This window comes from Marivirga arenosa, assembly GCF_030503895.2.
GTDB lineage: Bacteria > Bacteroidota > Bacteroidia > Cytophagales > Cyclobacteriaceae > Marivirga > Marivirga arenosa.
The window spans coordinates 1713432-1771102 of the sequence record NZ_CP129970.2 but is presented as its reverse complement, the minus strand read 5'-3'; the positions used below and the strand labels follow the sequence as shown (position 1 = coordinate 1771102).

Annotated in this window: 53 protein-coding genes (1 of these 53 only partly in view); 32 read left to right on the top strand and 21 right to left on the bottom strand. The window is 34.2% G+C overall.

Features of this window, described 5'->3' with window-relative positions:
- Positions 1–126: 126 nt before the first annotated feature.
- The 5 genes from QYS48_RS07780 to QYS48_RS07760 all read left to right on the top strand — a co-directional run bounded on the left by QYS48_RS07780 (position 127) and on the right by QYS48_RS07760 (position 3896).
- Positions 127–1479, top strand: coding sequence for an ATP-binding protein (locus QYS48_RS07780; protein ID WP_308358261.1), 1353 nt, complete (start codon positions 127–129; stop codon positions 1477–1479).
- A complete protein-coding gene (locus QYS48_RS07775; RefSeq protein WP_308358260.1) occupies positions 1463–2119 on the top strand; it encodes an RloB family protein in 657 nt (218 codons plus the stop codon). Before QYS48_RS07780 ends, QYS48_RS07775 begins: the two co-directional genes overlap by 17 nt.
- Positions 2120–2229: 110 nt before the next feature.
- The gene (locus QYS48_RS07770) at positions 2230–2355 is read left to right on the top strand and encodes a hypothetical protein (RefSeq protein ID WP_302122097.1); all 126 of its coding nucleotides are present in this window, start codon (positions 2230–2232) and stop codon (positions 2353–2355) included.
- A gap of 359 nt (positions 2356–2714) precedes the next feature.
- A complete protein-coding gene (locus tag QYS48_RS07765) occupies positions 2715–3227 on the top strand; it encodes a sigma-70 family RNA polymerase sigma factor (RefSeq protein WP_308358259.1) in 513 nt (170 codons plus the stop codon).
- A gap of 9 nt (positions 3228–3236) precedes the next feature.
- The gene (locus QYS48_RS07760) at positions 3237–3896 is read left to right on the top strand and encodes a hypothetical protein (protein ID WP_308358258.1); all 660 of its coding nucleotides are present in this window, start codon (positions 3237–3239) and stop codon (positions 3894–3896) included.
- 240 nt (positions 3897–4136) lie between these two features.
- Here QYS48_RS07760 and QYS48_RS07755 read toward each other — a convergent pair whose 3' ends face one another.
- The 4 genes from QYS48_RS07755 to QYS48_RS07740 form a co-directional block, all read right to left on the bottom strand.
- Complete coding sequence (locus QYS48_RS07755) at positions 4137–6662, bottom strand: FtsX-like permease family protein (RefSeq protein ID WP_308358257.1); 2526 nt, start codon at positions 6660–6662, stop codon at positions 4137–4139.
- Positions 6663–6673: 11 nt separating this feature from the next.
- Positions 6674–7372 (bottom strand): ABC transporter ATP-binding protein, encoded by a 699-nt coding sequence (locus QYS48_RS07750; protein WP_308358256.1) that lies wholly within the window; start codon positions 7370–7372, stop codon positions 6674–6676.
- Positions 7373–7461: 89 nt separating this feature from the next.
- Entirely contained in the window at positions 7462–8229 is a 768-nt protein-coding gene (locus QYS48_RS07745; protein ID WP_308358255.1) for a CPBP family glutamic-type intramembrane protease, read from the bottom strand.
- Positions 8216–8737, bottom strand: a complete 522-nt coding sequence (locus QYS48_RS07740) for a zinc ribbon domain-containing protein (protein ID WP_308358254.1) — start codon at positions 8735–8737, stop codon at positions 8216–8218. The genes QYS48_RS07745 and QYS48_RS07740 overlap by 14 nt, the downstream gene beginning before the upstream one ends.
- A gap of 202 nt (positions 8738–8939) precedes the next feature.
- On the opposite strand from QYS48_RS07740, the gene QYS48_RS07735 reads away from it, so the two are divergent.
- The 3 genes from QYS48_RS07735 (at position 8940) to QYS48_RS07725 (ending at position 12489) form a co-directional block, all read left to right on the top strand.
- Entirely contained in the window at positions 8940–10856 is a 1917-nt protein-coding gene (locus tag QYS48_RS07735) for a CocE/NonD family hydrolase (protein WP_308358253.1), read from the top strand.
- Between the two features lie 116 nt (positions 10857–10972).
- On the top strand, positions 10973–11563 hold the full coding sequence (locus QYS48_RS07730) for an outer membrane beta-barrel protein (RefSeq protein ID WP_308358252.1): 591 nt from the start codon (positions 10973–10975) through the stop codon (positions 11561–11563).
- 47 nt (positions 11564–11610) lie between these two features.
- Entirely contained in the window at positions 11611–12489 is an 879-nt protein-coding gene (locus tag QYS48_RS07725; protein WP_308358251.1) for a cation diffusion facilitator family transporter, read from the top strand.
- Positions 12490–12812: 323 nt separating this feature from the next.
- Here QYS48_RS07725 and QYS48_RS07720 read toward each other — a convergent pair whose 3' ends face one another.
- On the bottom strand, positions 12813–15044 hold the full coding sequence (locus QYS48_RS07720; RefSeq protein WP_308358250.1) for a M1 family metallopeptidase: 2232 nt from the start codon (positions 15042–15044) through the stop codon (positions 12813–12815).
- Between the two features lie 233 nt (positions 15045–15277).
- Here QYS48_RS07720 and QYS48_RS07715 point away from each other — a divergent pair, with 233 nt between their 5' ends.
- From QYS48_RS07715 to QYS48_RS07695, 5 genes are all read left to right on the top strand, one after another.
- Entirely contained in the window at positions 15278–17629 is a 2352-nt protein-coding gene (locus QYS48_RS07715) for a TonB-dependent receptor (RefSeq protein WP_308358249.1), read from the top strand.
- 18 nt (positions 17630–17647) lie between these two features.
- Positions 17648–18214, top strand: coding sequence for a hypothetical protein (locus tag QYS48_RS07710; protein WP_308358248.1), 567 nt, complete (start codon positions 17648–17650; stop codon positions 18212–18214).
- Positions 18215–18399: 185 nt separating this feature from the next.
- Complete coding sequence (locus QYS48_RS07705; RefSeq protein WP_308358247.1) at positions 18400–18693, top strand: hypothetical protein; 294 nt, start codon at positions 18400–18402, stop codon at positions 18691–18693.
- Between the two features lie 142 nt (positions 18694–18835).
- Positions 18836–18982 (top strand): hypothetical protein, encoded by a 147-nt coding sequence (locus tag QYS48_RS07700; RefSeq protein ID WP_308358245.1) that lies wholly within the window; start codon positions 18836–18838, stop codon positions 18980–18982.
- 39 nt (positions 18983–19021) lie between these two features.
- Positions 19022–19948 carry a TerC family protein gene (locus QYS48_RS07695; RefSeq protein ID WP_308358244.1) on the top strand — a complete coding sequence of 309 codons (927 nt, stop codon included), beginning with the start codon at positions 19022–19024 and terminating at the stop codon, positions 19946–19948.
- Positions 19949–20138: 190 nt separating this feature from the next.
- Here the strand turns inward: QYS48_RS07695 and QYS48_RS07690 are convergent, their stop codons facing one another.
- Both QYS48_RS07690 and QYS48_RS07685 read right to left on the bottom strand, forming a co-directional pair.
- Positions 20139–21821, bottom strand: a complete 1683-nt coding sequence (locus QYS48_RS07690) for a hypothetical protein (protein ID WP_308358243.1) — start codon at positions 21819–21821, stop codon at positions 20139–20141.
- A 248-nt stretch (positions 21822–22069) separates the two neighbouring features.
- Positions 22070–22432: a helix-turn-helix domain-containing protein gene (locus tag QYS48_RS07685; protein WP_308358242.1), complete on the bottom strand. Its 363-nt coding sequence runs from the start codon at positions 22430–22432 to the stop codon at positions 22070–22072.
- A gap of 104 nt (positions 22433–22536) precedes the next feature.
- Between QYS48_RS07685 and QYS48_RS07680 the strand changes: the two genes are divergently transcribed.
- Both QYS48_RS07680 and QYS48_RS07675 read left to right on the top strand, forming a co-directional pair.
- A complete protein-coding gene (locus QYS48_RS07680; RefSeq protein ID WP_308358241.1) occupies positions 22537–23130 on the top strand; it encodes an NAD(P)H-dependent oxidoreductase in 594 nt (197 codons plus the stop codon).
- A 4-nt stretch (positions 23131–23134) separates the two neighbouring features.
- Positions 23135–23782: a peroxiredoxin-like family protein gene (locus QYS48_RS07675; RefSeq protein ID WP_308358240.1), complete on the top strand. Its 648-nt coding sequence runs from the start codon at positions 23135–23137 to the stop codon at positions 23780–23782.
- Between the two features lie 261 nt (positions 23783–24043).
- Here the strand turns inward: QYS48_RS07675 and QYS48_RS07670 are convergent, their stop codons facing one another.
- The 10 genes from QYS48_RS07670 to rimP form a co-directional block, all read right to left on the bottom strand.
- Positions 24044–24592 carry a hypothetical protein gene (locus tag QYS48_RS07670; protein ID WP_308358239.1) on the bottom strand — a complete coding sequence of 183 codons (549 nt, stop codon included), beginning with the start codon at positions 24590–24592 and terminating at the stop codon, positions 24044–24046.
- A 4-nt stretch (positions 24593–24596) separates the two neighbouring features.
- Positions 24597–24950, bottom strand: coding sequence for a DUF4325 domain-containing protein (locus QYS48_RS07665; RefSeq protein WP_308358238.1), 354 nt, complete (start codon positions 24948–24950; stop codon positions 24597–24599).
- Positions 24947–26350: a hypothetical protein gene (locus QYS48_RS07660; RefSeq protein WP_308358237.1), complete on the bottom strand. Its 1404-nt coding sequence runs from the start codon at positions 26348–26350 to the stop codon at positions 24947–24949. The genes QYS48_RS07665 and QYS48_RS07660 overlap by 4 nt, the downstream gene beginning before the upstream one ends.
- A gap of 223 nt (positions 26351–26573) precedes the next feature.
- Positions 26574–27818, bottom strand: a complete 1245-nt coding sequence (locus QYS48_RS07655; protein WP_308358236.1) for a hypothetical protein — start codon at positions 27816–27818, stop codon at positions 26574–26576.
- 26 nt (positions 27819–27844) lie between these two features.
- Positions 27845–28027, bottom strand: a complete 183-nt coding sequence (locus QYS48_RS07650) for a hypothetical protein (protein WP_308358166.1) — start codon at positions 28025–28027, stop codon at positions 27845–27847.
- A gap of 534 nt (positions 28028–28561) precedes the next feature.
- The gene (locus tag QYS48_RS07645; RefSeq protein WP_308358235.1) at positions 28562–31789 is read right to left on the bottom strand and encodes a hypothetical protein; all 3228 of its coding nucleotides are present in this window, start codon (positions 31787–31789) and stop codon (positions 28562–28564) included.
- Between the two features lie 202 nt (positions 31790–31991).
- On the bottom strand, positions 31992–32459 hold the full coding sequence (locus QYS48_RS07640; RefSeq protein ID WP_302102638.1) for an SgcJ/EcaC family oxidoreductase: 468 nt from the start codon (positions 32457–32459) through the stop codon (positions 31992–31994).
- A 91-nt stretch (positions 32460–32550) separates the two neighbouring features.
- Positions 32551–35526: a translation initiation factor IF-2 gene (gene infB, locus QYS48_RS07635; RefSeq protein ID WP_308358234.1), complete on the bottom strand. Its 2976-nt coding sequence runs from the start codon at positions 35524–35526 to the stop codon at positions 32551–32553.
- Positions 35527–35579: 53 nt separating this feature from the next.
- Positions 35580–36821 (bottom strand): transcription termination factor NusA, encoded by a 1242-nt coding sequence (nusA, locus tag QYS48_RS07630; protein ID WP_308358233.1) that lies wholly within the window; start codon positions 36819–36821, stop codon positions 35580–35582.
- Position 36822: 1 nt separating this feature from the next.
- Positions 36823–37296, bottom strand: a complete 474-nt coding sequence (gene rimP / locus QYS48_RS07625) for a ribosome maturation factor RimP (protein WP_308358232.1) — start codon at positions 37294–37296, stop codon at positions 36823–36825.
- Between the two features lie 192 nt (positions 37297–37488).
- Between rimP and cysS the strand changes: the two genes are divergently transcribed.
- Complete coding sequence (cysS, locus tag QYS48_RS07620; protein ID WP_308358231.1) at positions 37489–38976, top strand: cysteine--tRNA ligase; 1488 nt, start codon at positions 37489–37491, stop codon at positions 38974–38976.
- Between the two features lie 62 nt (positions 38977–39038).
- Here the strand turns inward: cysS and QYS48_RS07615 are convergent, their stop codons facing one another.
- Both QYS48_RS07615 and QYS48_RS07610 read right to left on the bottom strand, forming a co-directional pair.
- Entirely contained in the window at positions 39039–39671 is a 633-nt protein-coding gene (locus tag QYS48_RS07615) for a peroxiredoxin (protein ID WP_308358230.1), read from the bottom strand.
- A 101-nt stretch (positions 39672–39772) separates the two neighbouring features.
- Complete coding sequence (locus QYS48_RS07610) at positions 39773–40711, bottom strand: phosphatase domain-containing protein (protein ID WP_308358229.1); 939 nt, start codon at positions 40709–40711, stop codon at positions 39773–39775.
- Positions 40712–40816: 105 nt separating this feature from the next.
- Between QYS48_RS07610 and QYS48_RS07605 the strand changes: the two genes are divergently transcribed.
- Positions 40817–41695, top strand: coding sequence for a diacylglycerol kinase family lipid kinase (locus QYS48_RS07605; protein ID WP_308358228.1), 879 nt, complete (start codon positions 40817–40819; stop codon positions 41693–41695).
- A 109-nt stretch (positions 41696–41804) separates the two neighbouring features.
- On the opposite strand, the gene QYS48_RS07600 is transcribed toward QYS48_RS07605, so the two are convergent.
- Positions 41805–42356 (bottom strand): hypothetical protein, encoded by a 552-nt coding sequence (locus tag QYS48_RS07600; RefSeq protein WP_308358227.1) that lies wholly within the window; start codon positions 42354–42356, stop codon positions 41805–41807.
- A gap of 51 nt (positions 42357–42407) precedes the next feature.
- On the opposite strand from QYS48_RS07600, the gene QYS48_RS07595 reads away from it, so the two are divergent.
- The 15 genes from QYS48_RS07595 to QYS48_RS07525 all read left to right on the top strand — a co-directional run bounded on the left by QYS48_RS07595 (position 42408) and on the right by QYS48_RS07525 (position 56769).
- Positions 42408–42587 (top strand): CPXCG motif-containing cysteine-rich protein, encoded by a 180-nt coding sequence (locus QYS48_RS07595; RefSeq protein WP_302102645.1) that lies wholly within the window; start codon positions 42408–42410, stop codon positions 42585–42587.
- A gap of 70 nt (positions 42588–42657) precedes the next feature.
- Complete coding sequence (locus tag QYS48_RS07590) at positions 42658–43422, top strand: SDR family NAD(P)-dependent oxidoreductase (protein WP_302102646.1); 765 nt, start codon at positions 42658–42660, stop codon at positions 43420–43422.
- Positions 43412–43996 carry a DNA-3-methyladenine glycosylase I gene (locus QYS48_RS07585; protein WP_302102647.1) on the top strand — a complete coding sequence of 195 codons (585 nt, stop codon included), beginning with the start codon at positions 43412–43414 and terminating at the stop codon, positions 43994–43996. The genes QYS48_RS07590 and QYS48_RS07585 overlap by 11 nt, the downstream gene beginning before the upstream one ends.
- 84 nt (positions 43997–44080) lie before the next feature.
- Complete coding sequence (locus QYS48_RS07580) at positions 44081–45442, top strand: carboxypeptidase-like regulatory domain-containing protein (protein ID WP_308358226.1); 1362 nt, start codon at positions 44081–44083, stop codon at positions 45440–45442.
- Complete coding sequence (locus QYS48_RS07575; RefSeq protein ID WP_308358225.1) at positions 45420–45926, top strand: hypothetical protein; 507 nt, start codon at positions 45420–45422, stop codon at positions 45924–45926. The genes QYS48_RS07580 and QYS48_RS07575 overlap by 23 nt, the downstream gene beginning before the upstream one ends.
- 42 nt (positions 45927–45968) lie before the next feature.
- Positions 45969–46508: a hypothetical protein gene (locus tag QYS48_RS07570; protein WP_302102652.1), complete on the top strand. Its 540-nt coding sequence runs from the start codon at positions 45969–45971 to the stop codon at positions 46506–46508.
- A gap of 143 nt (positions 46509–46651) precedes the next feature.
- Positions 46652–46843, top strand: a complete 192-nt coding sequence (gene rpsU / locus QYS48_RS07565; protein ID WP_302102653.1) for a 30S ribosomal protein S21 — start codon at positions 46652–46654, stop codon at positions 46841–46843.
- A gap of 133 nt (positions 46844–46976) precedes the next feature.
- Entirely contained in the window at positions 46977–47858 is an 882-nt protein-coding gene (locus QYS48_RS07560) for a tyrosine-type recombinase/integrase (RefSeq protein WP_308358223.1), read from the top strand.
- A gap of 24 nt (positions 47859–47882) precedes the next feature.
- Positions 47883–48182 carry a ribosome-associated translation inhibitor RaiA gene (gene raiA, locus QYS48_RS07555; protein WP_308358221.1) on the top strand — a complete coding sequence of 100 codons (300 nt, stop codon included), beginning with the start codon at positions 47883–47885 and terminating at the stop codon, positions 48180–48182.
- A gap of 77 nt (positions 48183–48259) precedes the next feature.
- A complete protein-coding gene (locus QYS48_RS07550) occupies positions 48260–49429 on the top strand; it encodes a tetratricopeptide repeat protein (RefSeq protein ID WP_308358220.1) in 1170 nt (389 codons plus the stop codon).
- A 10-nt stretch (positions 49430–49439) separates the two neighbouring features.
- On the top strand, positions 49440–50762 hold the full coding sequence (locus tag QYS48_RS07545) for a hypothetical protein (RefSeq protein WP_308358219.1): 1323 nt from the start codon (positions 49440–49442) through the stop codon (positions 50760–50762).
- Positions 50763–50907: 145 nt separating this feature from the next.
- Entirely contained in the window at positions 50908–54759 is a 3852-nt protein-coding gene (locus QYS48_RS07540; RefSeq protein WP_308358218.1) for a PAS domain-containing protein, read from the top strand.
- A gap of 183 nt (positions 54760–54942) precedes the next feature.
- Entirely contained in the window at positions 54943–55377 is a 435-nt protein-coding gene (locus tag QYS48_RS07535) for a response regulator (protein WP_302102662.1), read from the top strand.
- Position 55378: 1 nt separating this feature from the next.
- The gene (locus QYS48_RS07530) at positions 55379–56398 is read left to right on the top strand and encodes a response regulator (RefSeq protein ID WP_302102663.1); all 1020 of its coding nucleotides are present in this window, start codon (positions 55379–55381) and stop codon (positions 56396–56398) included.
- Positions 56395–56769, top strand: a complete 375-nt coding sequence (locus QYS48_RS07525; protein WP_308358217.1) for a response regulator — start codon at positions 56395–56397, stop codon at positions 56767–56769. The genes QYS48_RS07530 and QYS48_RS07525 overlap by 4 nt, the downstream gene beginning before the upstream one ends.
- 6 nt (positions 56770–56775) lie before the next feature.
- Here the strand turns inward: QYS48_RS07525 and QYS48_RS07520 are convergent, their stop codons facing one another.
- Positions 56776–57671, bottom strand: partial view of a glycogen debranching protein gene (locus QYS48_RS07520; protein ID WP_308358216.1) — the 3' end only. The gene runs 1366 nt beyond the window's last position; only the last 896 of its 2262 coding nucleotides appear in the window; its start codon lies beyond the right edge, outside the window — the gene reads right to left on this strand; its stop codon occupies positions 56776–56778.

The window sequence follows — 57671 nt, the reverse complement described above, 5'->3', positions numbered from 1 at the left end:
CTAGCCAATTGTTGTGCGTTATATCTCGTAACGTGAAATTATCACCTTAAATTAAAAATTAAACAATTTATTATTGATTTTATTAATGCAAAACCTTATCTTTGCGTGAAATAATCACGTATAAAGATGCTGATAAGATTTGTAATAGAAAATATGTTCTCTTTTGGCGAAAGAAAAGAGTTTACAACTATACCTAACAAGAGACTAAAAACCTTACAAAAGCATAAGTACGATATAAATGGCTTTGAAATTCTAAAGCTATCCTCTATTTATGGAGCAAATGGAGCTGGAAAATCAAATTTGATTAAGTCTTTATTTCATTTTCAAAAATTGATTACAAGAGAGGAAATTCCATTTAAATTAAAAGATACTCAGTATAAATTTGGCAATCAAAAAGAGCAAATTCTTGCTATAGAGTTTATACAAGATAATACACCTTTGTATTACGCAATCGTACTTTCTGAAGACAAAATATCAACTGAAGAATTATATGTTTCTGGCCTAGGAAGAAAAGAAGACAAGTTAGTTTTTGAAAGAAAAACAGTAGACGAAGAAACTTCCATCAAATTTTTAGATGACTTTGAAAATGACGAAAAAAGTCAAGTTCTTAAAAGTGTATTATTAGAGGAGTTTGTTAAACCCAATGAGCCCGTATTAAAGTTATTATCAAATAGGGATAACAAGTTTTTGAAAGATGTAAAAAAAGCCTACGCATGGTTTTCTGAAACTTTAGAAATTATAACTCCAGACGCTAAACCAAGAGCCTTAGCACATAAAATTGATACTGATATTGAATTTAAAAAATACGCAGAAGATTTAATGTGTTCGTTCAATATTGGAATTACGTCATTGGGAACGGAAAAAAAGAACATTCGAGAATTTTTTGGTGAAGACAATGAGAACGAACTTGACAAGCTCATGAAGGCTGTTGAAGATTCTCCTAAAAAGATGATTGGATTAACGAGTAGACGTGGTGATGAAATACTTTTAGTAAAAGAGAATGACACAATTTGGGTAAAAACCTTAAAAGTTGAGCATTCATCAAGTAATAATTCTGCTTTTTTTGATTTGGATGAAGAATCTGATGGAACAGTAAGATTATTGGACTTTGTTCCAGCATTCAAAAATGTTATTTCATCGGAGAAGGTTTACATCGTTGACGAAATAGAGAGAAGTATACATCCACTTTTGATAAAAGAACTTGTTAAAAAATTCTCCTTAGATAACAAAACACGAGGACAATTGATATTCACTACACACGAATCTAACTTGTTGGACCAAGAAATATTTAGACAAGATGAAATTTGGTTCGCAGAAAAAGATATGAATGGTTCTACCGACTTGTATTCATTGAGTGATTTTAAAGAACATAAAACAATTGATATTAGGAAAGGATATTTAAATGGCAGATATGGTTCTATTCCTTTTTTAGGCAATTTGGAAGACTTAAAATGGCACGATTATGATTTTAACAAATAGGCTTTTTGAAAGGCAATCTCCAAGCAGAGAAGCAAAGAGCCTATACATTTTTTGTGAAGGTGCAAAGAGGGAATATCAATATTTTGAATATTTCAGAGAAATTGATTCCCGTATTAAAGTTGAAGTAAATAAATTAAATCCAGATGACAATAATTCCCCTAAAGGTCTTTACGACCTAGCCGAAAACTCTTTTATTGGAGAAAAGCCAAAGTTTACTTTACAAGAAAATGATGAAGTTTGGATTGTTTTAGATACCGATCCTGATAAATCAAACAGTCGGAAGGAACAAATAAAACAAGTTAAAGCAGATTGTAAGTTAAAAGACAAATGGTTTGTTGTAGAAAGCAATCCCTGCTTTGAAGTTTGGTTGTTTTTCCATCAAAATGAAAAATTTGAGGAATTTGAATCTGATAATATTTGTAAAAGTTGGAAGCAAAAAGTAAATGAAAGCTACGAGGGTGGATTTGACTCAAGAAGACATCCAATTTTTATTGAGGATGCAATTAAAAATGCTGAAAGAAATTTTAAGACGAACGATAATGGAAACCCTTTAAAAGGTTCATCTGAAGTTTACATGTTAGCAAAAAGTATGTTCGCTGTAATAAAGAACAAAATAAGAGTCGTAAAAAACAAGTTGTAAATAAAGTACAAACGCACAACATCCGCTATCAAATCATTTATGAAAGGTCATCAAATTACTAAGATTCCCAATCAAAACGCCCGATAGCTAGACGTATGCGTTAAAGTTGAATGAAAATCGAGAACAGCAGAATGTTATCAGACTTTTTTGAAAATAAGGACAGCTCTGCATCCGTCTTTGAACAGTGGGTCTATTCAAATCCTGATTTGGAAACCGAAATTGGAGAACATATTTAATCAGAGTTTATTTCATTAGACTTTAAAGATAATTCTATAAGGATTCAAGTCAAAGAATTAGTTGATCCAATAATAGATTATGCTCAATTACACCATAACGAAATTACGAGAATTTTAGATAAGCTGATATCCCAGACAAGCAAACCACTGGACGAGATCAGAAAACTTTTCCAATGGGCCGAGAAAGGTTATACGTTTTTAGCTTCAGCTGAAAATGGCTATTTTTCGCTGCCATTCATTTCAGCCTGTGCGCTCTGCAATAAAAATAATTGTACATTGAAAGTATGATTTTTTGAAATTTCTGCGAATAATAAGCTAAAGATCAAAATTCATTCAATGAAAAAATGCCTTCACATAGCATGTCACCAATAGCGGATAATAAAAAAGACGAATTCTTAGCGACAATTGATGATCATAAAAAGATCATTTATAAAGTTGTTAATTCATATTGCAGGAATAAAGAAGACAGAAAGGATTTGGAGCAAGAGATCATTATTCAGTTATGGAACTCTTTCGACAAATACAATACTGCATACAAATACTCTACCTGGATGTATCGAATTGCGCTCAATGTTGCCATATCCTTTTATAGAAAGGAGAAAAAATGGCTAGCGATAAGTGATTTTTATAGTGAGGATTCAATCTACAGTATAGCAGAAGAAAATGAAAGCGAAACAGAATTAGACCATAATATTAAATCACTGCAAGAATTCATTGCTAAGCTAAATGAATTAAATAAAGCCTTGATGTTATTGTATTTAGAAGAAAAGCCATACGATGAGATAGCGGACATATTGGGAATAACAAAGACCAACGTGGCAACAAAAATTAGCAGACTTAAACTCAAATTAAAAAAAGAATTTCAAAAATAATATACTCTTATGGAAGCTCATGAATTAAGTAAAATAATGGAAGCTTATGATAATAAGTTGGACAAAACACTCCGCTTAAATAAGTCATCTATGGATCATTTACAGCTTGAAAAGCCTCAAAATAAAACAAAGAAAATTCTCGTATCTAGAATCTCTGAAGTCGTGGTATTTAGTTCTTTAGCTATCTTCCTAGGATGGTATGTAGCGAATAATTTGGGGCAAACTCATTTGGTAATAAGTGGCATCATCCTTCATGTATTTACTCTGATAGCATTGATAGGCAGTATTGGTCAGCTAGTATTATTACAGCAAATCGATTTTTCAAAACCAGTTATTGAGATCAGAAAAAAAATCGAGTTAGTAAATTCACATGGATTATTGTTTCTAAAATTGATTTTTCTTTCGGCCCCAGTTTGGTGGTCATATGCAATTGTGGGACTTGATGTATTTCTGGGTTTTGATATATATATTCATTTAGAGCAGGATTTTGTGATTCGCTATTTAGTGATCAACTTTCTTTTGATCATTCCACTTCTCTGGTTCTTAAATAAATTGTCTTATAAAAATCTCCATATAAAATGGGTACGAAATACCATCAAAATATTTACAGACCCAAAAACAAAGAAAGCCTTGGAGTTTTTAAATGATGTAGAAGAATTTGAAAATTAAGTTTTGAAACACAAATGACTATTAACCTTAAGTCCATTTACTACTAATTTTACAAATGGATTTAAGATCAAACTTGAATCGCTTTTTGTTTTTAATGAATAGCTGGTCCGATTCTTCTCATTATTTCCTAATCATTCATTGAATGAGTTATGCATTTGAGGATTATCAGAGCCAAATCTATTATCTGTCTGCCATCATTCAAATTCCTGTAGGGTGCAATCTATAATTGAATTTATCAATCTACACCTCCTTCCTCAATATCTCCAAAGGTGGTTTATTCACTACTGATCGGCTATTGGTTAAACCAATGAATACGGTTAATCCTGTAATCGCTAAATAAGTAATTAATACCGCTAATAGATTTGGAACAAATACCGTTTCAAAGCTGAAGTACGCTAATCCCCAGGCAGAAAGTAAAGCAATTATGATTCCGGTTAAGCTGGAAATGCTCCCTAAAAAAAAGTATTCCATAAGATTTATGCGGATGATTTGTTTACGACTGGCACCTATTGTCCTTAACAATACTGCTTCTTGCATACGCTGAAACTTGCTGATATTTACAGCTCCTATCAATACAATAATCCCGGTTATGATAGAAAAGAAAGCCATAAATTGAATCACAAAGGAGATTTTACCTAAGACCTCGTCCACTGTTTTTAAGATCAAGTCCAAATCGATAATAGAGATATTCGGAAATTTGCTTACGACTTTTTGCTGGTATTGAGCAGACTTCTCTACCTTTTCATAACGCGTTAGCAATACATGGAATTTAGGAGCCTGTTCTAATACGCCTTCAGGAAAAACCACCAAGAAGTTTGTTTGTACACGCTGCCAATCAATTTCTCTTATGCTTCCTACATAGCACTGAATTAATGCACCTTGTACGTTGAAAGTTAGTGGGTCTCCTAACCCAATTTTCATATCTTCCGCTAAGCCTTGATCCAGTGAAATGAAAATTGAGTCATCTGGATTCTCCACTTTTCCTTTCCACTCTCCTTCCAAAATGGTTTCAGAATCAATTAAGCTATCTCTATATGTTACCCTATATTCTCTTCCCAATACCCAGTTACGTACCTCTGAAGTGGTATCTTCCTTAATATCATCTGCCAATTTAGCTTTCAAACTGTGAAGCTTCATGGTTACTATGGGTACTTCTTGAATCACAGGAAGGCTATCCTTTTCAGTAATTTCAATGACCTGATCAACCTGGTCTGATTGAATATCGAAAAGCACCATATTCGGCTGATTTTCACTGCTGCTTAGCTTCACTTTATCCAGTAGCAATTCCTGACTTAACATTAAGGTGGTAATTAATGCAGTACCCAACCCAATGGTCACTACTAATATTAAGGTCTGATTATTGGGTCGATATAAATTCGCTAAACCTTGACGCGTGGTGAAAGCGGCTTTTTCAGGAAAGTATTTTCTCACAGCCCAGATGATCAAGCGACTTACACCCATCAGAATTAAAGCTGCAATCAATAGAGATACCGTAAATACTGCGGCTTCCTTTAAAGATTCTAGTTGTAAATAAGAGAACCCAAATACAAAGAGTACTACTAATAGGTAGACAAATCGACTTGCTTTTGAAGTTTTACCCCAACCTAAACTTCTTAATACGTTTAAAGGTGAGACCTTCCTGATTTGCAATAGTGGTACTAAAGCAAAAAGGATACTGGCTAAAAGACCAATCAGAATGCCTTGAAGGAAGGAACTAAGGCTGAAACTCAACTCGATTTCAAAGGGTAAGAAATCAGCAAAAAGCTGCGGCAAAAAATATTGGATGCTACTTCCTATTCCTGCCCCAATGATGGAGCCTATCAATCCGATAACTGATATCTGGATCAAGAAAATGTACATCCCCTGTAAAGAAGAGGCCCCTAAGCATCTTAAAATGGCTACTGACTTTACTTTCTCCTTCACATAAACTTGCACGGAACTCGCCACACCTATACAGCCTAATAATAAGGCAATAAAAGCAGTGAGATTTAAGAAACCGGTCAGATCAGAGTAAGCATCACCTAATTCTTGTTTTCTTTCCTCCACATCATCAAAGCGTAGTTCCTCTTTTTCTAAGCGAGGTTTCAGTACCTCATTGAAATATTTTTGATCATCGATTCCATCAGGGAATTTGATGTATAATTTATAATTGATGCGACTCCCTTTTTGCATCAATCCTGTTTCTTCTAATTTGGAAAATGGAATAAATACAGGTGGGGCTACTGTAGTGGTAATGGCAGATTGCCCTGGTGTTTTATTGATCTCCCCTGCAATAGAAAAGACTGAATTTCCTATTCGAACAGAATCATTTGGATTGATATTAAACTGCAGCATTAAAGATTGATCTACTAATGCTTTTTGTGCTGCATTATAACTATTAGCAGAGGTTAATGGGGTCGTTTCAATTGCTCCATAAAATGGATAGTTTTCTTCTACTGCTCTTACATTAATTAATCGAGTTCCTCCATTTTTGGGGAAGTACACCATGCTGGCAAAGGCTCTTTCCTCGGAAAGCATTAAGTTTTCCTCTTGAAGAAATTGGTATAAAGAATCAGGAAAAGGGCTGCGACTTTCTAATTCTACATCTGCTCCTAATAATTCTTTGGCTTCCGAATTGATTTGCTGAGTAAGATTATCTCCAAATGAATTGATGGCTACAAGTGCCGCAATACCGAGTACAATACTACTCATAAAGAGGAATAGTCGCGATCTATTTCTACGACTATCTCGCCAAGCCATTTTCAATAACCAGTTAAAATTTTGCATGAGAATGGATTTTAAGCGTCTTGAGAAGTTGATTTAGCAGTATCCTTAATTAGTTTACCTCCTTTTAACTGCAGAATTCTGTCGGTTTTTTCTGCCAGTTCATTGTCGTGGGTTACTAAAACTAAAGTGGTGCCTAATTCTTTATTTAGATCGAAAATCAAGGATTCAATGGTAGCTCCCGTTTCTTCATCTAGATTTCCAGTGGGCTCATCAGCAAATAATATCTTCGGTTGATTGGCAAAGGCTCTGGCAATAGAAACTCTTTGCTGTTCCCCTCCTGATAATTGAGATGCATAATGATCCATTCTATCTCCTAGTCCAACTTTTTGAAGTAAATCAATGGCTACCTCCTTCACATTCTTTTTGCCTAGTAATTCGAGCGGAACCATCACATTTTCTAAAGCCGTAAGGGTTGGCAGTAAATTAAAGCTTTGAAAAATAAAGCCCACTGCTTCATTTCGAACAGCAGCTCTTTCATCCTCTGAAAGTTTTTCTAATTGCTTTCCATTTAAGACAACAGAACCTGAGCCGGCCTCATCTAAACCTGCACATAAGCCTAAAAGCGTAGTCTTTCCACTACCCGATGGACCAATGATAGCACAACTGCTACCGGCTTCAATTTCAAAATTGATATCTGAAAGTACGGTTAATGACTTTTCACCTGATTGGTAAGTTTTGGTCAGGTTTTGAACTGCTAATATTTGATTCATGCTCTTAATTTACTGCTATAACTACAAAACAAACGGTTCTAGCTGTAAACAGTTTTGGGAATGTGATGGAAGGGAAAAAGGAGGCTTTATTAAAAAAGTTGATAGTGATCAATCACGGTTATAGTTGCATTATGCACAAAATGACCAACAATTCCATAAAGTAAAGTATTATATTTATTTCGAAAATAAGCTAAAATAAGCCCAAATGGAATTAACCAATAAAGACTTAAAAGAGAAAAATGTACTAAACCAAAAAGAAAAGAGGATCCCCATATTGCAGATTTCTTCCCTGCTAATCTTTCTAAATTATTAAAAATGAAACCTCTAAATGCCAATTCTTCAAAAATTGCAGGGAATAAAGCAATGAGAACAATCCCGTATATTAACGAATACTCTGATCCACCGAATATTTCATCGTACTTATAAGTATCTAAGTCTAGGAAAAGATTAAGTTTTTCAACGCTAACATGGACAACCACTGCTGACACCAAACCTATAAGAACCACTAATAAAAGTGGTTTTAATTTTAAATGTCCAATCTTAAAAAGTCTCCATACCTCAGGCTGAATTGAAGCAAAAATTATATCAAGTAGTGCAAAAGAAATTGTCCATATTACTAATAAGTGAAATTCATTCATTGTAAAGGACGAAATCACTAATAGTGGCAATAGTATTAAAGTATACATTGCCAAGTACTTCAGATTTTTACTATAGTCTCTGTCTTTTTTTAATTTATTCTTAAAGGATTTGATGTTTTGAGCACCACATTTATTACAAAATCTATAATTTATTTTTTGTTTAGCTCCGCAATTGTGGCACTCTACAATAGAAATTTCTTCAGGCTTAATTTCTTGCATTTATGGTCTGCAATTTTTGACTGTATTCATTATAATCTTTTGCTGATGAAATTCCTTTCACGAAAATCCCAATAAATACCAGTTTAAGTATTATTCCATTTAGCAATAAAGCAGGATCAGTAAAAACTACAGAAAGTTGCAATAGTAGCCAAAATATAAAGGCCGCTAATATTCCTGTTAGTGGTTGTTTATTAACCCAAAATACGCAAGCAGAAAATACTATGGCAGAAATTATAAGTCCAATTCCATCATAAAAAGTGAGATCTTGCATCAGAAAAATAATTCCTAATACTAAATTAATTGCTGCCAGAACCCAAAGTAAAATTTTCACATTTTTCAACTTCTTTTTAGCATCATTCAATACATTTTTTCGAAGTTCTATTCTGTATTCAAACTTATCCTTCTCTTTCTGATCCCCATTTTCAGGGTAGCCGCAATTAGGGCAAAATACATCTTCTGAGGAAATACTCTCATTACAATGAGAACATTGGTTTTGGTTATATTCCATTATTTATAAGGTTATTACAAACCTTCAAACTAATACTTAAATGATCATCTGCCAAAATTTATTAATATTTTATTTTTAAATAGTTATATCTGACTTTTGATGAATCTATTAATTTAAACCACCCATCAAAATTTGAAAGCTATTGATTCATCTAAAAGACTTATTTATTAACTTAAGATTCCAAAATTAAACTTTATCTAAAATGAAGAGATACATAGTATTAATAATTAGCTTTTTCTTTTTGACGAGTACTAGTCTACAAGCTCAGGAGAATAAAGAAGAAAGCAGTTATGTAAAAGAAAATTACGATAAGGAAGAAGTCTACATTCCAATGCGTGATGGCACCAGACTTTACACTGCCATCTACACCCCAAAAGAAGAAGGTGAATATCCTATTATGATGCAAAGGACTTGTTATAGCATTGCTCCCTACGGACCTGATGCCTATAAACGTTCACTAGGGCCTTCAAAATATTTAATGGAGGATAAATTTATTTTCGTTTATCAGGATGTAAGAGGGCGATGGATGTCAGAAGGAGAATGGACCAATATGACACCTAATATCCCAGGTAATAAGCATAAAAAAGAAGCTGATGAAAGCTCAGATACTTATGACACTATCGAATGGTTGTTAAAATACCTTAAAGGCAAAACAAATGGGAAAGTAGGACAATGGGGTATCAGCTACCCTGGTTTTTATACAGCCGCTGCTTTACCTGATGCTCACCCGGCATTAAAAGCTAGTTCTCCGCAAGCGCCAATTGGAGATTTCTTCTTTGATGATTTTCACCATAATGGAGCTTATTTACAATCCTATACTGCTGCTTATCCAGTTTTTGGCTATCAAACAGAAGAGCCTACAACTGAATCATGGTATAGAGAAGCTTTAATGAGAATGAGAACAGCTAATGCAGCAGATGGCTATGATTATCATTTAGAATTAGGCCCACTGAAAAATATCACTGAGAAAATTCATTTCGATAATGAATTCTGGGAGCAAACTGTGGAGCACCCTAATTATGATGAATTCTGGCAGAAAAGAAGTATTATCCCTCATTTAGATGATATTGACCATGCGGTTATGGTTGTAGGGGGATGGTATGATGCGGAAGATTTATACGGTCCTTTGAACATTTATAAAACGATTGAAAAGACAAGCCCAGATGCTTACAATACTATTGTGTTTGGTCCTTGGAGTCATGGCGATTGGGCTAGAGAAAAAGGCTTTCAAGCTGTAAATCATATTTACTTTGGAGATAGTATTTCTACCTTTTATCAGAAGGAAATTGAAAGAACCTTTTTCAACCACTTCTTAAGAGATGGTAAGGGCAAACCCGATTTACCTGAAGCTTATATGTTCGATACGGGATTAAAAGAGTGGCAAAAGTTTGATGTTTGGCCTCCACAAATTCCAAAAACAACTTTAGGTTTTGCTAAAAATGGAAAACTTTTAATAAACGGTGAAGGAAGCAATGATGATGAATTTAGCTATGTTTCTGATCCCGCAAAACCAGTACCTTATACTTCATTTACCGAATCTGTTACTTTCACCCCTCGTCCTTATATGACGGATGATCAAAGACATGCCGCTCGTAGACCAGATGTATTGGTATGGGAATCTGACGAATTAGGTGAGGATTTAACTTTAGCTGGTGAAATTGCCGCCAAATTAAAAGTGGCTATTTCTTCTACCGATGCTGACTTCATTGTGAAATTGATTGATGTTTATCCACCAGATCATGAAAGCTATGAGCATAATCCTGATAATATTGTGATGGGTAATTATCAGCAATTGGTAAGAGCAGAGGTATTCAGAGGACGATTCAGAGACAGCTTTGCTGATCCTAAACCATTCGTACCTAATGAAGAAGATGAAGTTGAAATTGCATTGCAAGATATTTTACACACCTTCAAAAAAGGACATAAAGTGATGGTGCAAATTCACTCTACTTGGTTCCCTTATATTGATAGAAATCCTCAGAAATATGTAGATAACATCTACAAAGCCAATGAAGAAGATTTCATCAAAGCCACAATTACGGTTAAGGGAGATTCTAAAATTGAGATAGGTGAATTACAAACTACTCCTCAATCATTACAATTAGAATTAGATAAATAAAATAGAATTTAAATTTGAATAGGTTGAAGCCTCAGTAAATATTTACTGGGGCTTTTTTGTATAACAACCAATCATTACTTACAGGTGTCTGTAAACTGAACTTTAAACCAAAATCAATGAAACAACTTTTCAGCCTAATCCTATTAAGCTTTATTAGCATATCTTATATAAATGCGCAAAAGCATTCAGTTGGTATATCTTACGACTATATTTATGATGGAGGTACTACCGGATTTGCTATGTTAGCTGGTGCTTCTTCTTATCATCATATAAAAGGGAATAAAATAGGTTTGGTTTATTCCTATAAATTGAATGATCATTTCTCATTGAATTCAGGCTTACAATACCAGCAAAACTGGATGCAAACGAGAAATATTTCCTCAACAGGAGAACTTCAGACATGGGATTTTAAGGTTGAAACCATAAATGTTCCTTTTTTACTTCATGCCAATATTTTAAAATATCTATTTGCTGAAGCAGGCCCTTTATTAAATTTTCAAACCAATGCTGTCGATGATTACGGTACAGATCAACAATCTGGTATTGGTTTTTCCTTGGCAGCAGGTATACAATATCACTATAATCAATTTAGGGTTTTAATTAAACCAGAGTCACAAATTCAAAGCTTAATCCCTTTTCAAAAAGAAAATTATCATAGCAGAATTATCAGCAATAGCATCTCTGTTGCATTAACTTATAGCTTTTAATCTCCGTTGGCTCTTATAATTGTGGAAAAATATATATTTTCATTTTTATGAAGAGAGAGACCAGATTAAAGTGGGTGATTTTATTAAACATTATCATCACAGCTTCTCAAATAATTGGGGGTATAGTGGGAAATTCCATGGCATTGATATCCGATGCCATGCACAATTTCAGTGATGTAGCCGCTCTTATTTTAAGTTTAGTAGCCATTATTTTAGCCAGTAAGGAAGCTACCTATAGTAAATCTTTTGGCTATAAAAGAGCCGAAGTACTAGCCGCTTTTGTCAATTCAGCAGTCATCATTGCAGTAGCTATTTACATTATCGTAGAAAGTATTCAGAGGCTTCAAGTTGCACAATCATTAGAAATAAATAATGAATTGGTGATTTGGTTAGCAGCTGTAGCAATTGTAGCAAATGGATTAAGCGTTGTCTTTTTGGCTTCAGATGCAAAACACAGCATGAATATGAAATCTGCTTTTTTGCATTTATTATCCGATACTCTCTTTTCAGTAGCCGTTTTAGGGGGAGGTTTAGCCATGAAATATTATGGAATTACTTGGGTTGATAGTATTTTATCCATCCTAATTGGTATATACCTAATTGCAACTTCTTGGAAGCTTTTATGGAGTTCTGCCAAAATATTAATGCAATTTGTACCGGAAGGTGTGGATATTCCTGAGATAGTTAAGAAAGTAGAAAAGTTAACCGAAGTAAAGAATATTCATCATATTCATATCTGGCAGTTGGATGAGTATACCATTCATATGGAAGCTCATGTTGACCTCAATGATGATTTGAATGTAAGTGAAACCCATGCCATACAAGAAAAAATAGAAAATTTAATGCAAAGCCATTTTTCTATTGGTCATATCACTTTACAATTTGAGCATGGTTTGGATGATGGGAATAAGGAATTGATTCAGTAAAAAACCACTTCATAAAATATGCTATCTAAAGCACAAGCGAATGCTTGCACTATTTTAATGTTGTCTATTTCATCTTGCAGCTGATTCAAGCGTCCGCTTAGACCTAATTCAGTGGGTGGGAAAGAAAAAAATACGGGCCAGCGGTAGAATGTGGGTTTTCTGCTAGCTAGTAGCGGATTGTCCAGATTCTTCTATCTTTTTTATCAAGAAAAAAGAATAAAAAATAACAATACACCCCTAATATCCCCTCTAGGGGATAGATTAAAAACAAAAAAGCCATCTCAAATAAATGAGATGGCTTCAAATTTTAACTTAAGAGGATTTTACTCGCCCTTTTCTTTAAACTCATCTAATTTAGTTTTACCCTCAGCTTTAGGGAAAACATTATTAGTTTGATCTGTATCAGCTAATTCCCCTTCTGGATCAAATACTATTTTCGAAACTTCTTTATCAAGGATTAACATCTTACGAGTTTTACCTTCATTTTTCCTCCAGATTTCAGCTGGAATATATTTCTCTTCTTTAGTTCCGTCTTTATATTCAATATTGAAGATTAACGGTGTTACTAACCCACCTTTATTGCTTAAAGTTACCTCATAGAAATGCTTGTCAGCGTATCTTGCTTCAATTGCTTCATCATCAACTTTATTACGGTATTCACCATACCAGAAAGATGGCGTTTCAGAAATTGTAATGTAATCCGGACCTTCACTAAAGTCTGTTTTCATTTCTTTTTCTTCTTTTTCACCTAAATCACCTTTCGGTGCTTTAGCATTTTTCTCCATATCTGACTCATCCTGTGCGATTCGGAAGTATTTTACTTCATCAACACTTACATCAACGTGGTCAGTAGTATAGAACCATCCTCTCCAAAACCAATCTAAATCAACAGCTGATGCATCTTCCATAGTTCTAAAGAAATCTGCAGGGGTTGGGTGCTTGAACATCCATCTTTGCGCATAGGCTTTGAATGATTCATCAAAAAGCTCAGGTCCCATGATGGTATTTCTCAATAAGTTTAAGGCTGCTGCTGGCTTAGAATAAGCATTAGGGCCCAATCTTAATACCTGCTCAGGGTTTGTCATAATGGCTCTTTGAGCATCTTTACTACTTTTCATATAACCTGTTACCGCTTGAGGAATATTGTCATTGTAAGGTAAGTCAGGATAGTATTCGAACATTACGTTTGACTCTAAGAATGAGTTCAAGCCTTCATCCATCCATGCCCACTGACGCTCATCAGAGTTCACAATCATTGGGAAGTAATTATGACCTACCTCATGCACGATTACATAAGTCATTCCTAATTGAGTTCTTACTGAATACTCACCGTTTTCATCTGGACGACCAAAGTTAAAGCAGATCATTGGATACTCCATACCGATAGAAGCTGCATGAACTGAAGTGGCTTGTGGATAAGGGTAATCGAAAGTTCTTTTAGAATATAGCTCTAAAGTATTTTTAACAGCCTTAGTAGATTCCTTCTCCCATAATGGATTTCCTTCTTTAGGATAGAAAGATTGTGCAAATGGTTTTTTAGTTTCTAATTCAACCATTTGTCCATCCCAGATGAATTTTCTTGAAGCCGCAAAACCAAAGTCTCTTACATTTTCAGCTTTGAATTTCCAGGTTTCATATTTGTTAGATTTCTCTTTCTCGTTTTCAATTGCTTCTTCTTCCGTAACAATGAAAGTCTGTTCAGTAGATTTTAAAGCTTTTTCGTAACGCTTGAACTGATCTTTTGTCAATACTTCTTTAGCGTTTTGAACCATACCAGTTGCGCCAACAATGAAATCATCAGGAACTGTAATTTCAACATCATAATCCCCAAAAGTTAAAGCAAACTCACCTGAGCCTATGAACTGCTTATTTTGCCATCCTTCAACATCATTATAAACTGCCATTCTTGGGTAAAACTGAGCAATAGTATATAGCGCATTTCCATCCTTTTCGAAGAATTCATAACCACTTCTTCCTCCACCTTTCATTCTGTCATTTACGAAATAATTCCACTCAACAGAAAAAGAGATGTTTTCACCTGGCTTTAAGGCTTGCGGCAAACGAATTTTCATCATGGTTTTTTGGATTAAATAATCCATAGCTTCACCATTTGCATTTTTAACAGATTGAATGTTAAAACCACCAGGGAAATCATAAGAATTACCACCATTCGCTACATATTGCTCTAAATATTTACCAGGAATAGTGTCATTGAAAAACGTAGCCGTACTGATTAATTCGCTATCAGATCCTTCTGCCCTCATGTTTTGGTCTAATTGTAACCAAAGGTAATTTAAAGGATGTGGTGACTGATTGTAATAGGTAACCGTTTCTGAACCTGTTACTTTATTAGATGACTCATCCAATTTAACTTTAATAGAGTAATCCGCCTTTTGCTGCCAATAGTCTTCACCAGGAGCCCCAGATGCGGTTCTATATGAATTAGGAGTAGGCAACATAGTTCCTAATTGCTCAAACCTTTCCTTATAATCTTGCTCTTGAGCATGCATCATAAAGGGTGCACATAGCATGATTATGATTAATAGTTTCTTCATAGTTTTCATGTTTTTAATTTATTGTTTGCATTAAAACCTTAACTCGATAAGAATTATACTTTTAAAAAAACTAGTATAATACCAACTCATAGCTTTGATTTCAAAGCATTATTATCTTCAAACCTACTAAAAAATAGTGTTTCATCCTTTCAAGAGGCGTAAAATTACATCAAAGGACAAAAGAATTTTTTAAAGGAGAGTTTTATTAACGCAACTTTTATATATTTGCAACAATGTTGCGTTTAGGAAAAATATTATGGATGATAAGCCTGATGTTAAGTTCGGCTACTTTGCTTTCAGCACAAGATGATTGTAAAGTTAACTTATCGGGCAGAGTGCTCTCTGAAGGAGAACATGAAGCTATTGGTTTTGCCACCTTATATTTTCCTGAACTTAATGCTGGAACCCAAACTGATGAAAGAGGCTTTTTTAATATCAATTTGGATTGTAATAGTAGTTATGAACTTATAATAAGCCAAGTAGAGTATAAGAAAAGGAATACCCTTATTACAGTGAATTCCACAGACATAAAACAAGATTTTTATCTTATCCCTAAAGAAAATGTATTGTCAGCTGTAAGCGTGCATTCTCATAAAAGAGAACAAGTAATGCTAACAAATGTTGAGAATGTATTAACCACTCGAGAGCTTAAAAAACTGAAAGGAAAATCCCTATCAGAATCTGTAAGTACACTTCCGGGAGTAAACAATATAAAAACAGGCCCTGGAATAAATAAACCTATGATACACGGCTTATTTGGAAGCCGAATTCAAGTAGTAAATAATGAAGTTTCTCAAATGGGCCAGCAATGGGGGATAGATCATGCACCTGAGATTGATCCTTTTGTAGCTTCCAGAATTACGGTAGTGAAAGGAGCTTCATCGGTTAAATATGGACCAAGAGCAATAGGCGGGGCATTATTATTAGATCCAGAACCATTATTGCCTGATTCTGCTTTACATGGAAGCCTTGACTTAGTAGGCTTTACAAATGGTAGAGGCGGAATAGGATCAGCAATGCTATCCGGAAGTATCTTTTTAAACAAAGAAGAATCTATAAATTGGAGAGTACAATCTTCTGCGAGGAAATCAGGAGATCAACACACAGCAGATTATAACCTTACTAACACCGGTAGTGAAGAGCTTAATTTTTCAGGAGCAGCCAATTACATTAAAAAAGATTTACAGGCTGATTTATTTTACAGTAGATTCTCGACCGAAATAGGAATTTTAAGAGGAGCCCATATCGGAAATGTAGATAACTTCTTCGAAGCTTTAGATAGAAGGCCTCCTTTTTTTACAGAAGCATTTTCTTATGAAATCAATAACCCTAAACAGCAAGTAGTACATCAATTACTAAAAGCAAAAGTCCATTTAGATAGATCCAGCTATGGGGATTTTGACTTTATATATGCTTACCAGCAAAATGCTAGAAAAGAATATGATGTAAGAAGAGGGGGTAGAAGCGAAATTGCAGCGGTTGATTTACAATTGGATAGCCATATAGCGAAGCTTCAGTTTCATCATGACCCTATTTGGAACAATTTAAGTGGTGAAATAGGACTAGATTATGAATATCAAAACAACAAAAATGTTCCGGGTACTGGAACTACTCCCCTTATCCCTAATTATTCAAGTTTTCAAGCTGGCGCTTTCCTAAACGAATCATGGATAGAAAACAACTGGAACCTTGAAGCAGGTCTTCGTTACGACATCATTGCGCTTGATGTATTAAAATTTGATGAGAACAAGGAATTAATCAACCCTACCCATCAGTATAATATGTTTGCTGGAATAATTGGCGGTGGGTATGATTTTAGCAAACATTTGAAGTATAAAAGTAATCTGAGCTGGAGCCAAAGAGCACCTAGCATCAATGAGCTATACAGCCAAGGCTTGCATCATAGCGTAGCGGCTATAGAAGAAGGTGATGATCAATTATTACCAGAGACTTCTTTAAAATGGATTCACAGCTTTCAGTTTAATTGGAATGAAAAACTAAAACTGAATATTGATGCCTATGCTAGTAGAATCAATAATTACATTTATTTAGAACCAGAAGAACCTCGCTTAACTATTAGAGGAGCCTTCCCTGTTTATCAATACCGACAAACCATGGCCTCCTTATACGGTACCGATATAATTGGAAGCTATGAATTTTTTCATCATTTCAGTCTCAATTCTAAGGCTTCAATTATTAGAGGAAATGATTTAAGCAACAACTTACCATTGATTTTTATGCCAGCAGATCGATGGGAAAACAGCCTAAACTGGAGAATAACAGACCGCTTAGGGTTTAGAGAAATTGATTTTAGCTTTAGCGGGCTTAAAGTATTTGAACAGTTTAGAGCTCCTATAACAGAAACTGAAGCTTATGAAAGAGGAACTGTACCCGTGCCTGAAGGCTATTTTATCAGCAATTTCTCAATTGATACTTCCAAAGAGTTTGGCGATACCCAACTTAATGTAGGCTTTAGCATTTACAATTTAATGAATGTGAACTACACAGACTACCTCAATCGATTGCGTTTTTACGCTGCTGAAACGGGTAGAAATTTTGAATTACGAATTAATTATATCTTTTAACCTTTAACTTTTAAACCCATGATTTTACAAAATTTAAAATTCTTAAGAAACTTTTTCCTATTAGGTGCAGTAGTGCTTTTTTCACAATGTAATACAGAAGAACCTGAACCAGAAAATGAAGAAGAACTAATCACTACTTTAGAAATGGTTTTTGAATCCGTTGATGGTAGTGAAACTGTTACTTTCAGACTTTATGATGAAGATGGAGATGGGCCAATTGAACCAGTTGTTACAAATGGTTCATTATCAGCCAATACTGATTATAATGTAGAAATCGAAGTTCGAAATGATATTGAGAATGAAGATATCACTGAAGAAGTTTCTGAAGAAGCTTTAGAACACCAATTCTTCTTTACAATTGCTAATGGATTAAATCTAGATTTTGCCTATGATGATGCAGATGAAGATGGAAACCCAATAGGAATCGAATCAACTTTTAGCACAGGAGATGCAAGTAATGGTTCATTAACTGTTGAATTAAGACATGAACCTAATAAATCTGCTGCAGGCGCAGTAGATGGTGACCCAGCAAATGCAGGTGGTGAGACCGATATTCAAGCAACATTTACAGTAGTAATTGAGTAGTAGTTTTTTATATTTTGGTTAGTTAATAAAGCAGTAATTCGAGAGGATTGCTGCTTTTTTTATTCAAAAACGGGAACTACTAGGCATTTGGTTTGTCGTTAGAATGATTTTTTTCAAAACTAAAACATTTACTTTAATAAAATCGTTTTGATAGCAAAACAAATGAAACTAATAGTATTACTATCATGAGGGTAATCCTAAATTACATATTAGTTACTATTCTATTATTTCCTCTTGGATTGGAGGTCTCTTTTAGTCATCAAGAAGTGGCTCCTAAGCAACTAACTGAAGAATGTATAAGCTTTCAAGAAGAAAATATACCTCTTAAAACAGCTCGTGAAGAAAGAAAAATATCAATTCGAGAATGTATTGATACTAAATATGTGTACTTACCTTCCATATCAATTTTTCCTAAAGTAACTGAAGTATTTATTTGCGCTAAGCCTCGCTACCTATTGCACCAATCCCTCCTCATATAATTCTTTTCTTTTTTAAAAACCAGATCGATATTTCTGGTTCTATATGCTCTATCTTATCAAAATAGATGCAGCCAATCAAATCTAAATAATTACCCTTTTAACTTTAAGAAAGATGAAAATAACTATGCTTGAGTATTCCAAGATGATACTCTCAAAGGTCCGTTTCAGTAAAAAATTATTTACTAAAGAATTTAGAAAAACGAAACAATGGCTTACAGTGGATGAGCACGAAGAGTTGAAAAACTGGCTTAGAAAGGATCGATCCTACAGAACCCCTAGTTTAAAATAAAATTTCGTAATCAATAGACTATCTAACACTTAAAGTAAAATGAATCAAACAACTTTATGGATCGGCTTTAATATTTTTATCGTCCTCATGCTTATTATAGATTTAGGTGTCTTTCACAAAAAATCACATGATGTATCAGTGAAAGAAGCGCTAATCTGGACCACTGTCTGGGTGACTTTGGCTTTCGCCTTTAATGTTTTCATCTATTATTATCTTGGGCAAAAAAGTGCTTACGAGTTTCTAACAGGTTATGTCATAGAAAAATCACTTTCTGTAGATAACATTTTCGTCATAGTTCTAATATTTTCCTACTTCAAAGTACCCAATAAATACCAACATAAAGTATTGTTTTGGGGAATTTTAGGTGCATTAGTAATGCGAATCACCTTTATTTATTCAGGTGTAGAATTGATCAATAATTTTCATTGGTTGATTTATGTTTTTGGTGTTTTTCTAATTGTAACAGGAATAAGAATATTAAAATCTGGGGATGAAGAACCTGACATGAATAAAAATATTGCGGTTCGCTTAGCTCGTAAACTCTTCAAAATAACGCCTGATTTTGAAGGGGATAAATTTTTTGTGAGGAAAAAAGGAGTACTATGGGCTACCCCTCTATTTCTAGTAGTTATTGTTGTAGAATTTACAGATCTGATATTTGCAGTTGATTCAATTCCCGCTATTTTATCTATTACTAATGACACTTTCATCGTTTACACCTCCAATGTTTTTGCGATTTTAGGACTACGCTCCTTATACTTTGCCTTAGCGGGAATAGAAAAATATTTTACCTATCTAAAGTATGGCCTTTCGGTAATTTTAGTATTTGTAGGAGTAAAAATGTGCTTAGCAGATATCTATAAAATCCCAACAGAATTGTCTCTTGGATTTATCATTTTAACATTATCAGTTGCCGTATTAGCTTCTATGGTATTACAATCAAATCGTAATGTAGAAAGAAAATAATGTTTAGCATGAATACCGCTTTTCATTATTAGAACTAAAGTTTAGACTGGCGAATATCTAAAATTTGAGAAGCATGAATTATTGAAAAATAATCAGTGCTTCCATTTTGATTTAGAATGTTTCAGTAATATGATTTAGACATATTATTGTAGCAGTGGTAGCTATAGTAAAAATGAATAGTAATGTTTACCTACTTAGATTTCATAATATTCTCTAAATGCTGCTTTGAACCCGTCATCTGCCAATGCCCTAATGATATTGGAATATTTCCTATACTGTTAAGGGTATCAAAGAAGTTTTTTAGCTCAAAATCTTCATTCTTAAGTTCTTGAATTCTGGCATAATCTGCCATGGCATTTTCCAGCAAATATTTACCAGTAATATAGCTGGTACCATATCCTGGCTGACGCAAATAAAGATGTTGTTCAAAAATGAGCAATTCTTTTTCAGTTTTCATCCATCCGCGTGGAGTGTATTCACTATGAATGGCACCCGCTTCTTCCATTGTCATTTCATTAGCATGGGCATATAAAGAACCTAAACCTCTTGCAGCACGCTGCGCAATCATAATGTATACAATTTCCCGGGTTCTCGGGCTATCATCATATAAACCTGCATGCATGAACATTTCTTCAACGGCTGTGGCTGTGCCCTCATTTCTTGAATCGAAAATGTTATACAACAAAGGCCCTTTTCTGATTTCACTTTGATTGGGTTCGTTATCCATTCTTGCTAACTCAAACCAATGGTAAAAATGAGAGTAAAGCGGGCGAGCATCATAATGCTCTCCGATCAAGAAAAAGTTGCGTTCTTCTTTAGGTACATATTCTCCCAAATGCTTACGCAAAGCGGGTTCCATGTAAGGCTTCACCGTTACAATATCTTGATCGTTTAAAAAAGACATTAAACTTTTGGCTGCTTCATCCGCCATTTTATCATAAGCCTCAGGAGAATCTGCTGCCTGCAGCTTCGGTAAGTCTCTGTTGCGATGTTCTTCTAATTTCAATGAAGACCAGGCACGAGCCAATTCGCGTTTTAGAATCATCACTTCATCCTCCCAGCTTAAGGGGACTAAATGAACATTTTGTAAATACCAGCTATAATTTTCCTTTCCAATTCCTGAAGGTCCTGTTTTGGATTTAGATTCTGCTTCTAGCCATTTCACGAATTGATCTGTGGAAGCAATAGCCTCTTCAATAAGCTGTAAAAATTCAGCGTCATCTTTAAGGCTAGGCTCTTCTTTTAAGTCGCTAAGTTCCTTGCTTTGGTTCCGGATATCTCTAATTCCAGTAATCCATAAATCCTTAGCATTTCCAGTTAAGTTCTTTTGGGCTTGAGTATTAAGTGCAGGAATTACTTTTAAATCTTGAAGCAGACTTTCTCTAGCTTCTTGAGATAAGGGAAATTTATACTTCCATATATCGATAACAGCATGATTAGTAGGGCCTTCATGTGCAGGAACATCACTTCTGTAAGTCCATAGCACTTTATAATAAGCGGGATCACGAACCCATGGTTTTAGAACTCTATGATTGAAATCATATCCATTCATTTCAGCCCATACGATCATCCAATCTACCTTATTTTCAATTGACCAATTGCTAGTGTCAATAGAGTTTAAGCTTGCTTGTAAGTCTTTAAATTCTGACCATCTCTGATTGAAAGTTTCAGCTGTATAATCAGGTGCACCATTCAGCAGTTGGGGTTGTTCAAATTCCCTCCACTGATTAAATAATGAAACTAAGTCTTCATACTTATTAGTAGTAAAACTTACGTTTTCCGTTTGAGAATTTTCTTTGCTTTCCTTTTGATCTGGTTGACAGCTTAATAAAAGTATTGTAAAAAGGGAAAGGAAGATTAATCTTAGTCTCATAGCGAAGGTGTTTTAGTCAAATGAATTTTCTAAATATATAAAAAAATATTGCCTTCTCTATTCAATGAGACTCTTACAGCTGTAAAGAGATTTATATTAATCGTTATTTTGGAACGTTAAGAAGATAGGACGCTGTGCATTTCAAGGCTCCAAACTACCGATTCCTGACGATTTTTTTCTTAAATGTAATCATTTTCAGTTTTAGCATTATCTGCCCATTGACCTATATTGAGTGTTGTAAGCCATATTTACTCCTCAGAAATAATTCTACATTCTTCAAAATTAATATCACTATACGTATCTATTGTCCAGTTACTCAAAGCTTTTAAAACAGGAAGTAAAGCTTTGCCATTGTCAGATAAAGAGTACTCAACTCTTGGAGGAATTTCAGAATACTTTTTTCTGATTATTAACCCATCTTCCTCCAATTCTTTCAATTGATCAGTCAATACTTTTTTTGAGATCGTTGGAGTAAAAAGGAGTAATTTTCCAAATCTTAAACTTCCGTTTGATAATAGATATAATAGAATAGGTTTCCACTTTCCTCCAATAATATTCATTGCATGTACTAAAGAACACACATTAGGATTATCAATTACTTTTCTGCCCATTAGTCACTATAAGGTTACCACTAATTTTCGATGTTTAGAGCATAATAGTTTATATAATAAACTATTATTAGTTCATTTGTAAAACTAATTAAAATTAATAACAAATGAAAAAAGCACTGATTATTAATGGGCACCAATACTATCCCTTTGCAGAAGGAAAGGCGAATAAAGCGTTGGTCGAAAAGGCTTCCGAAATATTGAAATCAGAAAATTTCGAAATCAAATATACTATTACAGAAAAAGAGTATGTGGTAGAGGAAGAGATAGAAAAACTGCTTTGGGCAGATGTTGTATTGATTCAAACGCCTTTGAACTGGATGGGAATTCCTTGGAGCTTTAAAAAGTATCTGGATAAAGTACTCACAACAGGTATGATGGGAACACTATCAGAAGGAGATGGAAGAAGGCCAGAGGCACCCAAAGAAAATTACGGACTCGGAGGCCTATTATCCTCTAAGTATCTATTCTCATTTACAGCTAATGCTCCAAAAGAAGCTTTTAACAATCCAGAAGAAAAGTTTTTTAATGGTATTAGCGAAGACGATCTGCTTTTACCTATGCATTTGAATATGAAGTGGTTTGGATTAAAGCCCCTTAAAACATTTTTCGCCTATGATGTGATGAAGAATGCTGATATACCAAACGATTTGATTCGTTTTGAAAACCATATTAAAGAAGAGTTAATAGAGAAAGTTTGATTTTATGACATTACAAGAAAGATTAGATAAAATAAAAGTTAAAATAGAAAGTAGTTTACCTCAGGAAACTGTAGCTATTATGCACCAAGGAAATGCTGATTTGGAAGCTACAGGTATTTCAAATAACGTTTTGAAAGTGGGTGATTTGGCACCTACTTTTAATTTAAAAAATCAAAATGATGAATTGGTTTCTTCGAAGGAATTATTAAAAAGTGGATCTATTGTGCTTACTTTTTATAGAGGGGTATGGTGTCCCTACTGCAATACAGATATTGCCAACTTAAATCAATATACTGATGAAATGAATGGCTTGAATGCTACAATGCTTGGTATTTCACCGCAGTTGCCTATCTACAATCAAAAAATCATATCTCAAGAGCATTTAAATTTTGATTTGCTCACAGATAACCATAACAGCATTGCCGAAGCTTTTGGTTTACGCTGGGAAATGAAAGGCGCTTTGAAGTCTGTATATAAGGATAAGTTTAAAATCAATTTAGCTGATTACAATGGTGATGATTCCTGGACACTTCCAGTTCCTGTTCGTTTTATAATTGGGGCAGATGGACTAATTAAATATGCCGAACATTCAGTAGACTACACCAAAAGACCTGATCCAACTCAATTAATTCATGCACTGAAAAACAAATAAAAATAGGATGGTATAATTTATTCTGAGTTCACTAAAGAACTGAAAGATTTTAATCTTATGAGGCTTACTGGATTCATAAACCTTTCAATTTGTCTCAGGAGTCTTTATCGTACCGTTATGACTCACAACGTTTAGTATATGAAAAGTAGGCGATTTCGATGCCCAAAACCTTCGGTTTAGCAACAAGTTTGATACGAGTTCAAGACATTTAGTTTACTACTATTCCGCCTATTTTTTATATACATTGTTAGTGGCTGCCTTTTATCCTCTATAATCAAATAGTTTTTTTAAAATATTCGTTTTTGCTGTTGTTAATTTTTGACTAATTAATTCATCATACTTTGGTAGGTGGGACAAGTTAACTCCACCGTCAAAGATTGTATCTGTTAAATGGGATTGAAGATTGTCTGCATCATTTTTTATTTCCTCATATAGTGTTTCATCCACTGCCAACAAAGAGTCGTAAAATTTACTTCTTAGTCCGATGAAATAGGTTGCATTTTTTTCGTCAATTATTTCTTTTTGGTCATCGGTAAGGTTTGGTTTCTGAAGTTCGTGAAGGGATTCTTCAAGAGTTTCAAAAAACGTATGAAAATGGATAAGACTATGGTCTAATACTAAAGTCTTAAGTAATTGTATTTTTCGGTCTCTTTCTTTTTCATTTTCATCCTTCTCTGATTTGAGCCTAAATATTTTTACAGCAAAATAGGCGTTAAATCCCGCAATAAAAATTGCAGCCACTTTAAAGGCAATATCTAAAATGGAAAGAAAATTATTCATGCCATCTGGTTCTGAAACTGGTTCACACATATCTTTAGCCTATTGCGGTGTTTTTTCTGAGAATTCTGTTTATTGCCTCATTTAGAGGTCTTTCATAATTGTATTTTCCTAAGGAATTGAACTCAAATTTTTCTCGAAATTTCTCTCTTCCTAATTTGAGTACAACATTGACAAACAACTCCTCAAAAAAAGAAGGATTGATTGAATAAATGTTATCAGGAATAATTACTAAGATTGACTCATTCTTTTCTTCCATTTCATCAATTTTAGATGCCAAACGGACATCTTTTCCACGGTCTCTACCTGTAAAAACCTTGGCAATAGTTCCATCTTTGCCTTTTACTCTATAATCCTCAAGGTCTAGAGTGTTTTCTTTGTTATGTTTCATATTTCTTCTGTTAAATCGTCCTCATTGAATAATATTTTTGCACTAATAATAGTGCCTGGGAAATAATTTTTCGTGTATTTCACAAACTTAGTGTCTGGTTTTTCTTCTATTTTCCCTGATTCATTGAATGTCATGAACTTGTACTTTTCACCGTCCACTATACCATTTGTGATATTGTAAGTTCCGTCAAAAATGATTTTAGTATTTCCTGACAAAATTGCAAGAGTTGAAAAATCATCTGCTTCTTTGTTTTGACCTTTAATATTGAAGAAGCTTTCAATGAACTGAATAGACCCATTTCCCCGTTTTAAATATTCATCCGTTGAAACTGATGTTACACCGTCTTGCAGTGCGTATAATGTCCATAGCGTTTCTTCTTCAAAGCCTTTAATTATAAAATACTTCTTTTTGGTATACTGATCAGATAATGATTTCATTTTTGAGACAGTAGTTTGATTTGGGCAATCAGGGTCTTTAAACTTTTCATAGATAGTTTGACCAAAATTTAGAATAGCTAACCTAAAAACACCAAAGTGTTTATCTCCTTCGGTTTTTTCATGAAAATAACCAATTGAGAATCTATGTTTGGTTGTTGAGTGCTCTTCAGCATTTATAAGTATTTCTCCAATTACAGTACTTAAATCATCTAATCTGTCTGGTGTCAGAGTCCTATTTAAAGTCTTCAAACATTCTAGAACATAATCAACAAGCTTTGTTGTGTCTAAATCTTTTTGTTCTCTAATCTTAATAGGGTCACCGTTTAGCTCCCTGTCATGAACGCATAGTTTATATGGGATTATGTCCGAATATTTTTTTTCAATGTTTGAATGGATAACCGGTGAACCAACTGAGTTTAATAATTTTTGAACATTTTCATCCTTAGCGTTGGTGCCATTAATCTCAGTGACTTTTGGTCTAGTCTTTTTATATTGCTCACAGCGTTTAAAGAACTTGATAACGTCTCTTAATATGATGTCTAAGAATACCTGTGCACCTAAATCGAGTCTGGTACAATTCGAGTAATCTATATAAACTTTAGAATATTTTTGGTGAATTAGAGCTCCGAGAAGACCCTGTATAAAGCGGTAAGAAGTTTCAGCATTGTCAACTATTGAAAATTCTTTCGGTACAAAGAATCTTCCACCGTTTTCTGGTATTCTTTTGCCAATTTCATTTATGTGAAAGTCAGAACCCTCACAGCTTAGTAGATAAGATAAGTTTGCAGGTAGCCAATTTGCAAGAATATTCTCATATGAGTGATCCTCGCCTAAATCTTTTTTTGACTCTATGTATGAATAATTCTCAGCACGTCTTCGATTCTTGCGTTTTTCCTTACTTTTTAGTTTTCTCCTAAACTTCTTTAAGGCAATCCTTTTTTCTATTTCTTTTTTATTCTTCAATAAGTGTCGTTTTCTTTAGGTTGCCACTAACGATTTGTATATGGCAAGTAGGGCAGTTGAAAGCACTGAACTGTCGAGCTGCTCCGAGCCAAATCGTTTATTTTGTTTTTAATTTATTCATTCTTAAAAGCCAAATCAACGATTTGGCGGTGTTTCAAATAACCACAGGGTTTTCGTAAACCACCAAACGCCCAATTTGCTATATACCGTGTTATCTTCTTTTTTAAATCACTGTATTAATAAGTTCAGATGCACTTATATAACATAAATTTGCCTTTGAAGAATCAAGCTCTTCACTTTCCTTTAATTCTTTCCCTGGATGCACATAGTTCCTAAATATTCTGGATACATTTCCCAAATGCACAAATTGCTTTTGTAGCATTTTATTTTGCTCAAGGAAAAGAAGCAAATCATTTAATGCGGCATCATAAAGGTTTTTGGTTAATTTCTTGTTGTTTAGTTCGTAATCAATCTTTGTGATTTTTTTCTTCTCCAAATGATAGATTAATAAGGTCTCAATTAGTGAGCCAGCAAGAATAATAGTGGTCTTGTTATTTTGAAGAAGATGATTTAATGTCAATTCATCAAAATCACGTTTAAGGATTTCTTTGAATTTCTTATTGACCTTATTAATTTTCTTTAGGTTTCTGTAATAGTTTATCTCCTCTAGAAATTCAACATTTAATTTTTCAATACCCTTTATCCAATTTGGATTAATAATCTTGAATTTTATTTCACTTAGTGATTGTTCAATAAGAGGGTTGATTTCATATACAATTTCGTAATAGTCACCTCGTTGACCAGTGTCAATTATATAATCTTTATCAAGCCATTGTTCTCTGAGAGACTCAGCTTTTTGCTCGTCCGTTTTCATGAAAACCTTAAACTTCCATTTAGCGATGGGGAGAACTCCATTATCATAATTCTCATCCTTTTTAGCGGCTTGAATAAACGATTGTAGTTTATCGGTAACAAATTTATTCTCTCTTTCTAAATGAGTTAAAGCGTGTTTAAACCTTACTTCTCTTTCTTTTTCCTCTGAAATGATTTGATTTAAGGAATCATAGTTGTTTGAAATTATTTCATCTTCAGAATCCAATTCATAAGCTCTTGATATCAGTTCAAAAGCGTCTTTAAATTTTCTCTTTCTCTTCTTAATATTAGAGAGATTGTTCAGTATAGCGGTGTTATTTGGTTCTTCGTTTGATAAATGCTCATAAACCTTTTCAGACGAATCTTCATCATCACAGTGATCAAAAGCATATGCTAGCTCAAATGTGAAAAAGGCTGTTTTATCTTCAACAAGCTTCGATATTTTTTTAAACTCGGTTGTTAACTCCTGATATTTCTTTGCTTGATGCAGGTCATAGGCTAAGGAGTTAAATTCTTCGGAAGCTTCAAATTCATTTTCTGCCTTCAGATGATTTTTAACTAGTTTGATTCTTTCGCCTATTTCTTTTTTCGTCATTTATTCTAATTGAAGATAACGTCAGGCTATCGATCGTTTTGATTGGGAATCTTAGTAATTTGATGACCTTTCATTAATGATTCGATAGCTGATGTTGTGTTTAGTATATTTTTAATTACTCCTAAAGTAGTAGAAATTAGGGTAATTGAAAAATACGGAGTTCCTTTCTTAAAACCATCACAATCATCTGCCATGTCAGTTGGAGTCATGACTAAATGGTATATAGGAGAAACTATGTATCCGTTGTCATGCCGGTAGAAAGCCTAAATCCACCCCTGATAAAAACGATTGCTTTTTCATTAGCCTCTGAATTCCTTGACTTTATGGCTGGAATCGGCTAACTTCATTCTAAGTTTTTTAACGGTCTCAACCGTTTAGAAGCACACTGCTTCCACGGCTCGCCCGCAAAACTTAGGCCTTTTCAAGGCTAATCAATCCGCTTTTTATGCCCTCTTTCTGCCAACTGCCTTGCAGAATAATCTTAAGAAAGGAATTAAATACAACATATGGATATAATGACTTAAGTCGTTATATCCCTAAAATATTGCAGAGATCGATACTTTTAGTCGTCATATCTACTTTATAAATCATTCATCAAACCAAAAATTAGATCGAAAGGGATATAGGTTTTGGTTGTAGATGAACTGATATCATAAATGTAATAAAAATATTTTAAATGTATCCAAAACAAAAAAGCCTGTAGCGTTTCCACCACAGGCTTTTAATCATCATTAAAATTTAACTTATTCTTTTACTTCAATTGCTTCGTACTCTTCAAAAAGGGAAAGGTCTAATTCGCTGATTTTCTTTTGATATGCCTTCCAATCTTCTGCGAAGAATTTATTAAGGGCTTCAATAGCAGGTTTTAAAGCTTCCTCAGCCTGTTTTTTCAAACGTTTCTGGGTATCACCTGGTTTATCAAAACTAGCTGAAGTATAATAATACGCATTTCCAATTCTATCGCCTATATCTGGAATTGGAGTTCTAATAATACCTTGCTTTTCGCTAAAGTCCTCCCCTACAAATGGCTCAAATAATACTTCTAAAGAATCTTTAATGGCTTTGCTTGCCTTAATTTCTTCTTTAAAAGCTTCTTTGTCTTTTTCTTTCATCCAGTTGATATAATGATCAGCGGTTTCCTTAGCTTCCAAAATTCTTTGGCTTGCTTCATAAGCCGTTACTTGCATTTGCTCAATTTCTTTGATAAAATCATAACGTGCTTGCAAATCCGCTCTATCTACCTCTAAACGCGGATCGAACTGAACTTCTATCTCAGTAGAATCTTTATGTTCACCAAAGTGTAAAACCAATTTGTATTTACCTGGCATTACATCAACACCGCCTGGTTCTTCAGCATCTTCTTTGGTTAACCTTCTGCTTGGCCCTCTGCTTCCTGCCTCATCCATTCTCCAATACATACGATGTAAACCATTCTCTTTAGGTGTTTTATTTCTTAATGTACGGATCAACTCTCCATCCATAGTATAAACCTTCAACTTCAATGAGTCATAAGAAACTTTCTTCTCATCACTTTCTTCTTCCTCTTTTTTCTCATCCTTTTCCTCTTCTTTTTGCTCAGGCTTATTAATTAGGTAAGAAATCATAGCATTAGAGTTTCTGTTTTCTCCATTAAAAAGGGCATTCGCTCCAAAGCGAGAACCACTAGGCTGCTGGTTTACCGCCTGATAAGCAGTAGGTGGAGTAAATAATTTTAAGGGTTGATCTAATACAGATTTACCTTCTGCTGCTAATTCTCTTAACGGTCGGATATCATCCATCACGTAGATTGCTCTACCAAAAGTACCAATTACCAAATCATGCTCTCTCGGATGAATCATCATATCACGAGTAGGAACATTAGGATAATCATTGGTCCATTTCTGCCAATTCTGTCCTTTGTTGATACTGAAATACAAACCTCCATCGGTTCCTAAGAACATTAAGTTAGGCTCTTCAGGATCTTGCACTACACTTAACGTATAAGTCCATACCTCATCACCTGAAGTTAAATTAGTCCAGCTTTTACCATAATTGGTAGTGTGGAATAAATAAGGTTTGAAATCGAAATTTCTATAATTATTCACTACCACAAATGCTTCTCCAGCATTATAAGTAGAAGCTTGGATTTGAGCTACCCATGATTCAGCAGGGAATCCCTTAATATTGGTACTTACCTTATTCCATGACTGACCACCATCTTGGGTTAGTTGAATGTTACCATCATCAGTACCCACCCATATCACTTCTTCCTTTAAAGAAGATGGGGCTATAGCAGTAATAGTGGTATTATTTTCAGCGCCTGTAGCATCATAGGTTAAGCCACCACTTTCAAATTGTTTTTGTTTTTCTGGATCATTGGTAGTTAAATCTGGTGAGATAATTTCCCAAGTTTGTCCCTTATCAGTAGTCTTATGTAAAAACTGACTTCCAAAATACACTGAACTATTATCAAATGGATTTTGTGCAATGGCTGCGTTCCAGTTGAATCTTAATAATACATCTTTATCAGGATGCGTTGGTCTTACAATTTGATTATTGCCAGTTTCTCTATCGTAGCGAACTACAAAACCTTGCTGTGATTGTGCAAATCCATATCTTGAATTATCAGGATCAGGTACTACATCAAAACCATCACCAAAGGCTAATTCTTGGAAATAAGAATTACGGATACCTTGTGCTTTCCAAACGTAAGCTGGGCCGATCCAGCTACCGTTGTCTTGCATACCCCCGTAAACATTATAAGGATAATCATTATCTACATTAATATGGTAGAATTGTCCTACTGGTAGATTTTGAACAAATCTCCAGGTTTCTCCTCCATCGTAAGTGATGTTTAATCCACCGTCATTTCCATCTAACATCATATCAGGGTTTTTCGGGTGAATATACCAAGCATGGTGATCCGGGTGAACCCCTACATCAGTACCATAAGCTGGCATTAATTCTTTAAATGACTTTCCGCCATCTTCACTCACATTTACATAAGTGAAAATGGTATACACTCTATTTTCATTAGACGGATCCGCATACAATTCGGCATAATAGAATGGACGATTTCCAATTTCACCCATATCTGAGTTGATCATTTTCCATTTATAACCGCCATCTGTTGATTTATATAAAGCATTTTTCTTTGATTCTACCAAAGCATAAACCGTTTTAGAATCAGCAGCAGAAATCGCTAATCCTATTCTTCCTAAATCTCCTTTTGGAAGACCATCTTCATCCGTTAATTCTTTCCAGTTTTCACCTCCGTCAACTGTCATATATAAACCAGAACCTGGACCACCAGAAGTGAAAGTCCATGGCTTTCTTCTGTGTTCCCACATGGCTGCAAATAACTTATTCGGATTATTAGGATCCATAATCAGTTCCGCAACACCGGTTTTATTATCTACAAATAAGCTTTTCGTCCAGCTTTTACCGCCATCAGTGGTTTTGAAAACACCTCTTTCAGGATGCTCTCCCCAGGGTGAACCGATAGCACCTACATAAACCGTATTGGGATTGCTCGGGTCAATTCTGATTCTATGAATATTGCGAGTCTTTTCTAGGCCCATCAATTTCCAGCTTTTACCACCATCCATTGATTTGTATAAGCCATAACCTCCATTAGAACTATTTCTTGGATTACCTTCACCAGTCCCAACCCAGATCACATCCGGATTATCCTGCTGAATAGCTACTGCTCCAATTGATAAAATTTGTTCTTCATCGAAGACTGGTTCCCAGTCTACTCCTCCGCTTTCTGATTTCCAAAGGCCACCAGAAGCTGAGCCTACATACATTACTTGTGGGTTATCATGCACCACATCAATGGCTGTAATACGTCCACTCATACCGGCTGGTCCGATACTGCGAACATCAATGCCTTTTAATTTCTCTAAGTCTACTTGTTGAGCAACTACTGTAAAATAACAGCAGAAAGCTAACAAGAAACTCATCCATAGTTTAATTGAAGGTTTCCTCATAGTAAAATTTAAGTTTGAATCAATCTCGTAAAAGCTAAGCTTAGATGCAAACGCTTTTTACGCCAAGGGTAAATATGCTTTGTGGAAGAGCATCTATATTAAGATTCCTCTTGTCAATTTATGGTCCAAGCGGACGCTTGAACCAGAGAGAATCGATACAATAGTTCAAGCATCCGCTTGGACTGTAGGACCATAGTGCTGATTATTTCTTTCTATAATCCACTGCCTTCATATTTCCTTCTTCATCTATAATATGGGTTTCTTTACCGGGTACAACATCCGTATTTTGAGCTGAAGCACAAGTCCAGTATCCCTGCTCATTTTGATGGACTACAAAAGTGAATATGGTATTCCTCGCCTGGGCTTGAACACCCTTTATATTAGTTTGTCCTTCTAAATGGACTCTTGCATTTACCACCGCTATAAAATCAGACAAGTATTTTACTTTTGATTTTCTTAAAGTTAAGGTAGAGTCTTTGAAAATGACTTTCAGTCCATAATCATGAGCTTGAAATATAGATTCTCTGTCATGCCACCATAGCCCGGTAACATTTATAAATTCTGCATCCTCATCAAAAATAGAAGCTAATTTCCTGGCATCTTTTTCATTCCAGGCATCGATGAAAGTATTGGGTATATCTTCTGGAGAATTCAATTCTAAATGATCCATAGTATTCATACGGTTTCGAATCCACAATAGATATAAAAAAAGCCGATTGGAATTGAATCCAATCGGCTTTGTATATAATTTGAATTAGCTATTAAAGCTTTCTTTTTACTTCTCTTTCTTCGAATCCTTCGATTACATCTCCTTCTTTGATGTCGTTATAGCCTTTTATACTAATACCACACTCATATCCTTTCTTCACTTCCTGAACATCATCTTTGAAACGCTTCAATTGATCAATTTCTCCTTCGTACTTCACAATACCTTCTCTAATTAATCTGATCTTATTATTACGCTTCACATAACCGTCTGTTACCATACAACCTGCAACAGTACCGATTTTAGAGATTTTAAAGATTTCACGAACCTCAATATTACCCGTAATTACTTCTTCAGTAGTTGGTGCCAACATACCTTCCATTGCATCTTTGATCTCATTAATCGCATCGTAGATGATAGAGTATAACCTGATTTCGATTTCTTCATTCTCTGCTATTCTTCTAGCATTTTGAGAAGGTCGAACCTGGAAACCTAAGATAATCGCATCGGAAGCAGAAGCTAATAATACATCAGATTCAGAAATCTGCCCTACAGCTTTATGGATAATGTTAACTTGAACTTCTTCAGTTGAAAGCTTCAACAATGAATCAGATAAGGCTTCGATTGAACCATCCACATCACCTTTGATGATCACATTCAATTCCTTAAATGAACCAATTGCCAATCTACGGCCAATTTCATCAAGCGTAATATGCTTCTTAGTACGCATGCTTTGCTCACGCTGGATTTGCTCACGCTTATTCGCAATATCTCTTGCTTCACGATCACTTTCCATAACGTTAAAACGGTCACCTGCTTGTGGTGCTCCATCTAAACCAAGCATCAATACTGGTGTTGAAGGACCTGCCTCATCCACTTTTTTACCTTTGTGGTCAAACATGGCTTTTACCTTACCATAGTGAGCTCCGGCTAATACCACATCTCCTACTCTCAAGGTACCTGCTTGAACCATTATAGTAGTCACATAACCTCTACCTTTATCTAACTCAGCCTCTACTACAGTACCTACAGCAGATTTAGCTGGATTTGCTTTCAATTCAAGTACTTCAGCTTCTAATAATACTTTCTCTAATAAGTCTTCAATACCAGCTCCTGTTTTGGCCGATACTTCCTGGCACTGGTATTTACCACCCCAGTCTTCTACTAGAATATTAATGTTTGCTAATTCTTCCTTAATTTTATTAGGGTTAGCATTTGGCTTATCTACTTTGTTAATAGCAATTACCATTGGTACGCCTGCAACCTGAGCATGGTTAATTGCCTCTTTCGTTTGAGGCATCACAGCATCATCAGCAGCTACCACTATTATGGCAACATCAGTGATCTTAGCACCACGAGCACGCATAGCTGTAAAGGCCTCGTGACCTGGAGTATCTAAGAATGCCACTTTTTTACCAGAATCGGTCATTACATCATATGCACCAATGTGCTGCGTAATACCACCGGCTTCACCTGCAGTTACTTTTGATTCCCTAATAAAATCTAGTAATGATGTTTTACCGTGGTCAACGTGCCCCATGATCGTAACGATCGGAGCTCTATCTGTAAGATCTTCTGGTCTATCTTTTTCTTCAACAACCTCCGTTTCATCATCTGCTTCAGTGAATTTAACATCATAGCCAAATTCATCCGCAATTATAGTGATGGTTTCTGCATCTAATCTTTGGTTAATAGAAGCAAAAATACCAAGGTTCATACATTTGCCTATAACATCATTTACACTTACATCCATTAATGATGCCAAGTCATTTGCTGATATGAACTCTGTTGTTTTAAGGATTTTAGCTTCTTGCTCTTGCTGTTGAAGATCTCCTTCTCTTTTATCAGCCTGAGTTTGACGCTTTTCCTTTCTATATTTTGATCGATTACCGCTAGCTCCTGGTGATTTACCACTCAAACGAGCCATCGTTTGTTTAATTTGCTCTTGGATTTCCTTTTCAGTAGGCTCAGCCTTTTCTACTCTACCTTTTCTACCTCTATTTCTGTCGCTTCCGCCACCTCTATTTGCGCCTTGGCCTTGACCACCACCTTTTGCTCTTGCATCTTGTGGTTTATTGCTGGCGATTCTCTTTCTAGGTCGTTTTCCTCTTCTATTTTCTTTCTTATCATCAGAAGAAGCAACTGGCTTAACGCCTTTTTTACCCTTTTTCTCTTTCTCTTTCGGTAATTCAATTTTACCTAATACAGTAAGTCCTTTAAGAGAATCTGCTTTTGCTGAAATCGTGGAATCCTTTTGTTCCTCCACTGATTTAGATTCCTCATCAGATTTCTCATCAGTTTTAGGTTTTTCAGCTTTTGGAGCTTCTTCTTTCTTCTCTTCTTTAGGAGTTTCCTTCTTTTCTTCAGCTTTAGGTTGCTCTGGCTCTTTTTCCTTTTTCTCCTCTACCTTTGGCTCTTCTTTTTCTGCCTTAGGAGCCTCAACTTTTTTATCTTCTTTTGGCGCTTCTTTTTTCTCTTCAGCTTTTACTTCTGGCTTTTCTTCTTTAGGTTCCTCTTTAGGCTTCTTAGGCTCTTCTTTTGGAGTTTCTTCCTTCTTCTTAGCCTTTTTATCATCTAGGTCAATTTTACCTAATACTTTGGGGCCAGAAAGTTTATGGCTTTCAGATCTGTAAACGTCATCTTCCTTTTTCTCTTCCTCTTTTTTAGCAGATGATTCTTCTACAGGCTTTTGTTCTGCTGCTGGCTTTTCTTTTGATTCACCAGCATTTTTGATCAATACTTTGTCTTCATCATCTTCCTTTTCCGCCTCTTTGCTTTTATCTGCCTCTGAATCGATGACCACATTGCTATTATGCTTTTTACCAATGGACAGACTGGATGCTTCCTCTTTCTCTTGTGCAGAGGAGGCAAACTCTTTTGCGAGCATACCAAATTGCTCTTCTGATATTTTGGAGTTTGGTTTACTATCCACCTCATAACCTTTTTTGCCCAAGAAGTCTGTGATTGTAGATAATCCTACATTCAATTTTCTTGCCGCAAGGCTGAGTCGCATCATTTTTTCTTCTGACATAAATGCTTTGTATTCTGCTAAAAAATTATTGAGTTTGAGTAATCAATAAGATCTTACTCAAATTCTTGACTAAATATTTTAAATATCTCGTCTATTGTTTCTTCTTCTAAGTCAGTCATTCTAACTAACTCTTCTCTTCCTAATTCTAACACTCTTTTGGCAGTGTCGAGCCCAACTTTCTTCAATTCTTCGATCACCCAATCTTCAAGAACATCATTGAATTCATCAATCAACACATCTTCTTCTTCCGCTTCAGATAACTCACGGAAAACATCGATTTCCATACCTACTAATTTACTAGCAAGCTTGATGTTCTGACCTCCTTTACCAATAGCCAAAGAGACTTGATCAGGTTTCAAATATACTGAAACTCGTTTATTCTCTTCATCAATTTTCATAGAACTTAACTTTGCAGGGCTTAATGCACGCTGAATGTAAAGCTCCATATTTTCAGTATAATTAATTACATCAATGTTTTCATTCTGTAATTCTCTTACTATACTGTGAATTCTTGAACCTTTCATCCCCACACAAGCTCCTACCGGATCAATCCTATCATCATAAGATTCCACGGCTACTTTCGCTCTTTCGCCTGGTTCTCTTACAATCTTCTTGATGGTGATCAATTCATCATAAACCTCTGGAACTTCCTGCTCGAATAAACGCTCAAGGAAAACCGGAGAAGTTCTTGATAATATAATTTTAGGATTACCATTCTGCATTTCCACTCTGTGAACAACGGCACGAACAGAATCTCCTTTTCTAAATCTATCTTTAGGGATTTGCTCAGATTTTAGTAATACCAACTCATTCCCTTCCGCATCTGTTAATAAAGTTTCACGGCTTAAGATTTGATATACTTCACCAGCGATAATTTCCCCTACTAATTCACTATACTTGTTAAATAAAATATCTTTTTCAAGATCTTTTACCTTCTGAATCAATGTTTGACGAGCTGTAGTAACGGCTCTTCTTCCGAAGTGCTCTAGTTCAACCTCCTCAGCTACTTCTTCACCAATTTCAAAATCAGGCTCAATTTTTCTAGCTTCAGTTAAACTAATTTTATCATGATCCCAGATATCTTCTGAGTTATCATCAACAATTTCTCTGAAACGCCAGATTTCAAGGTCACCCTTATCGGCATTAATAATTATATCAAAATTATCGTCCGTTTCGTATTTCTTACGAATCATGGTTTTGAATACATCCTCCAAGATTCGAATCATGGTTGGACGGTCGATATTTTTCTGCCTTGCAAAATCGGCAAACGATTCTATTAAATTTGATGTGTCCATGTTACTTAAATGAAACCAAGACTTTTGTTTTGTCTATAATGTCAAAAGGAACTTTCGTTTCCTCATGTTTAATTTTCTTTTTTCCTTTTTCCTTTATCTCTTGATTTACAAGAATAAAGTCTTCACTAACTTCAAGTAATTCGCCTCTTATCGATTTACTTTCCTTTGTATCAACCTTTACTTTTCTTCCAATATTCTTCTGATATTGTCTAGCATTCATTAAAGGATGATCCAAACCCGGAGATGAAACTTCTAACACATAAGCCTTTTCCAACACTTCATCTTCTTCCATCTTATGCCCAAGTTGTCGGCTTACGCTAGCGCAAAAATCTATTGATACGCCATTGTCTCCATCCACCAATACAACGATTTTCAATTTATCGTTTTCACTAATCACAATATCCACAATAAAATATTCTGGCTCTGTGATAATCTCAGCTAAATAAGATTGTATTTTTTCTTCTAAACCACTCATTCCACGATAAAAAAGAGGGGACTTAAAAGCCCCCTCGTCATGTTGTTTTACTAACTTTGTTGCAAATTTAGAGTAAATAATTGAGCAAAACAAATAGTGTTGGTCAACAGATTTATATATTATTAGTATAAAAATAAAAATTCAATCCTGTTTGTGTACCCAAAAAGAGAATCTTATTTATAATTTTGCCTTATGGACAAAGAACTAAAGATACAAAATTCGCTTACTAGACAGAAGGAGATATTCAAACCTATTAATCCTCCCTTTGTAGGAATGTATGTCTGCGGCCCAACTGTTTACAGTGATGCCCACATGGGAAATGTCCGAACTTTTATGAGTTTTGATGTCGTTAATCGCTATTTACGTCATTTAGGTTATAAAGTGCGCTACGTAAGAAATATCACGGATGTAGGCCACTTAGTTGATGATGCAGATGATGGAGAAGATAAAATTGGGAAAAAGGCAAAATTAGAGAATCTGGAGCCTATGGAAATTGTACAAAAATATGCCAATGGATTCCATGAGGTAATGCATTTATTCAACATTTTACCACCTGATATTGAGCCAACCGCAACGGGCCATATAGTTGAGCAGATTGAAATCAATAAAACATTATTAGAAAAAGGTTGGGCCTATGAAGTAAATGGTTCTATCTATTTTGATGTTACTAAATATAATGAGGCGCATGAATATGGTATTTTAAGTGGTAGAAAGATTGAGGATTTATTAAGTAATACCAGAACTTTAGACGGACAGGATGACAAAAAGAACCCTCTAGATTTTGCAACTTGGAAAAAAGCTTCTGATGATCATATTATGAGATGGCCATCTCCTTGGGGAGAAGGTTTTCCGGGATGGCATTTAGAATGTACTGTAATGAGTACCAAATATTTAGGTGAAACTTTTGATATTCATGGTGGTGGTATGGATTTAAAATTCCCGCATCATGAATGTGAAATTGCCCAATCAGTGGGCGCTACGGGTAAATCACCGGTTAACTATTGGATACACACCAATATGTTAACAGTAAATGGCCAGAAAATGAGTAAGTCATTAGGCAACTCATTTTTACCTACTCAATTGGTAACAGGAAATCATGAAATGTTGGAGCAAGGCTATTCGCCTATGACTGTCCGCTTTTTTATGATGCAGACCCATTATTCAAGTACTTTAGATTTTAGCAATGAGGCTTTAAAGGCTGCTCAAAAAGGATATAGAAGACTTGCCAATGGATTAAAAACCATAAGAAGTTTAGAATTCAAAACTGATGATGGCAAGAAAAATGAAAAAGCAATTAGTCAGATAGAGCAAGCCTGTGATGCGTGTTACAAATCAATGAATGATGATTTTAATACCGCCAAAACAATAGCAGCTTTATTCGAATTGCTTAAAAAGATAAATTCTTTACACACTGGCCAGCTAAAATTTGGTGAATTAGGGCAGGATGTTTTTGAAAAGCTAGCTAAAACTTATCAAGACTTTATGGTTGAGATTTTAGGATTAGAGGAAGAAGCACCAACTGACCTTGATCCCATCATCAATTCATTATTACAGGTTTATAAAAAAGCGAAAGCTGAAAAAAATTATGAGCAGGTAGATGAAATCAGAGCCATATTAAAATCTAACAAGCTGATTATAAAAGACCTGAAAACGGGAGCTGATTGGGGATATGAAGAATAAAAAAATCATAATTTATCATAAAAAAGGCGCTGAATCAGCGCCTTTTTTATTGAATTTTAATCTTACTCTGGTTGTGGAGTAGTTCTTAAATATGGCTTTATTATTTTATGTCCTTTAGGGAATTTCTCTTCAATCTCTTCATCTTTAACACCAAGACCAATAATAACATCATTACCTGGTGTCCAATCTGCTGGAGTAGCAACTGGATATTTGGCTGATAATTGAAGCGAGTCAATTACTCTTAAAATTTCAGCAAAGTTTCTACCAGTACTAGCTGGGTAAACGATTGTTGCCTTTATCTTTTTATCAGGTCCAATAAAAAACACTGAACGAACTGTAGCGGTTTCAGAAGCATTCTCATGAATCATATCATATAAATTCGCTACTTTTTTATCCTCATCTCCTATAATTGGAAATTCGACAGATGTATTTTGAGTCTCATTCACATCTTTTTTCCATTCATTGTGAGATTTCACATCATCCACACTAACTACTGCTACTTTAGTATTACGCTTAGCAAATTCATCCTTTAACTGTGCTGTTCTACCAATCTCAGTAGTACATACTGGTGTAAAATCTGCCGGATGAGAATATAATATTCCCCAGCTATCACCTAACCATTCGTGAAAATCAATTTTTCCTTCTGTAGTATCCGCTTGAAAGTTTGGTGCGGTATCTCCTATTTTAAGTCCCATAATTTAGTAATTTTTTATTTGTTTGAATTTTAAGATATAACGACTTGTTCAATTATGGGTTTTACATTTTCATACGATTGTGATATAAGTTACAATACTGATTAATAATATGTTATAACGCCTAATTTCCTAGCATGCTCTATTGCATCTTGAGTATTTTCCAAAAGCAATAATGGTACTTTTCTCTTTTTGAACTCCTGAATGGTTTCTTGATCAAACTTATCCTTCTTACCAATCTTTCTAATGTAAACCGCCAAAATTCTGTCAGGATAATTGACTAATGCTTCTCTATAGATTTCAGTATCTCTTTGTCCACTATCCCCAATTAAAATGAATTTTAAGTGTGGAAATAATTTCATCAAACGCTTAATTTTATCTTGCTTGTGTTGATGGCTTCCTCCTCCTGAGAAAATCAAATCTCGAAATCCTGATTTATATTCCTGTAGCAAAAATGGACCTTTAGGAATTTTTCGAACATTGAAAAAATCCTGAAGAAATTCATATAAATTCCACTCACTACTACTTACATAGAAGAAAGGATTTCCATTAGCTTTTAACTGCTGATAAAAATTAGCAACCCCTTCAAAAGGTAGTCGCGTTTTAGCATTTTTTGTTAAAATCAACCTTAGCTTTTTGAATAATTGAGTAGCATGCGAAACCAAAATTGTATCATCAATATCAGAAATAGTTCCAAATTCAGCTTGCTCTCCAACTATCAAAAACTCACCTTCTGTTTCACAAATTATTTCATCAGAGTCTGGTTTCCTAATTTGAAAATTTACGGAATGCCAACCCGGTTCATAATCTTTAATAGGATCAATCCAACTACTAAAATAACCATACTCGTCTGTTACAGAGTGATACACTTCACCATTTAAATGAATCCACACTTTCATGTCTGGTAAAGGACTACTTAAATAGCGAGATAACATCACTCTAAAGTTTTTCCTTCTTTTATCGGTTGCTTCTGAATAAAATTCAGGGCGGTTTTCTACTACCCCTCCTTTAAGATAAAGAAACTCATTGGTTCCATAGCCCATAAAAGGAACAATCTTTGGGGGAGAAATAATCCCTAATAATCGTTTTAAATAAAGGGCAAATCGTATATTTAGAGTGCGTAAAATAATTTCTACATTTAGTTATTTATGACCCCACAAAAGCTACTTTTTATAGTAAACCCAAAATCTGGAAATAACGACAAGTCCAAACTAGAAAGAACTATAGCTAAAGCTTGTGATAAAAATAAAAAGGAATATACGCTTTTCTATACCACTGGCGAAAATGATTTAGATAAAATTAAGAAAGAACAAGACCTTTATCAAGCTGATACTTTGGTAGCATGTGGTGGAGATGGCACCGTAAATTTAGTAGCAGAATTACTATTAAATAGTGAAATCCAATTAGGGATCATTCCTCTTGGTTCTGCTAATGGCTTAGCTTATGAATTAAAAATTGAAGAAGATATTGAATCCAGTTTGGAATTGATTTTCAGAGGAAAAACCATTTCAATGGATGTAATAAAAATAAATGACCAGCATATATGTTTGCATTTAAGTGATTTGGGCTTTAATGCTAAAATGATTAGAGATTTTGAAGAAGGTGGTGAAAGAGGAATGTTAGCCTATGCCCGCTCCTTTTTTAGCTCATTAATGGATAAAACTACTTCTGAATTTACTGTAGAGTTTAAGGGGGAAAAGAAGGATATAAAAGCAGATATGATTGTGATGGCTAATGCTTCTAGTTATGGCACTGGAGCTGTAATAAATCCTGGCAGCAAACTAGATGATGGAAGCTTTGAACTTGTGGTTTTTAAACCTATACCAATTAGAGATTTGCTGAGTTTAACCTTAGAATCTTTTCTGGGTGATATTAAAAATTCTCCCTATGTAGAAATCTTTAGGGTAGAAAAAGTAAATATCCATTGTAAAGAGGAAGAATTACTACAAGTGGATGGTGAGTTGAAAGGCGAAAAACAAGAGATCAATGCTGAAATTTTAAAAGGAGCCCTAAAAGTAATTTCATAAATGAAAAAGAAAGAAAAAACCCCTTTTAGTAAGGGGTTCGTTGCATTTCTACTATTAATATTAGCGGTAATGGGCATTTACCAAATTATTCTTGATTTGTGGAATTATTTCAGTAATCCGTAACCAATTCTTCAATCTCATTCAGTTTTTTTAAGGATGACCTCCCCGATGTTGCATATATGATCTCTCCTGCTTTATTGACTACATAAAAATAAGGCAGCTCTTTATCATCCATATTTAATTGATCCTCATAATCTCCCATTTTTCCGCTGTAAACAATTACATGTGGGTGTAATTTCTGATCAACATCTTCTTGCATTTTTTTCATTGCAGATCTTGATGCTCCTCTTTTAATTCCTGTAAACATGGGGATGAAAACTACATTTACATCAGGCTTCATTACCGGAATTAATGCGTTAGGATCCTCTTCTCTAATAAATTGCTCCCAAACGGGTTGAAACCAAGTTTTTAAATCATCTTCAGCTTTTTGGCTAAAGGCTATACCCACCAAGGTCATTTTATCCTGAGTGGCGGCTGGAACAGTTACTTCATCATTTGTTAAGCTCGTTCCTGTCATTTCAGGAAAAGCTTCTCCTACTTGAGCATTTACAAATTGATTGATTGAAAATAATATTGCGAATGTTAAGGTTAATTTTTTCATAAAATTGAAAACGTTGTTTTTAATATTCTGTTATCAACAAAAGTACAAAATATGATAGAGCAATTCTTTCAATGCCCACATTGTTTTCAAGAAATAAGCATGTTGGTGGATAGTAGCATCTCTAAACAATCCTATGTTGAAGATTGTGAGGTCTGCTGTAATCCACTTCAAATTAATTTAGAAATTGAAGATGGTGAAATCTCATATTTTGAAGCAAGCCCAGCCCAATAATTCATTTTCCAGTTCATTAGATTATATTTTTTATTAACTTGATTTTCTCTTCAACTTTTTACTATTGATCATGAAAATCGACTGTACTCATCAACACATATTAGTAACCGGAGGAACCAGAGGTATTGGCGCTGCTATTACTAGAACACTAGTAGAATGTGGTGCCAATGTTGTGGCGCAATATCACCGCCATGAAGAAGCTGCTCAAAAACTTAAGAAAGAGTTGGGAAGCAGTGTTCACTTATTAAAAGCCGACTTATCCGGAGCTATGGAGGTGGCCCGCTTATTCAGTGAAACCTTAGAATATTTTGATGGAAAGTTAGATGGGATGGTAAATAATGCAGGTATCGCAATTTCTTCTGATATTCATAAAAATGCAGTTGAATGGACAGATGATTGGCTGAAAACCATGGACGTGAATGTAAATGCAGTTGGCTTAATCTGTAAGAGAAGTATTGTTCAGTTTGAGAAACAAAATACAGGAGGAAGAATCGTAAATATTTCATCAAGGGCTGCTTTCAGGGGTGATACAGCTGACTACCTTGCCTATGCAGCATCAAAAGGAGCAGTAGTTTCATTAACCAAATCTATTGCAAGAGCCTTTGGTAAAAAAGACATAAAAGCTTTTACGGTAGCGCCTGGTTTTACCAGAACGGATATGGCACAACAATTTATCGATCAATACGGAGAAGATTTTGCTTTAAATGATATCGCTTTAAATCAGCTAACAGAACCAAAGGATATCGCACCAACAGTTGCCATGCTTATGTCAGGACTAATGGATCATGCCACAGGTACTACCATAGATATAAATGCCGGAAGTTATGTCCACTAAATTAACTGATGAAAAAGAGAGGTGTCCATGGTGCTTAGGCTTTGACCAATACATCCGATATCATGATGAAGAATGGGGAGTATCTGTTCACGATGACCAAACACATTTTGAATTTCTATTATTAGAAGGGGCTCAAGCAGGTTTAAGCTGGTCAACTGTTTTAAAGAAACGAGACAATTACCGCAAATTGTTTGCTGATTTTAATGCTGAAAAAGTAGCGCAGTTTGATCAATCTAAAATTGATGAACTTTTACAAAATCCTGGTATCATACGAAATAAATTAAAGGTTAATGGAGCGGTCACCAATGCGCAGAAATTTCTAGAAGTACAGAAAGAATTTGGGAGCTTTGACCATTACATATGGTCTTTTGTCAACCATAAAACCATCATTAACCAATTAAAATCATTAGAGGAAGCACCTGCCACATCTCCTGAATCAGATGCTTTAAGTAAAGATTTAAAAAAACGAGGTTTTAAATTTGTAGGAAGCACCATTATGTATGCGCACATGCAAGCTTGTGGATTAGTAAATGATCATTTAGTCAGTTGTTTTAGATACAATGAAGTGATGTAGGCAAACTTTATTGAAAGGAAATAATTAAAAACATCTTTTTATTCTGTAATTAATCTTTTAGTTTCATGTTTAATCAACCTTAAAATGAAGCTCAAACTATTTACTTTATTACTTTGGACGCTTAGTTCCTATACCTTAGCACAAACCTTATCAGGAAGATTACTTAATACAGATAAAGAACCAATCCCGTATGCTCATATTCAGTTAGACAAAAGTAATTACGGAACCATCACGAATGATTCAGGATATTTCAGTCTGAAAATTAAATCTGGCTTTACCAATATCAATTTTTCTTCTATAGGATATGAAGGAAAAAATCTCCCCTTATCGGACTTATCTTTTGAGGGTATTCAAATCTTTGAATTAAAAAATAGCAAAATCTCTATGAGCGAAGTAGCGGTGAAAGGCACATTTGATTCAGCTACCTGGTATGTTGAAAAAGCAATTAAAAACATTGGGAAAAATTATCCTAAAAAGAAGCATTCACAGATCGCATTTTATAGAGAAGCTACGATTCGAGATACCTCTTATGCAAGAATGTTAGATGCCATAGTGCTTTTAAGTGAAAGAGGAATAAACAAGCAATCGGAAGATACCCGGTATGAAATCTTAAGAAAACGGCAAACAAATGACAATAGAGATATAAGCTGGAGGCAGTCACTTCAAAACTGGCTATATCAGGATTTAGGACCTTATACGGTTAACAAAGCAAATCCTACCAAGCCTATGGGTCCGTATAATCAAGACCAAAATGACTTTTTATTAAGTTCAGAAATCTCAAAGATAAGAAAGGAGCGTCCTGAAAGATTGTTGTATGAGGGTTTTATTGAAGAAAATATATTTGAAATTACCGATCGCTTTCTAAATAATGGTAAAGAATACTTAGAAATTACTACTGATAATGATTCTTCAAAATTTCAGTATAAAAATACTATTAACCCAGTAGCCAAAATGATTATTTCTAAGGAAGACTTTGCTATTGTGCAATTTGAAAAGATTCAAGAGTTAGTAAATAAAGAAGAGAAAAGCATCTTAACTGCTCAGTCAATCAGTGAGGGTATTAAATCTCATTATTTAATAAAGTGGAAGAAAAACTCTATGGATGAAAAGTACTATGTGCATTACATTAGAGATGCGGCAGTTGGTAATAACGCGACCAGAATAATTGGAGTAGCAAATATGCAGCAAGCCTTTGATTCGAAATTTCAAACAGGTTTTGTAAAACAGGTGAATGAATGGTATGTGCTAGAGAATAGAGATTATGAAAAAATTCATTGGACGCAAGGTGCTGCTCATGATTACGATATTTATGAATTAAAGCCCACAAAGCGACTAGGAATTACTTTTGAGGATATCAATTCAATGCCAGTTAATCCCATCAACCAAAAAATGTTAGAAGATTTAACCGAAAATAATTCTATAGATGAGCTATTTATTGAAGAGTAAGACAGCTATTATTTTATTATTTTGGATAATAGCATTCGCTTGCAAGCCACCGCCAAGCAAATTTGATGCTGATTATCCTGAATATACTACTGAAAAAAATACCACAGAAAGCTATGAAATGGTAAATGACTCTACCCTATTTCTATCCATTACTGCAGAAAATAAAGCTTATGGTAGAAGCCCCAAAAGCCCAATTTTTGTTGGAGTAACTAATGCATATGAAGGTGGGAAAAACAGAGAACGATTTTTGAATGCATTAGAAATGGAAGATGGAAAAGAGATTAAATATGAAAGACTTAAAAGCTGTTGCCCCTTTAAAACCTTAAATAGTAGAACTATTGGGGCAGACCAGAAATTTGGATTGTTGGACGTTTGGGTTTTATACCCAAAAGGAGAAAATAATTCAGAAGCCGATACTTTATATATAAATGCCTATGATGAAGGTAATCCTATGATTCCAAAAGGTTACAGAGCAAAGAAATAAGCAAAATCCAAACCTAAGGGTGTTTTTAATGTTTTCTTAAACATGAAGAAATTCGTTATCCTTATTCTACTTTTTAGCGCCTGCTCAGTTAACACCTCTAAAAAAATTGAGCTTGATGGTTTACGATTTAATTATGCTGATGATGCCTATATATTCTTTAGAAATATGAGGCAAACCAATTATGACTTACAAGTAATGGAGGAGGGTGGATGGAGAATCTATAGACATGAAGAAAGAAAATTAGACACCTCAGATTTCTATTTTAATATTTCACTAGTCGTAAACTGGAGAGTCAATAGGGTTTACCCTATAATTGAAATGACCAAATCCATTAACAAAGCTAATTTTGAAGTCATTTGGCAATCCTTAGAGTCAGAAGAAAGTGGTAAAATTTCTATGGAGGGAGAAAAACGAAAGGATGAAATGATCTTCTGTGCAAAACTCTACAATAAAATGATTGATGAAGTGGAGATTTTCACAACCTACCAGAATAATAAAATCCCTTTATTCGAAAATTCAGAACAAAAGGAAGCTTTTCGGATAAGTATGTACGATTTTTTTCGAATGACAGGACAATTGTAAAAGATGAAAACTCTTTAAAGAGTTAGGTATTAGGTTTTCCAAAATCATTATTCTACCTTTGCAGTCCTTAAAACAAAAGGCTAATTACTTGATTAACAAAAGCCTGAGTTTTAAGAGAATATTCACGAGAGGAGGTGTAAATTATGATCGTAGTAAACGTAAAAGAAAACGAATCGATTGATAAAGCTTTAAAACGCTTTAAGAAGAAGTTTGAAAAGACAGGTGCTTTAAAAGAAGTACGTGCTCGTCAACACTTTGTAAAGCCTTCTGTTGCAAGAAGAAAAGAAGTTATCCGTGCCGCTTATAGGCAAAAAATGAGGGATATGGAAAGCTAATAATTTATAGCTTTTTATAAATCTTTTTACTAAGTTAGTATTCACTCGTAAGCATTACGATTTGGGTACTAACTTTTTTTTTGCCTAAGTTTAAGTATCAGATAGTATTAATTATTAATAGGGAAAAATATATATGCTGAATACTTTCTTTAAATACTTAGAATATGAAAAGCGATACAGCAAACACACCCTTTTATCCTATGAAAATGATTTAAAACAATTCAAATCATTTTTAGAAAATCAATCTCAATTACACGATCTTTTAAAAGCAGAACATAGGCATATTAGAGCTTGGGTTGTTCAACTTATGCAAGAAGGAATTAAACCCAAAAGCATAAATAGAAAAATAGTATCCTTAAGAACCTTTTATAAGTTTGCTATTTTGAGAGAAGCTATACAACAAAACCCTACTCAAAAAATAAAGGCTTTAAAAGTCAGCAAAGATTTACCGCAATTTGTTCAGGAAAAGGAAATGGATAATCTTTTAAATCTGCTTGAATTTCCTGATGATTTTGAAGGTAGCAGAGATGCTTTGATCATGGAATTACTTTATGGAACAGGGATCAGATTAGCTGAATTATTGAATTTAAAATATTCTGATTTCAATCTTTCATCCAAAACTATAAGAATATTAGGTAAGGGAAATAAAGAAAGAATTATTCCGTTTCATGCTAAAATTCTGGAGCGATTAAATAATTACATTTCACATAAAAATAAAATGTTTATCGGCAACGAGGCCGGTCCTTTAATCGTTTCTATTAATGGAAATGATGCTTATCCTATGATGATCAATCGAATTACTAAAAAATATCTCAACCAAGTCACCACCATTAGTAAAACAAGCCCTCACGTCTTGAGGCACACATTTGCAACACATTTATTAAACAAAGGTGCAGACCTAAATGCTGTAAAAGATTTACTAGGACATAGTAGCTTAGCAGCCACTCAGGTTTACACCCATAACTCGCTTGACAAGCTTAAAAAAGTATTCGATCAAGCGCATCCTAAAGCGTAAGTTTAACCTTTAAAACAAAAAATCATGAAGCTACAAATGCATTCTATCCACTTTGACGCAGACGTAAAATTGTTAGACTTTATTCAAAAAAGAATAGATAAGTTAGAAACCTTTTATGATAGGTTTATTGACGGAGAAGTGTTCTTAAGATTGGATAAAGACTCTCAAAGAGAAAATAAAATAGTGGAAGTAAAGTTGAATATACCTGGTAATCAATTGTTCGCTAAAGAGAAAAGCGACTCATTTGAAGCCGCTATAGATAGTGCCACAGAAGCTTTAAGGAGACAGATTAAAAAAATCAAAGAAAAACAAATGGCTCATTAAGTAATTAATATAAATTAAATTTTAAAAGCTCGATTTCTGTCGAGCTTTTTTAATTTTGTAGTTATACCATTAATTAAATGATTAGAAAATTATTTCTTTTAAGTATTTTAATAGGTTCTGCAGGCCTACTAAATGCCCAATATGTTATGAAGCAAGATAGCAGCATCTTGCTTAATAATATGTATATTCAAATTGAAGTAAACGAATCTGTGAATGCCATTTATAATGCCGAGCATGATAAGGTTGAGAAAGATTTTGAATGGTTAAAATATCGCTTTCCTAATCATCCACTTCCCTACTTTCTATATGGCTTAAATGAATGGTGGAAAATTCTTCCTGAGCCATCAGCTTATGAAGGAGGAGAAAAACTAATTGCTTATTTGGATACTGCTCAATATTATGCTGAGAAAATGGAAGAAGCAGATGAAGATAATTTAGAAGCGACTTTCTTTCTAGCTGCAATCCATGGTTTCAAGGGGCGATTTTATGCAGATAATCAAAGCTGGACCAAAGCCGCTTTCTCTGCCAGAAATGCGCTGAACTATATGGAAGAAAGCAAAGGCAATAGGAACTTAAGTCCGGAATTTTTATTTGGAGATGCTTTATATAATTATTACGTAGAATGGGTGCCAGAAAATTACCCTATTCTTAAACCGGTATTACGCTTTTTCGATGACGGTGATAAAAAACTAGGAGTAGAACAACTCACCAAAGTAGCTCAAAACGCATTTTATACACGAACTGAAGCACAATATTTTTTAATGAGAATATTGGCATTAGATGAAGGAGAACTTCAAAAAGGATTGCAATTATCTGAATATCTACACGAAACCTATCCACAGAATGCATATTTTCACAGATTTTATGCTCGCTTATTGTATACCGCAGGGAAAATTCAAGATTCGGAAAGAGAGTGCTTAGAGATATTCCAAAGATTGGATAGTGGTGCAATTGGTTATGGAGGAACTTCAGGTCGTTATGCAGGTTTTTTCCTTGGGCAGATTTACGAAAGGAAAGGAAATATAGATGAGGCTAAAAAGTATTATGAACGCGCTATGATTTCATCGGAAAGCATAAATGAAGAAGACGCTGGTTATTACTTATACAGTATATACCATTTAGGATTGATTGCGGAAAAGCAAGGTGATACTGAATTAGCTGAATTTTATTATAAAAAGACTAAGAAAAAAGCAGATCGTAGTCAGGGAGTCTTTAAAAGTGCGAGGAATAAATTAAGAGAGTTGTAAAACTAAACCATTGAAATTAGTTGATTTAATTATAGCGCCAGTCACTTTAGTAGTTCTACTTTTAATTGGCTACATCATCAGAAAGGTTTCCACTTCTGATGAAACTAAAAAATATTTCTACCCTGCATTATTACTTAAAATGCTGGGAGCGATAGCTGTAGGATTGGTTTATCAATTCTATTACGGAGGTGGCGATACTTTTAATTATTACACTCATGGTGCTTCCCATATAGTAAATGCCTTTTACGATAACTTTTCCACAGGATTTAAATTGCTAACGGCTAATGGCGAATTCGATCCTGAAACCTTTAAGTATTCGTCCAAAATATGGATGTATAGAGACCCTACATCTTATATGATTGTTAGAATTGCAGCAATCTTTGGATTTCTTACCTACAATTCATATGCAGCAGTAGCTTTACTTTTTGCCTTTTTCTCCTTTTTAGGTTTATGGTTGATGTATCAATCTTTTGTGAAAATTTATCCTGAATTAAAGCTCCAATTTGCAATTGCTATATTTTTCATTCCTACTGTTTTCTTTTGGGGCTCAGGAATATTAAAAGATACCATTACCTTAGGAGCAAGCGGTTTTTTGGTATATTCTTTTATCCAAATCTTCTTTGAAAGAAGGAGTGTAGTTTTTAATACCTTACTCCTACTTTTGTCCATCTATTTAATCACTTCTATAAAACTATACATATTTTTATGTTTAATGCCTTCGCTCATTCTTTGGTTTTTCTTTTACAGAATAGGAAGAATTAAGTCATTAGCCTTAAGAATAATGGTTGCTCCTTTTTTACTTACTATTGGGGCTATTGCAGCGTATTTTGTAGCTCTAAAAGCAGGTGAAGACAACAATCGATATGCGCTTGATCAGCTTGCTGAAACCGCTCAGGTTACAGCTTATGACATCCGTTATTGGACAGGAAGAGATGCCGGTTCTGGTTATGCTCTGGGTGAATTAGATGGTACTTATGCTAGTATGATTAGATTAGCACCTCAAGCTATTAATGTATCATTATTTAGACCCTATATTTGGGAAGTTAACAATCCTTTAATGTTACTCTCAGCACTAGAGGCTCTATTTCTACTAGGTTTAACTATATGGGTTTTTTATAAAAACAGATTCGTCCATATTACTCAAAGTATTAAGTCTCCAATTATTTTATTTTGCTTGATTTTTGCCATAATTTTTGCCTTTGGTGTGGGTATTTCCACTTATAATTTTGGTACGCTATCCCGCTATAGAATTGTAATGGTTCCATTCTACGTTATGGCAATTTATATGATCAATTTTCATGCAAGCGTTAAAAAGTATACTGCTGATAACTAATCGATTAGCCCTTTTATATTTTCAGTGCTCATTTTTTAAATCATTAATTTTCATTTTTAAATCCTTACAAACTTTAGTGATTTTCATTATATTGAAATACGATAAAGGTTCATAAATGAAATAAAATTCATTAAAAGAGCATTGTATGAATGTAAATCATCAGAAAAATAAAATGTTGAATCAGCAAATTGAATCATTAGCAAATATGGGTAGCTGGGAATACTTTTATTCAGAGCAATGCTTTAATTGGTCTGATGGTTTATTCGATATGCTGGGATATGAACCCAATGAGTTTGAGGTTACTTTCGAAAAATTTAAAGAATTAGTCCACCCAGATGAGCAAGAAAAAATAGATGAATTTTTCAAATCAGGAAAAAAAATAAAGACAAAGCAAACTACTGTTCACCTACTTACCAAAAGTGGAAAATATCTAAAAGTAAAAGCTAAAGCTAACTTATTAAACTTATCGAATGGTGTTAAAGAACAACTAATAGGTATTTTCCAAGACTTATCTGAACAAGAAAGCACGGAGAATGACCTTAAAATATTTAAGGAAAGGTTTGAGTTAGTTAACAAGGCCTCAAATAATGTAATTTATGATTGGGATATTGTAAACGACAAAATATTTTGGGGAGAGGGCCTGGAGAGAGCTTTTGGACATAAAAGCAATGAGGGTTTTAAATTAAATGATTGGGCAAAATGGATTCACCCAGACGATGCAGATGAAGTATTACAAAGTATAGATATTTTTCTTTCAGATCAAAAACAGAAAAGATGGTCCTGTGAATATAGGTTTGAAGACTACAATGAGAAATATGCTTATGTAAAAGATGTAGGCTATTTGGTAAGAGATGAAAAGGGAAAAGCCACCAGATTGATTGGAATTATTTCGGAAAAAACGCAGGTTAAACTAGAAAGTATACGGCAAGAAATCCAAGAGCAACTTAATCGTATTTTTAAAAAAGAAGATAATTTAGAAAGTAGCTTAAGGAATAGTTTAAAATATCTATCAGAATTTTCAGATTATTCAGCAGGAGAAATATGGCTTACAAGTGAAGATGATCATCATATCAGAATTATGTCTCATTACGCACGAAATAAAACTGCTGAGACCTATTATGAAATTTGCGAGTTACAAGAGTTAAAAAAAGGTGAAGGATTAGCGGGAAATTGCTGGCAAAAAGGTGAAATAATGGTTTGGAATAATTTAGCTGAGACGGATATTTATCTTCAAAAAAAAGCAATTGAAAAAACACATATCAACCATGCAGTTGCATACCCCTTATATTCGGCACAGTCAATTATTGGTGTGGTTTTATTTCTTCATAAATCTAAAATAGAGGACAGATCACATACTATTACCAATTTTAAAGTATTACAAAATTTTTTAGCAGATGAAATAATTAGAAAGCAACAGGAAGAAGAATTAAATCTATTTTTCGAAAGTGCCCCTGATATTTTAGTTATCGCAAATACTAAAGGTTATTTCACAAAAGTTAATCCTGCATTTTGCGATTTACTGGGCTATACAGCGGATGAATTAAAATCTCAACCTTTTAAAAACTTCATACATCCTGATGATTTACTTTCTACAACAAACGAATATGACAACATCGTTAAGGAAGGAAAATTTACTGATAATTTCCTTAATCGGTATAGAACAAAATCTGGGGAGTATAAATGGATTTCATGGAAATCATCAGCTGGCTTTGGGCCGGATAATCTTAGTTTCAGTTATGCAAGAGATTTTACTGATATCATAAAACTTCAAGAAAGTATTGATAATGCTTCAAAATTGGCTAAAGTTGGGGGCTGGGAATTTAATTTAGTCACTCAAGAAAGTTATTGGTCGCCTATAACAAAGGAAATACATGATGTTCCTCCAAGCTTTGTGCCTTCAATTGAAACTGGGATTAGCTTTTATCATCCTGATTATAGAGACTTGGTGACCGAATCTGTTAAAAAAGCATTGAAAAAAGGTGAGTCTTATAAATTTGAAGCGAAAATTATCACTGCCAAAGGTAAAGAAAAATGGATTCGATCAATAGGCAATGCAGAATTAGTGGATGGAGAATGTGTGAGAATTTACGGTAGCTTCCAAGATATTAGTTCGGAAAAAACCGCAAAAGAAAGATTAAGAAAACTTTCTGATAATATCCCCGGGGTATTATTTCGTTTTCATTTAAAAACGGATGGTACCCAGTTAGTTGATTATGTGAGTCAAGGAGCTAAAGAAATCTGGGGCTTAACACCACAAGAGGCAATGAATGATATAAGTGTTTTGTGGAAAGGCGTAAAACTAGGAGGAGATTTTGAAGCAGTAATTAAAGAAATACAGAAGTCCGCACAAAACCTCAGTCGTTTTAATATGCGTTGGAGATATGTTATGCCAGACGGTGAAATCAAATTTCACGACTGCTTTGCTAATCCTGAAAAAACTACTGATGGTACTATTATTTGGGATGCCATTACAATTGACGCTACTGAATTTCAGTATTATGAAACACTTGCCGACAGAACTGCTAAAATTGCAAGAATAGGTAGCTGGGAATTAAAGATAAAAGATGAAAAACCTTATGGTGACGTTTACTGGTCATCTGTTACAAAAGAAATTTTAGAAGTTGAGCACGACTTTAAACCTACTGTTGAATCTGGTTTTGGTTTTTATATTGACAAAAGCCGAGAACTAATTGAGCATTCAATCGATCAGTTAATTAAAAAGGGCGATAATTTTGATTTAGAATTATTAGTAGAAACCCAAAAAAGAAATAATATATGGATCCGAATTATTGGAAATGCTGAAAGAATTGAAGGTCAAACAGTAAAGATTTATGGTAGTATTCAAGACATAAACTCCAAAAAAACATCGGAGGAAAAAATCAAAAATTCAAACGAAAGATTTGAAAAGGCAGCACTAGCTACCAATGATGCTATCTGGGATTGGAATATTAAAACAAATAAGACTGTAAGGTCTGGTTTTGGTTTTGAAAAGCAGTTTGGTTACAAAACTTATAATGCAGATAAAGACGATCAATTTTGGCTGAAAAACATTCATCCTGACGACTTAGAAAGAGTGCAAAACTCACAATCCAAAGCAATCAATAATAAAAAATACAATTATTGGAAAGATCAATACAGGTTTAAAACTAAATCAGGAGAATATGCCCATGTTATCGATAAAGGCTTTATTGTAAGAGATGAATCTGGTGAAGCAATTAGAATGATCGGTGCGACTACAGATATAACCGATCGGATTAAATATGAAAAATCTTTAATTGAAGTAAACGAACAACTCCAAAAGCAAACATTTGAATTATCAAAATCAAATGCTGAATTAGAACAATTTGCTTACGTAGCATCGCATGACCTACAAGAACCACTACGGATGGTTTCCAGTTTCTTAACTCAGCTTGAAAAAAAATATGGTGATAAGCTCGATGAAAAAGGGATTCAATACATCAATTTTGCTGTGGATGGTGCCAAAAGAATGCGCCAAATCATTCTCGACTTATTAGATTACTCTAGAATTGGCAAGCATGAGGAAGAAAAGAAAGAGATTAACCTCAATGAAATAATTGATGAAGTTTGCCTATTAAACCGTAAAAAGATTGATGAGCTAGATGCTAAGATATATTATAAAAAGCTTCCTTCAATTATCAATCATAATGCGCCCATGATCCAATTATTTCAAAACTTAATATCAAATGCGCTAAAATACATTGAGGAAGGTGTTCAACCCAAAATTATTATTGATGCCTCAGACAAATTAGAATACTGGGAGTTTACAGTAAAAGACAATGGTATTGGTATAGATGAAAAATACTTTAACAAAATCTTTAATATATTTCAGAGACTTCACAATAAACATGAATACTCTGGAAGCGGAGTAGGTTTAGCTATTGTGAAAAAGATAATTGATCACAATAATGGTAAAATTTGGGTCGATTCTGAAATTGGTAAAGGTACTACCTTTCACTTTACCCTTCCGAAGGTTTAGGTAACCTCAAAAAAATGTAACTTCTTGCGTATACTAAATTTATTCTTCTAAAGATTTTTGTGTAATTTTCATTGAATTAATAGTACTTTTTTTAAATACGTTTAATAATTATGGAATTTTTTTAAACGCAAGATGTTATCGTTGCAGCTTGAAACTATTAACCTTTAAACCATAATTTAAATAATGAAAAACATTCACATTCTTTTAGTAGAAGATAATGAAGGAGATATTATCTTAACACAAGAAGCATTAGAAGATAGTAAATTCATTAATACAGTTGATGTGGCTAGAAATGGTAAAGAAGCCATTGATTATTTAAAAAGGGCTGAAGGCTATTCCAAAGCACTTGAACCAGACCTGATATTACTAGATATAAATTTGCCTATCATGAGTGGTCATGAAGTTTTACTGGAAATTAAGAATGATGAAAAACTAAAACATATTCCAGTTATCATGCTAACCACTTCATCTTCTGATACAGATATCAATAAAGCTTATGATAATCATGCTAATTGTTATATAAGTAAGCCAGTAGATATTGATGAATTTATGACAGCAGTAGCTGGAATTGAACATTTCTGGTTTAGCATAGTTCGCCTTCCTAATGTAAAATCTTAGGATGAAAACCAACAAGAGGCGATATGACATCTTAGTAATCGAGGACAATCCTGGAGATGCTTTATTAATAGAAGATTTTCTTGATGAAGCTGCAATTCTTAATAGGCTTTACAAAGCTGATGATTTTAAATCAGCCGAAAAACTCCTTAATAATACTACATCATATGATATCATTTTACTAGATCTAAGCTTGCCTGATAAAAATGGAGAAGAACTAATTAATGATATCCAAGTTTTAACTAAAGATAAACCCATCGTCATCTTAACTGGCTATCCTAATATGGATTTTGCTATTAAATCTTTAGCCTTAGGAGCTTCTGATTATGTATTAAAGGATGTTTTAAATGCTACTATACTTGAAAAGAGTATAATTTATAGTATAGAGCGGAATAAGATTTTAGTTGACTTAAAAGAATCAGAAAAACGCTATGCTGATCTTTTCCAACTCAGCCCTTCTCCCATGTTTGTGTTTGAAAGAGACAGCTTTGAAATTTTGGATGTTAATGAAGCTGCACTCCAAAACTATGGGTATTCTATTGAAGAATTCATGGCGCTTGACATTACACAATTGATGGATGAAAAATCGAAATTGAGTTTTAAAAATTCTTTATCTTCATTGAAAAGAAACCATCAAAACCAATACATAGGCTTACAAAATCATATTACAAAAAAGGGGCAAATTATAGAAGTTGAGGTAAGCGCGAATAGTTTTATCTATAAAGGCAAAGTCTCTGAAATTATTTCTTTGAATGATGTAACTGAGAAAAATCGTCAAATAGCTGCTATTGAAGAACAAAATAAAAGGCTTAAAGAAATTGCTTGGACACAATCGCATGTTGTTAGAGCCCCATTGGCTAGAATAATGGGTTTGGTTGAAGCAATGAAAGGAGATAATTTTGATAAGATTGAAAAAAACACTTTTTATGATTATATTATTAAATCTGCTGATGAGTTAGATCAAATCATCCGTGAGATAGTCAGTAAATCTCAAGAGATAAATCTAAAAAATGATAAATCATGAGCGCTCACAATTTAATAATAGATGATGATGAAATAAGCCTTTTGTTGGTTGAAAAACTTCTTAAAAAGCAAGATTCTTTTAGTGAACCCATTAAGTTTTTTGATGCTAAGAATGCATATCAATATCTACAGAAAAATTATTCCTCCAATTGTAAATACAGAATATTCCTAGATATTAATATGCCTTTAATGGATGGATGGGAGTTTTTGGATGAAGCAAGTAATCTACTTTCAAAGAAGAATACTTGCGTTTATATTTTAAGCTCATCTAATAATAAAATAGATAAAATAAAATCTGAAGAATATGATTTAGTAAAAGGGTTTATCAGTAAACCACTAAGGCAAGCTCATATTAATAACCTAATCAACTAATTTATTTTACATTTCTACTTTAATATGATGAACTCTGTCAAAGAGTTCAATTTTTTCCTTAACTGTTTTATTTCCATCAAAGCTTATGCTTTTAGCTTCAGCATATTCAAAATTAATTTTCCAATTGTGCAACTGTGATATTTTAAATTCCAGGGTATTATCAATTCTTTTTACCTGAATGTCAATCAAATTATTTCCTACTTTAATTTGATTGAGGCTAACATCATCCCAGCTTAAAGGTAAATTAGGTTTTATTGTTATTTCATTTTTCCATGCAGCCGGTTTAATCCCAAAATACTCTTCCACCACAGGGACTGCCACAGCGTAAATATTCCATGCTTGTGCCATCATTCCAAAATCAGGACTTACTTCATACATAGAGCCAGCTAAGGCATAGCTAAATGAATTCTCTAACTTCTTCAGGTATTCTAAAGATTTATCTGCCTTACCATATTTTGCTTGCGCAATGGCTTGAACTCCGGTTGGTAATGTCATTACAGCACCCACATAACTAAATGATTTCCACTTTGAGGCTTTTTCTTGCTTTTCATCCCTATCAATTCCTGTAACAAACATACCAAATCGATTGCTATATTTCTCTGCAGATTTAAGCGCTTTTTCAGCCTTATCAGGATCAGAAGCACCTACTTCCATAGGTGTATTTACTATCCAATTATGGAATACAACAAATGGTGAATTCCCCTCATTTTGATCAGCCTTTATTTGGATCAGTGTATTCTCTAATTCCTCAACGGACCATGGTTTTTGAATACTATCCGCTCTGATTATAGCATCTTCAGTTAATTGAATAGCTTTTTCTTTTGATGATCGAAAGTCCGCATAAGATTTAAATTCTTCTACCCACCAATCCGAATTGATTCGTTCTTTAAGGGAAATTGCCT

Bases quoted from the DNA above. Each gene is read 5' to 3' on its own strand.
- QYS48_RS07675 (WP_308358240.1), top strand. From the start codon at position 23,135: ATGACATTACAAGAAAGATTAGATAAAATAAAAGTTAAAATAGAAAGT.
- QYS48_RS07640 (WP_302102638.1), bottom strand. From the start codon at position 32,459: ATGGATCATTTAGAATTGAATTCTCCAGAAGATATACCCAATACTTTC.
- QYS48_RS07605 (WP_308358228.1), top strand. From the start codon at position 40,817: ATGACCCCACAAAAGCTACTTTTTATAGTAAACCCAAAATCTGGAAAT.
- QYS48_RS07530 (WP_302102663.1), top strand. From the start codon at position 55,379: ATGAAAACCAACAAGAGGCGATATGACATCTTAGTAATCGAGGACAAT.
- QYS48_RS07680 (WP_308358241.1), top strand. From the start codon at position 22,537: ATGAAAAAAGCACTGATTATTAATGGGCACCAATACTATCCCTTTGCA.
- QYS48_RS07570 (WP_302102652.1), top strand. From the start codon at position 45,969: ATGAAGAAATTCGTTATCCTTATTCTACTTTTTAGCGCCTGCTCAGTT.
- QYS48_RS07690 (WP_308358243.1), bottom strand. From the start codon at position 21,821: ATGAGACTAAGATTAATCTTCCTTTCCCTTTTTACAATACTTTTATTA.
- QYS48_RS07665 (WP_308358238.1), bottom strand. From the start codon at position 24,950: ATGAAACATAACAAAGAAAACACTCTAGACCTTGAGGATTATAGAGTA.
- QYS48_RS07730 (WP_308358252.1), top strand. From the start codon at position 10,973: ATGAAACAACTTTTCAGCCTAATCCTATTAAGCTTTATTAGCATATCT.
- QYS48_RS07775 (WP_308358260.1), top strand. From the start codon at position 1,463: ATGATTTTAACAAATAGGCTTTTTGAAAGGCAATCTCCAAGCAGAGAA.
- QYS48_RS07535 (WP_302102662.1), top strand. From the start codon at position 54,943: ATGAAAAACATTCACATTCTTTTAGTAGAAGATAATGAAGGAGATATT.
- nusA (WP_308358233.1), bottom strand. From the start codon at position 36,821: ATGGACACATCAAATTTAATAGAATCGTTTGCCGATTTTGCAAGGCAG.
- infB (WP_308358234.1), bottom strand. From the start codon at position 35,526: ATGTCAGAAGAAAAAATGATGCGACTCAGCCTTGCGGCAAGAAAATTG.
- QYS48_RS07595 (WP_302102645.1), top strand. From the start codon at position 42,408: ATGATAGAGCAATTCTTTCAATGCCCACATTGTTTTCAAGAAATAAGC.
- QYS48_RS07700 (WP_308358245.1), top strand. From the start codon at position 18,836: ATGATACTCTCAAAGGTCCGTTTCAGTAAAAAATTATTTACTAAAGAA.
- QYS48_RS07760 (WP_308358258.1), top strand. From the start codon at position 3,237: ATGGAAGCTCATGAATTAAGTAAAATAATGGAAGCTTATGATAATAAG.
- QYS48_RS07600 (WP_308358227.1), bottom strand. From the start codon at position 42,356: ATGAAAAAATTAACCTTAACATTCGCAATATTATTTTCAATCAATCAA.
- QYS48_RS07590 (WP_302102646.1), top strand. From the start codon at position 42,658: ATGAAAATCGACTGTACTCATCAACACATATTAGTAACCGGAGGAACC.
- QYS48_RS07525 (WP_308358217.1), top strand. From the start codon at position 56,395: ATGAGCGCTCACAATTTAATAATAGATGATGATGAAATAAGCCTTTTG.
- QYS48_RS07765 (WP_308358259.1), top strand. From the start codon at position 2,715: ATGTCACCAATAGCGGATAATAAAAAAGACGAATTCTTAGCGACAATT.
- QYS48_RS07585 (WP_302102647.1), top strand. From the start codon at position 43,412: ATGTCCACTAAATTAACTGATGAAAAAGAGAGGTGTCCATGGTGCTTA.
- QYS48_RS07695 (WP_308358244.1), top strand. From the start codon at position 19,022: ATGAATCAAACAACTTTATGGATCGGCTTTAATATTTTTATCGTCCTC.
- QYS48_RS07580 (WP_308358226.1), top strand. From the start codon at position 44,081: ATGAAGCTCAAACTATTTACTTTATTACTTTGGACGCTTAGTTCCTAT.
- QYS48_RS07670 (WP_308358239.1), bottom strand. From the start codon at position 24,592: ATGTGTGAACCAGTTTCAGAACCAGATGGCATGAATAATTTTCTTTCC.
- QYS48_RS07650 (WP_308358166.1), bottom strand. From the start codon at position 28,027: ATGACTCCAACTGACATGGCAGATGATTGTGATGGTTTTAAGAAAGGA.
- QYS48_RS07745 (WP_308358255.1), bottom strand. From the start codon at position 8,229: ATGCAAGAAATTAAGCCTGAAGAAATTTCTATTGTAGAGTGCCACAAT.
- QYS48_RS07725 (WP_308358251.1), top strand. From the start codon at position 11,611: ATGAAGAGAGAGACCAGATTAAAGTGGGTGATTTTATTAAACATTATC.
- QYS48_RS07715 (WP_308358249.1), top strand. From the start codon at position 15,278: ATGTTGCGTTTAGGAAAAATATTATGGATGATAAGCCTGATGTTAAGT.
- rimP (WP_308358232.1), bottom strand. From the start codon at position 37,296: ATGAGTGGTTTAGAAGAAAAAATACAATCTTATTTAGCTGAGATTATC.
- QYS48_RS07710 (WP_308358248.1), top strand. From the start codon at position 17,648: ATGATTTTACAAAATTTAAAATTCTTAAGAAACTTTTTCCTATTAGGT.
- rpsU (WP_302102653.1), top strand. From the start codon at position 46,652: ATGATCGTAGTAAACGTAAAAGAAAACGAATCGATTGATAAAGCTTTA.
- QYS48_RS07575 (WP_308358225.1), top strand. From the start codon at position 45,420: ATGAGCTATTTATTGAAGAGTAAGACAGCTATTATTTTATTATTTTGG.
- QYS48_RS07705 (WP_308358247.1), top strand. From the start codon at position 18,400: ATGAGGGTAATCCTAAATTACATATTAGTTACTATTCTATTATTTCCT.
- QYS48_RS07735 (WP_308358253.1), top strand. From the start codon at position 8,940: ATGAAGAGATACATAGTATTAATAATTAGCTTTTTCTTTTTGACGAGT.
- QYS48_RS07645 (WP_308358235.1), bottom strand. From the start codon at position 31,789: ATGAGGAAACCTTCAATTAAACTATGGATGAGTTTCTTGTTAGCTTTC.
- QYS48_RS07615 (WP_308358230.1), bottom strand. From the start codon at position 39,671: ATGGGACTTAAAATAGGAGATACCGCACCAAACTTTCAAGCGGATACT.
- QYS48_RS07540 (WP_308358218.1), top strand. From the start codon at position 50,908: ATGAATGTAAATCATCAGAAAAATAAAATGTTGAATCAGCAAATTGAA.
- raiA (WP_308358221.1), top strand. From the start codon at position 47,883: ATGAAGCTACAAATGCATTCTATCCACTTTGACGCAGACGTAAAATTG.
- QYS48_RS07550 (WP_308358220.1), top strand. From the start codon at position 48,260: ATGATTAGAAAATTATTTCTTTTAAGTATTTTAATAGGTTCTGCAGGC.
- QYS48_RS07685 (WP_308358242.1), bottom strand. From the start codon at position 22,432: ATGGGCAGAAAAGTAATTGATAATCCTAATGTGTGTTCTTTAGTACAT.
- QYS48_RS07610 (WP_308358229.1), bottom strand. From the start codon at position 40,711: ATGGGCTATGGAACCAATGAGTTTCTTTATCTTAAAGGAGGGGTAGTA.
- QYS48_RS07750 (WP_308358256.1), bottom strand. From the start codon at position 7,372: ATGAATCAAATATTAGCAGTTCAAAACCTGACCAAAACTTACCAATCA.
- QYS48_RS07740 (WP_308358254.1), bottom strand. From the start codon at position 8,737: ATGGAATATAACCAAAACCAATGTTCTCATTGTAATGAGAGTATTTCC.
- QYS48_RS07780 (WP_308358261.1), top strand. From the start codon at position 127: ATGCTGATAAGATTTGTAATAGAAAATATGTTCTCTTTTGGCGAAAGA.
- cysS (WP_308358231.1), top strand. From the start codon at position 37,489: ATGGACAAAGAACTAAAGATACAAAATTCGCTTACTAGACAGAAGGAG.
- QYS48_RS07655 (WP_308358236.1), bottom strand. From the start codon at position 27,818: ATGACGAAAAAAGAAATAGGCGAAAGAATCAAACTAGTTAAAAATCAT.
- QYS48_RS07770 (WP_302122097.1), top strand. From the start codon at position 2,230: ATGAAAATCGAGAACAGCAGAATGTTATCAGACTTTTTTGAAAATAAG.
- QYS48_RS07720 (WP_308358250.1), bottom strand. From the start codon at position 15,044: ATGAAGAAACTATTAATCATAATCATGCTATGTGCACCCTTTATGATG.
- QYS48_RS07560 (WP_308358223.1), top strand. From the start codon at position 46,977: ATGCTGAATACTTTCTTTAAATACTTAGAATATGAAAAGCGATACAGC.
- QYS48_RS07755 (WP_308358257.1), bottom strand. From the start codon at position 6,662: ATGCAAAATTTTAACTGGTTATTGAAAATGGCTTGGCGAGATAGTCGT.